This is a genomic window from Streptococcus sp. FDAARGOS_192 (genome assembly GCF_002073815.2).
GTDB classification, from domain to species: domain Bacteria; phylum Bacillota; class Bacilli; order Lactobacillales; family Streptococcaceae; genus Streptococcus; species Streptococcus salivarius_H.
Map to the genome: position 1 here is coordinate 288,358 of NZ_CP020431.2, position 55,504 is coordinate 343,861.

General features: G+C 39.6%; 63 protein-coding genes (1 of these 63 cut by a window edge). 45 read left to right on the forward strand and 18 right to left on the reverse strand.

Features of this window, described 5'->3' with window-relative positions; translation table 11 throughout:
* A protein-coding gene (locus A6J31_RS02500; protein ID WP_048790548.1) for an alpha/beta fold hydrolase crosses the window boundary here: on the forward strand, positions 1 to 205 show its 3' portion. The gene continues 572 nt to the left of window position 1, outside the view; only the last 205 of its 777 coding nucleotides appear in the window; the start codon falls outside the window, past its left edge; it ends in the stop codon at positions 203 to 205.
* A 32-nt stretch (positions 206 to 237) separates the two neighbouring features.
* The gene (locus tag A6J31_RS02505) at positions 238 to 975 is read left to right on the forward strand and encodes a DUF4336 domain-containing protein (protein ID WP_021144462.1); all 738 of its coding nucleotides are present in this window, start codon (positions 238 to 240) and stop codon (positions 973 to 975) included.
* Positions 976 to 1,116: 141 nt separating this feature from the next.
* Here A6J31_RS02505 and A6J31_RS02510 read toward each other — a convergent pair whose 3' ends face one another.
* Both A6J31_RS02510 and A6J31_RS02515 read right to left on the reverse strand, forming a co-directional pair.
* On the reverse strand, positions 1,117 to 2,289 hold the full coding sequence (locus A6J31_RS02510) for a CynX/NimT family MFS transporter (protein ID WP_021144461.1): 1,173 nt from the start codon (positions 2,287 to 2,289) through the stop codon (positions 1,117 to 1,119).
* 220 nt (positions 2,290 to 2,509) lie between these two features.
* Positions 2,510 to 3,352: a DegV family protein gene (locus A6J31_RS02515; RefSeq protein WP_048790549.1), complete on the reverse strand. Its 843-nt coding sequence runs from the start codon at positions 3,350 to 3,352 to the stop codon at positions 2,510 to 2,512.
* Positions 3,353 to 3,478: 126 nt separating this feature from the next.
* Between A6J31_RS02515 and A6J31_RS02520 the strand changes: the two genes are divergently transcribed.
* The 4 genes from A6J31_RS02520 to A6J31_RS02535 all read left to right on the forward strand — a co-directional run bounded on the left by A6J31_RS02520 (position 3,479) and on the right by A6J31_RS02535 (position 6,480).
* On the forward strand, positions 3,479 to 4,048 hold the full coding sequence (locus A6J31_RS02520) for a TetR/AcrR family transcriptional regulator (RefSeq protein WP_048790550.1): 570 nt from the start codon (positions 3,479 to 3,481) through the stop codon (positions 4,046 to 4,048).
* Between the two features lie 34 nt (positions 4,049 to 4,082).
* Positions 4,083 to 4,718 (forward strand): copper homeostasis protein CutC, encoded by a 636-nt coding sequence (locus tag A6J31_RS02525; protein WP_003094690.1) that lies wholly within the window; start codon positions 4,083 to 4,085, stop codon positions 4,716 to 4,718.
* Positions 4,719 to 4,841: 123 nt separating this feature from the next.
* Positions 4,842 to 5,114: a hypothetical protein gene (locus tag A6J31_RS02530; RefSeq protein ID WP_003094891.1), complete on the forward strand. Its 273-nt coding sequence runs from the start codon at positions 4,842 to 4,844 to the stop codon at positions 5,112 to 5,114.
* 118 nt (positions 5,115 to 5,232) lie between these two features.
* Positions 5,233 to 6,480, forward strand: coding sequence for a DUF4767 domain-containing protein (locus tag A6J31_RS02535; protein WP_080610382.1), 1,248 nt, complete (start codon positions 5,233 to 5,235; stop codon positions 6,478 to 6,480).
* Positions 6,481 to 6,639: 159 nt separating this feature from the next.
* Here the strand turns inward: A6J31_RS02535 and A6J31_RS02540 are convergent, their stop codons facing one another.
* Entirely contained in the window at positions 6,640 to 8,406 is a 1,767-nt protein-coding gene (locus A6J31_RS02540) for a DHA2 family efflux MFS transporter permease subunit (RefSeq protein WP_080610383.1), read from the reverse strand.
* A gap of 171 nt (positions 8,407 to 8,577) precedes the next feature.
* Here A6J31_RS02540 and A6J31_RS02545 point away from each other — a divergent pair, with 171 nt between their 5' ends.
* From A6J31_RS02545 to A6J31_RS02575, 7 genes are all read left to right on the forward strand, one after another.
* Positions 8,578 to 9,120, forward strand: coding sequence for a TetR/AcrR family transcriptional regulator (locus tag A6J31_RS02545; protein WP_002888975.1), 543 nt, complete (start codon positions 8,578 to 8,580; stop codon positions 9,118 to 9,120).
* A 314-nt stretch (positions 9,121 to 9,434) separates the two neighbouring features.
* Positions 9,435 to 10,274 (forward strand): DUF4300 family protein, encoded by an 840-nt coding sequence (locus tag A6J31_RS02550; protein ID WP_080610384.1) that lies wholly within the window; start codon positions 9,435 to 9,437, stop codon positions 10,272 to 10,274.
* Positions 10,275 to 10,322: 48 nt separating this feature from the next.
* Positions 10,323 to 11,072 carry a CPBP family intramembrane glutamic endopeptidase gene (locus tag A6J31_RS02555; RefSeq protein WP_080610385.1) on the forward strand — a complete coding sequence of 250 codons (750 nt, stop codon included), beginning with the start codon at positions 10,323 to 10,325 and terminating at the stop codon, positions 11,070 to 11,072.
* A 163-nt stretch (positions 11,073 to 11,235) separates the two neighbouring features.
* Positions 11,236 to 12,279: a FecCD family ABC transporter permease gene (locus A6J31_RS02560; RefSeq protein WP_080611231.1), complete on the forward strand. Its 1,044-nt coding sequence runs from the start codon at positions 11,236 to 11,238 to the stop codon at positions 12,277 to 12,279.
* Positions 12,280 to 12,283: 4 nt separating this feature from the next.
* A complete protein-coding gene (locus A6J31_RS02565; RefSeq protein ID WP_061652229.1) occupies positions 12,284 to 13,039 on the forward strand; it encodes an ABC transporter ATP-binding protein in 756 nt (251 codons plus the stop codon).
* Between the two features lie 20 nt (positions 13,040 to 13,059).
* Positions 13,060 to 14,076, forward strand: a complete 1,017-nt coding sequence (locus A6J31_RS02570; RefSeq protein WP_002885936.1) for an ABC transporter substrate-binding protein — start codon at positions 13,060 to 13,062, stop codon at positions 14,074 to 14,076.
* A complete protein-coding gene (locus tag A6J31_RS02575) occupies positions 14,057 to 14,746 on the forward strand; it encodes an alpha/beta hydrolase-fold protein (RefSeq protein ID WP_037611460.1) in 690 nt (229 codons plus the stop codon). Before A6J31_RS02570 ends, A6J31_RS02575 begins: the two co-directional genes overlap by 20 nt.
* A gap of 293 nt (positions 14,747 to 15,039) precedes the next feature.
* Here the strand turns inward: A6J31_RS02575 and A6J31_RS02580 are convergent, their stop codons facing one another.
* Complete coding sequence (locus A6J31_RS02580; protein WP_060972392.1) at positions 15,040 to 15,921, reverse strand: diacylglycerol/lipid kinase family protein; 882 nt, start codon at positions 15,919 to 15,921, stop codon at positions 15,040 to 15,042.
* A gap of 103 nt (positions 15,922 to 16,024) precedes the next feature.
* The gene (locus tag A6J31_RS02585) at positions 16,025 to 17,050 is read right to left on the reverse strand and encodes a DUF389 domain-containing protein (RefSeq protein WP_080610386.1); all 1,026 of its coding nucleotides are present in this window, start codon (positions 17,048 to 17,050) and stop codon (positions 16,025 to 16,027) included.
* A gap of 699 nt (positions 17,051 to 17,749) precedes the next feature.
* Here A6J31_RS02585 and A6J31_RS02590 point away from each other — a divergent pair.
* From A6J31_RS02590 to A6J31_RS02615, 6 genes are all read left to right on the forward strand, one after another.
* Complete coding sequence (locus A6J31_RS02590; protein WP_002890536.1) at positions 17,750 to 17,989, forward strand: GlsB/YeaQ/YmgE family stress response membrane protein; 240 nt, start codon at positions 17,750 to 17,752, stop codon at positions 17,987 to 17,989.
* Between the two features lie 254 nt (positions 17,990 to 18,243).
* Complete coding sequence (locus A6J31_RS02595; protein ID WP_004182825.1) at positions 18,244 to 18,447, forward strand: CsbD family protein; 204 nt, start codon at positions 18,244 to 18,246, stop codon at positions 18,445 to 18,447.
* A 566-nt stretch (positions 18,448 to 19,013) separates the two neighbouring features.
* Positions 19,014 to 20,354 carry a dihydrolipoyl dehydrogenase gene (gene lpdA, locus A6J31_RS02600; RefSeq protein WP_080610387.1) on the forward strand — a complete coding sequence of 447 codons (1,341 nt, stop codon included), beginning with the start codon at positions 19,014 to 19,016 and terminating at the stop codon, positions 20,352 to 20,354.
* Between the two features lie 104 nt (positions 20,355 to 20,458).
* On the forward strand, positions 20,459 to 21,532 hold the full coding sequence (locus A6J31_RS02605; RefSeq protein ID WP_049545232.1) for a thiamine pyrophosphate-dependent dehydrogenase E1 component subunit alpha: 1,074 nt from the start codon (positions 20,459 to 20,461) through the stop codon (positions 21,530 to 21,532).
* 16 nt (positions 21,533 to 21,548) lie between these two features.
* Positions 21,549 to 22,580, forward strand: a complete 1,032-nt coding sequence (locus tag A6J31_RS02610; protein ID WP_004182823.1) for an alpha-ketoacid dehydrogenase subunit beta — start codon at positions 21,549 to 21,551, stop codon at positions 22,578 to 22,580.
* Between the two features lie 10 nt (positions 22,581 to 22,590).
* Positions 22,591 to 23,820, forward strand: coding sequence for a dihydrolipoamide acetyltransferase family protein (locus A6J31_RS02615; protein WP_061652225.1), 1,230 nt, complete (start codon positions 22,591 to 22,593; stop codon positions 23,818 to 23,820).
* A 200-nt stretch (positions 23,821 to 24,020) separates the two neighbouring features.
* On the opposite strand, the gene A6J31_RS02620 is transcribed toward A6J31_RS02615, so the two are convergent.
* Complete coding sequence (locus A6J31_RS02620) at positions 24,021 to 24,614, reverse strand: class I SAM-dependent methyltransferase (RefSeq protein ID WP_073689493.1); 594 nt, start codon at positions 24,612 to 24,614, stop codon at positions 24,021 to 24,023.
* Between the two features lie 155 nt (positions 24,615 to 24,769).
* Between A6J31_RS02620 and A6J31_RS02625 the strand changes: the two genes are divergently transcribed.
* The 3 genes from A6J31_RS02625 to A6J31_RS02635 all read left to right on the forward strand — a co-directional run bounded on the left by A6J31_RS02625 (position 24,770) and on the right by A6J31_RS02635 (position 26,625).
* Entirely contained in the window at positions 24,770 to 25,357 is a 588-nt protein-coding gene (locus A6J31_RS02625) for a TetR/AcrR family transcriptional regulator (protein WP_002890542.1), read from the forward strand.
* 110 nt (positions 25,358 to 25,467) lie between these two features.
* Positions 25,468 to 25,779, forward strand: a complete 312-nt coding sequence (locus tag A6J31_RS02630) for a hypothetical protein (protein WP_064523345.1) — start codon at positions 25,468 to 25,470, stop codon at positions 25,777 to 25,779.
* A 96-nt stretch (positions 25,780 to 25,875) separates the two neighbouring features.
* A complete protein-coding gene (locus A6J31_RS02635; RefSeq protein ID WP_064523347.1) occupies positions 25,876 to 26,625 on the forward strand; it encodes a CPBP family intramembrane glutamic endopeptidase in 750 nt (249 codons plus the stop codon).
* A gap of 257 nt (positions 26,626 to 26,882) precedes the next feature.
* On the opposite strand, the gene A6J31_RS02640 is transcribed toward A6J31_RS02635, so the two are convergent.
* Positions 26,883 to 27,080, reverse strand: coding sequence for a hypothetical protein (locus A6J31_RS02640; protein ID WP_014634186.1), 198 nt, complete (start codon positions 27,078 to 27,080; stop codon positions 26,883 to 26,885).
* A 99-nt stretch (positions 27,081 to 27,179) separates the two neighbouring features.
* Positions 27,180 to 27,599, reverse strand: a complete 420-nt coding sequence (locus A6J31_RS02645) for an SP_0198 family lipoprotein (protein WP_002890547.1) — start codon at positions 27,597 to 27,599, stop codon at positions 27,180 to 27,182.
* 174 nt (positions 27,600 to 27,773) lie between these two features.
* On the opposite strand from A6J31_RS02645, the gene A6J31_RS02650 reads away from it, so the two are divergent.
* From A6J31_RS02650 to A6J31_RS02685, 8 genes are all read left to right on the forward strand, one after another.
* A complete protein-coding gene (locus tag A6J31_RS02650; RefSeq protein ID WP_014634187.1) occupies positions 27,774 to 28,166 on the forward strand; it encodes a YbgA family protein in 393 nt (130 codons plus the stop codon).
* Positions 28,163 to 28,525 (forward strand): TIGR02328 family protein, encoded by a 363-nt coding sequence (locus tag A6J31_RS02655; RefSeq protein ID WP_070439310.1) that lies wholly within the window; start codon positions 28,163 to 28,165, stop codon positions 28,523 to 28,525. The genes A6J31_RS02650 and A6J31_RS02655 overlap by 4 nt, the downstream gene beginning before the upstream one ends.
* Before the next feature lie 12 nt (positions 28,526 to 28,537).
* Positions 28,538 to 28,915 (forward strand): hypothetical protein, encoded by a 378-nt coding sequence (locus tag A6J31_RS02660; protein ID WP_064523356.1) that lies wholly within the window; start codon positions 28,538 to 28,540, stop codon positions 28,913 to 28,915.
* Positions 28,916 to 28,919: 4 nt separating this feature from the next.
* The gene (locus A6J31_RS02665) at positions 28,920 to 29,282 is read left to right on the forward strand and encodes a hypothetical protein (protein ID WP_060971544.1); all 363 of its coding nucleotides are present in this window, start codon (positions 28,920 to 28,922) and stop codon (positions 29,280 to 29,282) included.
* A 103-nt stretch (positions 29,283 to 29,385) separates the two neighbouring features.
* Positions 29,386 to 29,997, forward strand: a complete 612-nt coding sequence (locus tag A6J31_RS02670) for a CPBP family intramembrane glutamic endopeptidase (protein WP_064523359.1) — start codon at positions 29,386 to 29,388, stop codon at positions 29,995 to 29,997.
* 26 nt (positions 29,998 to 30,023) lie between these two features.
* Complete coding sequence (locus A6J31_RS02675; protein WP_064523361.1) at positions 30,024 to 30,665, forward strand: GDSL-type esterase/lipase family protein; 642 nt, start codon at positions 30,024 to 30,026, stop codon at positions 30,663 to 30,665.
* 95 nt (positions 30,666 to 30,760) lie between these two features.
* Positions 30,761 to 31,375, forward strand: coding sequence for a DUF2140 domain-containing protein (locus A6J31_RS02680; protein WP_080610388.1), 615 nt, complete (start codon positions 30,761 to 30,763; stop codon positions 31,373 to 31,375).
* A 239-nt stretch (positions 31,376 to 31,614) separates the two neighbouring features.
* On the forward strand, positions 31,615 to 33,276 hold the full coding sequence (locus A6J31_RS02685) for a SulP family inorganic anion transporter (RefSeq protein ID WP_064523364.1): 1,662 nt from the start codon (positions 31,615 to 31,617) through the stop codon (positions 33,274 to 33,276).
* Between the two features lie 52 nt (positions 33,277 to 33,328).
* On the opposite strand, the gene A6J31_RS02690 is transcribed toward A6J31_RS02685, so the two are convergent.
* Genes A6J31_RS02690 through A6J31_RS11770 form a run of 3 tightly spaced genes read right to left on the reverse strand, consistent with a single transcriptional unit; the run spans position 33,329 to position 35,183 of the window.
* Entirely contained in the window at positions 33,329 to 34,144 is an 816-nt protein-coding gene (locus A6J31_RS02690) for a TIGR03943 family putative permease subunit (protein WP_002890557.1), read from the reverse strand.
* A complete protein-coding gene (locus A6J31_RS02695) occupies positions 34,144 to 35,046 on the reverse strand; it encodes a permease (RefSeq protein WP_002890558.1) in 903 nt (300 codons plus the stop codon). The genes A6J31_RS02690 and A6J31_RS02695 overlap by 1 nt, the downstream gene beginning before the upstream one ends.
* Before the next feature lie 5 nt (positions 35,047 to 35,051).
* Positions 35,052 to 35,183: an SPJ_0845 family protein gene (locus A6J31_RS11770; RefSeq protein ID WP_002885949.1), complete on the reverse strand. Its 132-nt coding sequence runs from the start codon at positions 35,181 to 35,183 to the stop codon at positions 35,052 to 35,054.
* A 341-nt stretch (positions 35,184 to 35,524) separates the two neighbouring features.
* Here A6J31_RS11770 and A6J31_RS02700 point away from each other — a divergent pair, with 341 nt between their 5' ends.
* The 7 genes from A6J31_RS02700 to A6J31_RS02730 all read left to right on the forward strand — a co-directional run bounded on the left by A6J31_RS02700 (position 35,525) and on the right by A6J31_RS02730 (position 41,237).
* On the forward strand, positions 35,525 to 37,657 hold the full coding sequence (locus A6J31_RS02700; protein WP_080610389.1) for a Tex family protein: 2,133 nt from the start codon (positions 35,525 to 35,527) through the stop codon (positions 37,655 to 37,657).
* Positions 37,644 to 38,084 (forward strand): SprT family protein, encoded by a 441-nt coding sequence (locus tag A6J31_RS02705; protein WP_070655183.1) that lies wholly within the window; start codon positions 37,644 to 37,646, stop codon positions 38,082 to 38,084. Before A6J31_RS02700 ends, A6J31_RS02705 begins: the two co-directional genes overlap by 14 nt.
* A 65-nt stretch (positions 38,085 to 38,149) precedes the next feature.
* Positions 38,150 to 38,413: a PspC domain-containing protein gene (locus A6J31_RS02710; RefSeq protein ID WP_070655185.1), complete on the forward strand. Its 264-nt coding sequence runs from the start codon at positions 38,150 to 38,152 to the stop codon at positions 38,411 to 38,413.
* 127 nt (positions 38,414 to 38,540) lie between these two features.
* A complete protein-coding gene (hprK, locus tag A6J31_RS02715; protein ID WP_070655187.1) occupies positions 38,541 to 39,470 on the forward strand; it encodes an HPr(Ser) kinase/phosphatase in 930 nt (309 codons plus the stop codon).
* A complete protein-coding gene (gene lgt / locus A6J31_RS02720; RefSeq protein ID WP_080610390.1) occupies positions 39,470 to 40,261 on the forward strand; it encodes a prolipoprotein diacylglyceryl transferase in 792 nt (263 codons plus the stop codon). The genes hprK and lgt overlap by 1 nt, the downstream gene beginning before the upstream one ends.
* A gap of 124 nt (positions 40,262 to 40,385) precedes the next feature.
* Positions 40,386 to 40,784 (forward strand): DUF948 domain-containing protein, encoded by a 399-nt coding sequence (locus tag A6J31_RS02725; RefSeq protein WP_002885965.1) that lies wholly within the window; start codon positions 40,386 to 40,388, stop codon positions 40,782 to 40,784.
* Between the two features lie 12 nt (positions 40,785 to 40,796).
* Positions 40,797 to 41,237, forward strand: a complete 441-nt coding sequence (locus A6J31_RS02730; RefSeq protein ID WP_002885903.1) for a YtxH domain-containing protein — start codon at positions 40,797 to 40,799, stop codon at positions 41,235 to 41,237.
* A 52-nt stretch (positions 41,238 to 41,289) separates the two neighbouring features.
* Here A6J31_RS02730 and A6J31_RS02735 read toward each other — a convergent pair whose 3' ends face one another.
* Positions 41,290 to 41,586: a DUF3270 domain-containing protein gene (locus tag A6J31_RS02735; RefSeq protein ID WP_060971548.1), complete on the reverse strand. Its 297-nt coding sequence runs from the start codon at positions 41,584 to 41,586 to the stop codon at positions 41,290 to 41,292.
* A 238-nt stretch (positions 41,587 to 41,824) separates the two neighbouring features.
* Here A6J31_RS02735 and A6J31_RS02740 point away from each other — a divergent pair, with 238 nt between their 5' ends.
* From A6J31_RS02740 to A6J31_RS02750, 3 genes are all read left to right on the forward strand, one after another.
* Positions 41,825 to 42,754, forward strand: a complete 930-nt coding sequence (locus tag A6J31_RS02740) for a peptidase U32 family protein (protein WP_080610391.1) — start codon at positions 41,825 to 41,827, stop codon at positions 42,752 to 42,754.
* A 95-nt stretch (positions 42,755 to 42,849) separates the two neighbouring features.
* Positions 42,850 to 44,136 carry a peptidase U32 family protein gene (locus A6J31_RS02745; protein ID WP_021144422.1) on the forward strand — a complete coding sequence of 429 codons (1,287 nt, stop codon included), beginning with the start codon at positions 42,850 to 42,852 and terminating at the stop codon, positions 44,134 to 44,136.
* The gene (locus A6J31_RS02750; RefSeq protein WP_080610392.1) at positions 44,136 to 44,453 is read left to right on the forward strand and encodes a CHY zinc finger protein; all 318 of its coding nucleotides are present in this window, start codon (positions 44,136 to 44,138) and stop codon (positions 44,451 to 44,453) included. Before A6J31_RS02745 ends, A6J31_RS02750 begins: the two co-directional genes overlap by 1 nt.
* Before the next feature lie 45 nt (positions 44,454 to 44,498).
* On the opposite strand, the gene A6J31_RS02755 is transcribed toward A6J31_RS02750, so the two are convergent.
* Together A6J31_RS02755 and A6J31_RS02760 are read right to left on the reverse strand one after the other, a co-directional pair.
* Complete coding sequence (locus A6J31_RS02755; protein ID WP_080610393.1) at positions 44,499 to 45,038, reverse strand: biotin transporter BioY; 540 nt, start codon at positions 45,036 to 45,038, stop codon at positions 44,499 to 44,501.
* Between the two features lie 95 nt (positions 45,039 to 45,133).
* Positions 45,134 to 45,418: a hypothetical protein gene (locus A6J31_RS02760; RefSeq protein WP_080610394.1), complete on the reverse strand. Its 285-nt coding sequence runs from the start codon at positions 45,416 to 45,418 to the stop codon at positions 45,134 to 45,136.
* A 124-nt stretch (positions 45,419 to 45,542) separates the two neighbouring features.
* Here A6J31_RS02760 and A6J31_RS02765 point away from each other — a divergent pair, with 124 nt between their 5' ends.
* Positions 45,543 to 45,755 (forward strand): YdbC family protein, encoded by a 213-nt coding sequence (locus A6J31_RS02765; protein WP_002886106.1) that lies wholly within the window; start codon positions 45,543 to 45,545, stop codon positions 45,753 to 45,755.
* 36 nt (positions 45,756 to 45,791) lie between these two features.
* On the opposite strand, the gene A6J31_RS02770 is transcribed toward A6J31_RS02765, so the two are convergent.
* Positions 45,792 to 47,126, reverse strand: coding sequence for an Nramp family divalent metal transporter (locus A6J31_RS02770; protein ID WP_073689480.1), 1,335 nt, complete (start codon positions 47,124 to 47,126; stop codon positions 45,792 to 45,794).
* A 207-nt stretch (positions 47,127 to 47,333) separates the two neighbouring features.
* Here A6J31_RS02770 and A6J31_RS02775 point away from each other — a divergent pair, with 207 nt between their 5' ends.
* Together A6J31_RS02775 and A6J31_RS02780 are read left to right on the forward strand one after the other, a co-directional pair.
* Positions 47,334 to 47,642 (forward strand): hypothetical protein, encoded by a 309-nt coding sequence (locus A6J31_RS02775; protein ID WP_080610395.1) that lies wholly within the window; start codon positions 47,334 to 47,336, stop codon positions 47,640 to 47,642.
* A gap of 102 nt (positions 47,643 to 47,744) precedes the next feature.
* Entirely contained in the window at positions 47,745 to 48,134 is a 390-nt protein-coding gene (locus A6J31_RS02780; protein WP_080610396.1) for a (deoxy)nucleoside triphosphate pyrophosphohydrolase, read from the forward strand.
* A gap of 22 nt (positions 48,135 to 48,156) precedes the next feature.
* Here the strand turns inward: A6J31_RS02780 and A6J31_RS02785 are convergent, their stop codons facing one another.
* The 3 genes from A6J31_RS02785 to lysS form a co-directional block, all read right to left on the reverse strand.
* A complete protein-coding gene (locus tag A6J31_RS02785; protein WP_080610397.1) occupies positions 48,157 to 51,042 on the reverse strand; it encodes a DUF3427 domain-containing protein in 2,886 nt (961 codons plus the stop codon).
* Positions 51,043 to 51,317: 275 nt separating this feature from the next.
* A complete protein-coding gene (locus A6J31_RS02790; protein WP_070839874.1) occupies positions 51,318 to 51,863 on the reverse strand; it encodes a hypothetical protein in 546 nt (181 codons plus the stop codon).
* Positions 51,864 to 51,915: 52 nt separating this feature from the next.
* Positions 51,916 to 53,406, reverse strand: coding sequence for a lysine--tRNA ligase (gene lysS / locus A6J31_RS02795; RefSeq protein WP_070839877.1), 1,491 nt, complete (start codon positions 53,404 to 53,406; stop codon positions 51,916 to 51,918).
* A 227-nt stretch (positions 53,407 to 53,633) separates the two neighbouring features.
* Between lysS and A6J31_RS02800 the strand changes: the two genes are divergently transcribed.
* Positions 53,634 to 54,947, forward strand: coding sequence for a LysM peptidoglycan-binding domain-containing protein (locus A6J31_RS02800; RefSeq protein WP_002890588.1), 1,314 nt, complete (start codon positions 53,634 to 53,636; stop codon positions 54,945 to 54,947).
* Positions 54,948 to 54,960: 13 nt separating this feature from the next.
* The gene (locus A6J31_RS02805) at positions 54,961 to 55,440 is read left to right on the forward strand and encodes a hypothetical protein (protein WP_002885961.1); all 480 of its coding nucleotides are present in this window, start codon (positions 54,961 to 54,963) and stop codon (positions 55,438 to 55,440) included.
* Positions 55,441 to 55,504: the final 64 nt, after the last annotated feature.

Genomic DNA, 55,504 nt, shown 5'->3' on the forward strand with positions numbered 1-55,504 from the left:
GATTTCTAAAAGTAAGGCGCAGGTTCTCTATATTTATGGTGAAAAAGAATTGAAATGTGTTAAGGAGTCAGCTAGGTTATTTGAGCAGCTGCATCCCAACACTATCTTGTTTGAGGCAAAAGGATATAATCACGGCTATTTATCAGCCTACCTACCTCAAGAGTGGATTGACTTGGTTGTTCCATTTTTGGAGAATAACGATTGATTATACTTTATTAATTTAGAAAGCAGAGTTTCATGGAAGTCAAAAAATATACTCCCCTCAATTCCTTAAAAAAGATAGCAGATAACCTATGGATTGTGGATGGGGAAGAAGTACTGATGGATTTCAAATTCTTCAAAGTGCCTTTTTCAACTAGAATGACAGTTATCCGTCTACAGAATGGTGGTCTTTGGGTGCATTCACCGACTAAGCCTAATGACAATTTACTTTTTGAAATCAAGCAATTAGGTGAGGTAAAACACCTTATTGCCCCCAATGTCTTACATTATAGTTATATAGATGAATGGCATCAACTATTTCCTGAAGCAAAAGTTTGGCTAGCTAGTGGTGTTCAAAAGCGTGCCAGAAAATCGGGAATGAGTTTGGATTATGGTCAGGAATTAAGCAAGGCCAATTGGAACGAAGAAATTTGTTTTACAACATTTGAGGGAAGTTTTTATGTAAAAGAGGTTGTTTTTTTCCATAATGAAAGTTCAACTCTGGTTTTAACGGATCTTATTGAAAACATAGAAACTGAGAAATTATCGCTTTTTGAAAAGCTACTTTTTAAAATAGGTGATAATCACCATCCAAATGGTAAAACACCAAGAGATTTAAGAATGACTTTCTTATTTGGTAAAAAACAAGCTCTGAAGAGCTATCACAAAATAAAGAAATGGGAACCTAAGAATATTATTATTTCTCATGGACCGTGTATGATTGGACAAGCAAAAGAGATGTTAAACCAAGCGTTCTTTTGGCTAGAGAAATAGGGTTATGTGGTTAAGGGAACTTGTCGAAAGACAAATACGAATACTTCGACCTTTGTATTTAAAAGTTGCATTCATTCGCTACACAAAAAATCACCCCACAAGCTACAACTTGTGGGGCATTTTCTTTTATTAGTTTTTCACTTACAAAATTACGTCTGTTTTTTCAACTTTGTAAAGGGCAATTCCCATGATTATGGTCAAGACAAGAAGAATTAAAACAGCAGGGGTCCAAGAGTTAAAGAGTTGTTTGCTTGAACCGAACAAGACTGGACCAAGGGCTGCAAAGATATAGCCTCCGGTTTGGGCTAAACCTGATAGTTGGGCTGTTTTTTCAGGCGTGCTAGCCTTCATTGAAAAGGAAACCATCATGTAAGGGAATAGGACACTAGCAGAACTTCCGATTAAGAGGTTAAGGACCAACCAATACACAAAGCTGTCTGTATTGACTAGAAGCATAGCCACTCCGATAAGTCCTGCTAGGACGGTAGTCACTAGCATCAAATGGCGGTTGCGATCAGAAAGTTTCGTGATTAGGCTAGGAACAATCATAGAGAATGGAATACTCGTCAGTGTGAAAACGGAAGCTAGAATTCCGGCATTGGCTTCGCCGACACCGGCTTGTGTAGCCATGGTTGGAAGCCAAGTGATAGTGGTATAGAAGAAGAGTGACTGTAATCCACCGAAAATCATGATGGCCCAGACTTTGCCACTCTTATACCAACTGCCTGAATTTTCGCTGGTAGAAGTATCTTGTTCTAAGTAATGATTGTGACGTACATTAGGGAGCCAAATCACAAGAGCTAGGGCACAGACCGCTGTCAATACCCAGACCAAGCCTTGCCATGAGGTTGCCTTAGTGATTGGAACGGCAACTGATGAAGCTACGGCTGTGGATAATCCCATGGCTGTAATGTAGAGTGTGGTTAAGAATCCTAACTGATTTGGCTCGTTAGCCTGAATTAGGCTTGGGAGAAGGACGTTGATAAAGGCAATTCCAGCTCCGACTAACAGCGTTCCCACATAAAGAAGAGGGAGATTAAGGGTACGCAAAGCAGAACCAAGTGTCATCACAATTAAAACACCGAGGAAGAGTCTTTCTATACCAAAGCGTTTGGCCCAGCTAGCCGCAAAAGGTGAGAATATCGCAAAGGTCAAGAGAGGGAGACTTGTCAAGAGACCGAGAGAACTGACCTCAACGCCTAGACCAGAAGCAATGTCTGATAAGACCGTAGACAAGGTTGTGAACGGGGCCCGCAAAACGATCCCTAGAAGAAGGATTCCAGGGATTAGAAAATGTGAATGTTTCTGTTTCATAAAGCGTCTCCATGTTTAATAAGGGTATTTTAATTTTTAAGAATATGACACTAATGCGTCACTTCCATCTTACCATAAATGAAGGGGGTGATGAAAGCGATTACGTTGGATTGTCAAGAAAGAATTTTTAGTTTTATAATCCTATTCTGCTGATTATCAAATAGCATAATCTGATTTTTAAAAGACCGAACATGTAGTCCAGCCTCTTTTCAATGTCGTCTTAAATTTCATACCCCATAAGGAGTCCGCCTTCTTCAGCATAAAAGCTACAGAGTCCAGAAGTAGGAAGGACTTCGATGCTTGCTTGGGCAAATTTTTCACGAACCAATTCAGAGAATTGCTCGATAAATTTTTCATTGTTGCGGTGGGCAATCGTAATGTGGCCTCCAGCATAACCAGCCTTGAGGAGTTCATCAAAGGCAGCTTTGATGGCTTTCTTTTGACCTCTGGCTTTTTGAAGCAATTCAAGAGTACCTGTCTTACTAGCTTCACCGACCATACGGATATTGAGGAGTCCAACAACGGTGCCAACTAGTTTACTTAGACGACCATTCTTCACCAAATTATCAACTTTGGCTAAAACAAAGAGCAACTTAGTCTTGGCTTGATAAGCTGTGATGCCATCAACGACTTGGTCAAAATCAAGGCCTTCAGCGACTAAGTGATTGAGTTTACGAACGATAAGGTCGACCTCGCCACCAGCTGACAGGCTATCAATCACGTGAATCTTAGTATCAGGATGCTCTTCCAGATAAATTTTCTTAGCGATTTCAGCACTATTGTAGCTACCAGAAAGGGTTCCAGTGATCGTCACGACGACTATATTGTCCGTTCCTTCAAAGGATTTCATATAATCATCAGGACTCGGACAGGCAGACTTAGAAGCAGTCGTAGTTGCATACATTTTCTCCATCATTTGATCAATATTGAGTTGGGCATCATCCCTGTAAATGGTTTCGCTCACTTGGATAGTCAAAGGAACACTGACAAACTCCGTATCTGGTGCCAGATTGTCTAAAGAACGGTAGTCACAGCCTGAATCCGCAATAATTTTCCATTTCATAGGTTTATACCTCATATCTGCATAATGTACATTGACAAGTTATTTGTCTTCTTTTACAATTTTATCATGAAGTGCATTGCTATCAAAGCAGATCTCATCAGGTGTGACAGATAGAAAGTGAATGTTATGGCAGAAAGAAAAATCTCAGAGAAATCCTTGGAAAATCTCAAACGATTTAACCAAGAAAATAAAGCAATTACACGAGAATCCATCGAAATTTCTCTCCTGCAATTGTTGGAGAAAAAAGACTTTAAAAAGATTACCATATCGGAACTGGTTGAGCGTGCGGGTGTATCTCGTGCTGCCTTTTATCGCAATTATGGTTCTAAGGAAGAGATTTTAAAATCTATTTTTGAGTCTTGCATTACAAAGATTACTAAGTCCTTGGACAGCTATAATCTCAAGACGGATCTTTACCAAGTCTGGGTTTATCTCCTTAAGGAAGTCAAAAAAGAAGCCAAAATCATCAGTCTTGCCATTGATTATAATTTTGAGCAGGTATTGACCAAGGCAGTTTATGATTTTTTGGAAAAACGAAATGGTAGCTCATCAAATGGTGCCGGTAGCTACCTCAATTCCTTTTGGAGCTCAGCTATTGTCTCAGTGATTTCCAAATGGGTCAAGGATGGCATGAAGACCCCAGCTGAAAAGATTGCCAAACTTGGTCTCCCGCTTTTTCCACAAAAGAAGAAATAATCCCCTTGCTACTACAACTAATTGGAGGTTCAGTATGCCAATATATGAATTTTGTGCAGAGAATGTGACTTACTTAGAAAAAGCTTTTCAAGCCGGTGCTCAACGCGTGGAGTTGTGTGATAATCTGGCTGTTGGAGGCACGACACCTTCTTATGGTGTCATAAAGGCGGCTGTTGGGTTGGCCAAGGATTATCAGGCTAAGGTGATTGTGATGATTCGTCCACGAGGGGGCGACTTTGTCTATAGCCAGCAGGAATTAGCTATCATGCTAGAAGATATCAAGTGTGCGCGTGAATTGGGTGTTGACGGCTTTGCACTAGGTGCTTTGACTTCAGAAAACCAACTCGATACAGAAGCTCTAAAGACCTTGTTAGATGCTAGTCGAGACCTAGAGGTCACCATGCATATGGCCTTTGACCAAATCCCTAAAGCAGCTCAGTCTAGTGCTATTCAGTGGCTTAAGGACCACGGTGTGACGCGTCTTCTCACCCGTGCTGGAACTCCTGAGACTGCTCTAGACTTACGCTTGAAACGTTATGCAGAATTGGTTCAGCTAGCAGACGGTCAGTTGGATATTTTAGCAGGAGGTGGTATCTCCGTGGCTAATCGTGACCAATTTCTTGCCATACTTGGTCTTGAGCAAGTTCATGGAACACGTGTCGTCTTTTAGATTTACAATGGAACCAGCTTCTTGGCCCGGTTCCTTTTGATTTTTGTGCAATGGGAGGCACTTTGCTTTTCTAGTCATTCTTTGGTAAGCTATTACTATAGCATTAAAAAAATTGGGGGATGTATGTTAGATAATTTGTTAAAAAAGAACCCTATCTTGGGTGTCATTATTTATCCGTTATTAGGGCTAGGAGCTATTTGGCTTGGTCACTATTACTCACAGAGCCTTTCGCTATTGGAAAAAACGGGTGGTCAGATCAAGGTTAATACTTTTGTTTACATTGCCTATCAATTAGGTGGGACCAAACTCGTCATGGGGTTCTTTATTCTTTTAGCGCTTTTCTTTTTCTATCTGGGCTATACTTATCTTAAAAAACTTGGCAATACTCAGAAATAAGAACCAAGTTTATACACTAACTGCGGCTACTGGCTTGCAGTTTTTTCTTTTCTACAAGTCAACTAGAATCCCTAATTTATGCTACAATGAAACTATTACGCTTCAAAAAGGAGATGAGATGAAAGCAGAAGAATGGTTAACCTATTTTATAAAGATTTATGGACGTCGCCCAAAGATGACAGAGGTCGACGAGGCGATACAAAATGGTAGTCTCTTGGCCAATCGAACAGAGGTAGAGAGCTTATTGTTAGCATCTAAGAAAAGCTTTTGGCAAACCTTAAGTCAGTATGTTGTGACTCATAAGGTCGCAGCGTCAGTTCTTGCAGTTTCTTGTATGACGCTTCTTGGTGGTGGTGCCATTTTTGCTTGGCATTCCCTTCATTCACAAGCTCAACAAACGTCATCCCTTGCGGTTTCTTCGTCAAGCAGTCAGACTGGTCAAACTTCTTCCTCAGACAAATCTAAACAATCGAGTTCTAGAGCTTCTGAGTCGTCTTCAAACTCTAGTTCTCAAAGTCAGAATGCCTCATCAGAAGCCAAAACGCCTGCCATGGATGTGGATGCTATTCGAAATGGTGATTTTTCAAGCATCGAAGGTGACTGGGTTTCTGACGGTGGTCATGTTGTGACCATTACCAAGTCAGGGCTCACAAAGTCTGAAGAGACAGGAAGTACTGATGGCAAGACTGTCGTTAAAGATTTCAACGGTCAGCCTATGTTTTATTTTGCGGACAATGGTCCAGGGCATGGGGTCAATCCTTTTGTGCCTGTGCCAGCCAATCAAGCAGCACCGTCTCCGGACAATTCTGTCAAAGACACAGATCGTTTGGTTCAAATTCCAGAGTCTGCTGGGCCAGGGGTGGTTTACACGTCTTATTACAGAGTGAAAAGCAAGAGCCAGTCCAGCCAGACTAGCCCAACCAATACGGCAGACCTTTGGGATAGTGACAAGGCTGCCAAGCTCGCAAGTTACATGGTGGAGTTTGGGCACAAGATGAATCAAGAAAGTTATAGAAGGCTAACACCTAACGGAAATGATGATTTCTTTGGTGCCATGTCTTTTGCTAAAAATAACCGCATTATTGTAGGTGAAAAGACTGAACAAAATGCCCCAATGACCAACCAACAAAAGGTAGACGTTGCCTTTTCTGACGATGGTACAGGGACAGCCGACTATATCATTGTAGACAGCTACGGGTATTCAGGTTCCGCCATGATTCTCTATCATTTCACCATCCATAAAGGTCAACCAGTGGTCCTAGTTTCCATGCAAAATCAGGGGAATCCTGAAAACATGTATTATATGTACCCTACCAATAATAAGGACATCCAAGAAGCCTTTGCCAATATTGTGAATGACAAGTGATGGTTTGAGAGGTTTGAAAGAAAAATTTTACATCTTAAAAATACAATATAAGTGAACAAAAGATTTTCTATGTTCCAAATCTGTTTACTTACTATTTAAATTATATAAAAGAGCCAGCCTAAAGTTTAGACTGGCTTTTCCTATTATAAAATAACTTAGTTATTCATCTTTTCGCTTTTCTGTCATCAGAGCTAATGGAGTACATATCAATACAATGATTGCTCCTACAATAAATACATTATCAAATGCCCTGCTTAACTGCTCATTTTTTTCTTTGACAATTACTTTAAGAGCAGATGATAATTCATCCTTTTGAGCTAATAATTTAATCGCTGTACCAACTTTAGCTTGGTCTCCAGATATAGTTTTTAAACTAGTTGATAACAGTGGGACACTTGAACTAACAGTTTCAACTCCATTGATTAATAACTGATTTGCATCATAAATCTTTCTATAATTACTCCCCTTTTTAGGTTCTGGAAGATTATCTGTTTTTTGAGCAGCTATTTTGATTGCCTCAACCATATTACTTTGTTTGGTTGAAATACTATTATTTTTCTTAGTCGTATCGAAAGTTTTTGAAATTTCCTTCTTAGCAACTTTTTTTACGTCTGTTGATAAAACCCGTTTTTCAATTTGGTTATACGCTGTTTCCTTAATTTGTGTTTTAGCAATATTGACATTACTATTTAAAATGGTAACGAGGAGAGCCATACCAATGGCTTGCCCAATATATCTAGAAGCATTAACGATACCTGACCCAATTCCAGCCTTATTAATTGGTAAATATTTTACTGATGATGTTAAGGACATTGCCATAAATCCTAGTCCTAAACCAATAATTACATTACAACAAACAATGAGGCTTTGTGAGGTATTATACTGAATAAGACTAAGCATAAATAATCCACCTGCTGTAATAACCAAACCGATACTAATGAGCAATCTTGCACTAATTTTTTGGTACATCTTAGTTGCTAACGGCATACCTACTATGATAGCTAAAGAGGTGGGAATAATAAGATATGCTGAATGCAAAGCAGAATAGTTGCGAACATTTTGCAAGAAATAGTTTAAGATCAATGAAGGTACGATAATCGCAAATCCAAAAATCATATAAATAAGACTTGAAGATGTAAATGTACTTTCCTTGAATAAATTTAAGTCAATGATAGGTGATTTTACTCTTCCTTCGGTTAAACAAAGAAAAAATAGGCCTACAACACTAATAATAAAACTAGCTATGATGATTTGTGATGCCCAACCATACTCGTGACCTTCTAATAAACCAAATATAAGTCCACCTAAAGTACAAGTAAGAAAAATAATACCTAGCCAGTCAATATTCTTTGAAATTTTTAAATCATATGATTCTTTTGTCCCCACTAGGATCATCAAGAATGCAAAGATAGCGATTGGAACATTAATACCAAAAATCCAATGATATGTTGTCCAATGGACAATTAAACCACCAATTACTGGTCCCCCCGCTGCAGCTAAGGCACTGAAGGTCCCCATAATAGCAGCAATACGGCTGGTATTCTCTTTCCCAAGTAGTTCAATTCCCATGGGGAGAACAATTGGAGTTAATATGGCACCTCCAATTCCTTGGAAGAACCGAAAAATAATTAAGAGTAATAAAGAATCAGCCACCATACATGCGAATGAGAAGATGCCAAATATGACTACACCAATTAGCATAACCAATTTTCTACCGTAGATATCAGCGAGTTTTGAAACAGTAATAATAAATACAGACATTGCTAAAACATAGATTGTTGCTACCCAACTTGTATCAGTCAATCCTGTATGTAAGTCTTCCATAATATTTGGTAGGGCGATATTAACAATCGTGGCATCTAAAGCTCCCATAAAGAGTGCTAAAACTAGACCTATAAATCCTAGAATTTTTCTTGATTTTGTCATTAAATTCTATTCCCTTCATTAATTATTTTGTTAAATGATTAATGATGCATCAATTATCTTCGTGAACATAAAACAGTCTTTTTTAACTTTTATAATTCACATAAAAAGAATATAATAATACCCATATATTGACCATGACAACATCAAACAATATGTTTAATTAAGGAAAAAATGACAAAGAAAAGAAAGACTAATAGCGTTACTAACCTCAAGTCTGCTTTGATAGACCTCCTACTTGAAATGGAGTACTCAAAAATAACCATTGGAAATATAACTCAGAGAGCAAATGTTAGTAGGGGAACATTTTATCAACATTTTCTTGATAAGGATGATTTAGCATACTCTATCGGAACAGAGACGATGCAAAGATTTTGGGAGATTTTAGCTCAAGGAAATTTAGATAAAGAGGACATGCTTTTAAAGGCTCTACTATTAATAAAAAATGACTATAAACATTTTAAAGCAATTTCAAAAGCACCTCACGTTCAATTTAAAGATAAGGTTCAACAACTTATTTGTGATCTTATAAATAACAACCCAGCTATTAGAGAAAAGATCAAGAAAAAGACGAAGATTTCAGATGAAATTGTGATAAAAGCCTTCTCTACATCTTTTGAAACCATTATCTCATCCTGGATTGATAATGATTTATCGGAAAGTCCCGAAAAAGTTGTAGATAATATCATTAAAATTGAACAGCTATTTTGGAAATAATAAAAAATATAGAAAAAATGATAAAAATCCATAGTCTTCAAACGGTGTGAGCCTATACTGAGACTTTACGCTGTGATAAAAACGCCTGAAGAATTGGTATTTCAGGCGTTCGGAATTTTTGAGACTCTAGGCTCAAAAATTAGCCATGGAACTTCGAAGAAGTTCGCTGGCGTCCGCTATCACCTAAGTAAAGTCTCAAGTAAAAGCTTTTGTTCTCAATCTAAAGCCTTAGCAACAAGGCTTTTTCTTGTGGATAAGTATCTTGAGAATGAGTAGTCAGCAAAATCTGGTATAATGAAGCCAAGGAGGCGCCTATGAAACATCTAAAAAAACAGACGCTAATTCTTTTATCTATCTCTAGCCTGCTACTTGTCGGTTTAGCAGTTTTTGCACATATCCACAAAAAGGAGGAAAAACCAAGCTACTCCAACCTTAATAGCAAGGCCAGTCTTAATGAGGTACGTTCCATTCTCTCGAAACATTTGAACGAGGAGAGTGTGGATAACTTTATCAATCTGGTTAGGGATTACAATGATACCGTGGGTACTGTTGGACTTTCTGGGGATTTTGCGCCATTTACCAAAACAGACTATGATGTGGAAAAAATCAGTAACCTGTGGACAGCCAAGCATGGTGACTTTATCGGTACCAACTGCCGTATCAACACCTACACGCTACTGAAAGGCAAAATCAAGATTCCTCAAGTCAAAAGTGATACTGAGCTCCTTTTCCAAGACAAGGACGCCATTGACAAGGGCAAGCTCTTTAATGCCAAGGACCAGGCAAACTTTGACATTCTTTTTTCAAGGGTCAAGACTGAAGCTACCCAAGATGTCAAGGTTCACGCCAAGCATATGGAGGATTACTATAAGCAGTTCACCTTTGATGACAAGGCACGCATGCTGTCGGTTGTTGTCCACGATAATTTGGATGGTGATTCCCTTTTTGTCGGTCACGTCGGAGTCTTGGTGCCTACGACGGATGGCTACTTATTTGTTGAAAAGTTGACCTTTGAAGAGCCCTACCAAGCCATAAAATTTGCCAGCAAAAAAGATTGCTACAAGTATCTCACAACCAAGTACAAGGACTATACCGGACCAGGTCTAGCCAAACCCTTTATCATGGATAATGACAAATGGGTGGATATGGACTAGCTTAACGTGAAGTGGAAGTTTTAATAGGGAAGAAAAAGGAAGCAAGATATGAAAAGAAAACAAGCCTTGTTGCTTTATCTAGCAGGGACCCTTGGACAAATCTTATTAGTTAGTCTCCTTGTTTGGCTGCTAAGAGCAGGAGAAGTTAGGGTTGATTATGGGACTCCAATTGGCCTTTTTACCCTTATCTTAGGTGGCTTGTCATCAGCCATTTGGGGAGCAATTATTAGCATCCGCTATCATCACTCCAGTTTTAAACAGCTTGTCAGTGATTTTTTCCAAGTCAAACAGCCTCTTAGTAACTATCTCTTAGTCCTCATTTTTCTATGTTTGGATTTTTTACCACTAATCCTGAGTGGAGGTATACTTATCCAAGTTTGGTATCTCCCCATAATTTTATTTGTAAAAGCCCTCGTCTTTGGTGGTATAGAAGAAATCGGTTGGCGTTATTTTTTCCAGCCTACTTTGCAAGAAAAGTTGACCTATCTAGTGTCTACGCTCTTTACATTTTTGGCTTGGTCACTATGGCATATCCTCTATTTTTACATTGATGGGTCTCTGGCCACGATTCATTTATTGCCTTTCTTGCTAGGCTTATTAAGCAATTGTTTCATCTTATCCGCCATTTATACAAATACCAGAAGTCTTTGGCTTTGTGTGATGACACATGCGCTTATCAATGCTTTATCGCAACTGTCATCAGCGGAGAGCCTTTGGTTGTCCCTTGTGATTAAGGTGTTGATAATTCTTCTTGCCATGAAAATTGCAAGTAGCAGTATGGAGAAAGTGAAATCCTAAGCTGGCTTGATTTTCATTGCTTTAGTTAGTTATAACTTTTAAGAGTAGTTCAATGACTGCTCTTTTTTTCCACTCAAATGACCTTGCCCATATTTTTGAGGCATGTTATACTAGAAGAGTATTGTCAAAATTTTCTGACATTACAGGTGGAAAGGAGGTGCTAATGCCTTTTAAAAAAACAAAACACTTTGTTTTTTCCCGCTACCTAAGCCTGCTCTGTTTGCTTCTAGTTTTACTAGTAGCGTCAGTTTTTATAGCAGTGTCTTTAGGGGCGGTCACTATAGATATAGGTGATACCTATGGTGTCATCTTCAGTAAATTGGGGCTTCCGATGGCCAGTCATAACATAGCCAAACCACTTGAAGCTATTATCTGGAATATGCGAGTTCCTAGGGTTCTCCTAGGGTTAATAGTTGGTGCAGGCCTTTCCATGTCTGGGAGTGTCATGCAGTCAACCGTTAATAATCCGATTGCCGAACCCTATATCCTGGGAATCTCGGCAGGGGCAACTTTTGGAGCAACCTTGGCCATCATTTTAGGCCTTAAGGCTGTGGTAGGCTTGGGTGCCTTTGTGGGGGCTATCCTAGCGACGGTTCTTGTCTTAATCATTGCCTCTATGCAGGGGAGAGTGACCACATCTGGCCTGATTTTATCTGGAACGGTTGTCAATGCCCTCTTTATTGCCTTTGCCAATTTTATAATCTCTATTGGAGCGACAGCAGATAGTGTCATGACCATTAAGTTTTGGACCATGGGTTCATTGACAGGAACATCTTGGTCAGATGTGATGCTTCCAGCAGTAGTGGTTGGTTTGGCCTTTCTCTTTTTCTCAACTCAGTATCGTGTCTTCAATGCCATGATGATGGGAGATGAGGCAGCTTTGACTTTAGGGATTCCACTTAAACTCTACTGGTATCTTTATATTGCCATTGTTGCGGTCATAACGGCAATCTTGGTTTCTAGTTGTGGTATTATTGGCTTTGTAGGCTTGATTACCCCTCATATTGCTAGAAGTTTAGTCGGAACTAACTATCGTAAGCTTTTTCCAGTGGCAACTCTCTTAGGTTCCTTGTTTGTGGTTTGGTCAGATGTCTTGGCGAGAATCCTCGTCAAAAATGCAGAGCTACCTATCGGTATCTTTACAGCCTTAGTTGGCGCACCTTTCTTTATTTATATTGTGACTAGAAATCGTAGGAAGGTGGTTTAGACTTATGGATGTAAAGTGTCAGGATATTCATTATTCGATTGGAGAGAAAAAAATCCTAAACGGTGTCTCTCTAGAGGTTGAAGGTGGGCAATTCCAGACCATACTGGGACCAAATGGAAGTGGGAAATCAACCTTGCTCAAAACCATTTACCGCCAGTTGAAACCAGATAGCGGTCAGATTTTTCTTGATGGGAAATCCCTAGATCAGATAAGTCTAAAGGAAACTGCAAAAGAAATGGCCGTTGTGACACAGTTTAACACCCTTCAGTTTGATTGTACGGTGGAAGAAATTGTCATGCTTGGCCGAACGCCCCATCTTTCCTTTCTGCAAAAAGAATCGGAGCGGGACCACTTGCTCGTTCAGGATGCCCTAGACAAGGTTGGCATGTCTGAAAAGAAGACACGCTATTATTCGTCCCTATCAGGTGGCGAAAAACAAAGAGTCATCCTAGCGCGTGCCTTGGCTCAGGAACCCAAACTCCTTTTATTGGATGAGCCTACCAATCATTTGGACATAAAGTATCAGTTGGAGATGTTGGCCTTGGTCAAGGAACTCGGCATTAATGTTCTTGCAGTTCTCCACGATATTCAATTGGCCTGTCGTTTTTCAGATTATATCTACTTAATGAAAGGGGGTGAGATTGTTGCCCAAGGTGTCCCAAGGGATGCCGTAACCCCACAATCCTTGCAGGCGGTTTATGATGTTCAGAGTCGTATTACCTGGACGGATGACCAGCAGGCAATGATTCAGTATTTATAAGCCTAGGAAAGGAAGGCCTTATGAACAAGAAAACATTTCGTATCGCATTAATCGCTGCAGCAGTCCTCACATTGACAGCATGCAGTTCTACATATAAAAACAGCACATCATCGTCATCATCAGCAAAAGAAACGGTGAAAAAGACCAAGTCAGAAACCCAGTATCCTTTGACTGTCAAAACTTATGACGATAAAGGAACTGAGCTAGATCAAGTCTTCAAAAAGGCACCAGAAAAGGTTATCACCAATAACCTTTCATCAACTGAAATCTTGATTGAGCTTGGTTTGAAAGACAAAATTGTCGGTATGCTTAACCCTGACAATGAAGTAACCGATAAATATAAGGATGACATTGCTTCAATCCCACATATCGGTGATAAGAAAACAATTTCTCAAGAAGCCATCTTGGCTTACGGACCAGATGCTCTTATTGGTCGTAATATGATGTTCTCAGACAAGTCAATGGGAACCATCAGCACATGGAACAGCAACGACATTCCTGTTTATACCCAAAAAGCTTCTGTCTCAACAACCAAACAAGATTTGAATAATATCATCGAAGATGTTAAAAATATTGGTGACATTTTCAACGTCCAAGACAAGGCAGACAAGTATGCGGGACAACTTCAAAAGCGTATCGACGCTGTTAAAAAGAAAAACAAGTCTTCTGACAAAGACTTGAAGAAGGCTCTTATCATGTGTGCCTACAACGATGAGACCTTTGGAACTTACAAATCTGCCCTTCAAGAAAGCATGCTCAATCAGCTTGGTTATACCAATGTTGCGACAGGAACATCAGATTTGACTCTGGAAAATCTCGTGTCAATGGAACCAGAATTGATTATCTATGTAACCAGTGACCGTAATAAGGCCATGGACAAGGAAGCAACAGACAAGATGGAAAAGAACGCTGTTCTTGAAAATGTTCCAGCCGTTAAAAACAAGAAAATCATGACTATTTCTTATGATGAGCTTATGGATTACGGTCCATCTGTGATTGATTCTCTTGAAAAGGTTAATGACTTTGTTAATAAATAAAGACTTTGTCTGCCATGACATTCAGGTTACGGTTGCCCTTCCTGAGTCTTATGATTTCAAGAAGGCTTATCCAGTTGTTTTTTTGAACGATGGGCAGCTTGAGTATCTGGGAAAAATCGCAGATTCTGTTATCCTGGTTGGGCTTGAACCTCAGAATCGCTTGGATGATTTTACGCCTTGGCAGGCTCAGGCTCTGAGACCTGGAAGCCCTGATTTTGGCGGTAAGCTAGCCAGCTATCATGACCATCTATTTGGCCATATTTTCAAAAGCATCGCACAAGAGTTTCGACTGGATGAAAGTCGCATGGCTTACGGAGGCTATTCGCTGGGTGGTTTGGCTGCTATTTCCAGTCTTTATAGCAGTGATAAGATGCCTTTGATCTTCTCCATTTGTGGATCCTTCTGGTATCCAAATTTTGTAGCTTACTGCAAAGCCCACCAGCCCATCAATAAGTCTTGCTCGGTCTATTTACGTAACGGTTTGACCGAGGGGGCTAATCATAAGAATAGATTGGCCAAAGCTCCTAGTTATGCCAAAGAAGTGCATGAACTTATCAAAAAACAGAGCGTGTCTACTTATTCAGCATTTGACCCCTACGGACATCATGACCATCTCCAAAAAAGATATGACGCTTTTTCGGATTGGTTGATTGAGCAGTGGAAGCTTTAGTTTTAACATGGTGTAAGAAAGAGCACTAGACAGACTAAAAAAGTAGTGAAGAAAATTCCGACGATGGAATCTCTTCACTACTTTTTGTTATGCTCGAAAACTACCATAACAGTTGATGCTTCCGAAAAGTTTTTAGACATGAATCAAAAGACGCCTTAACTCTGTATATTAAAGGTAATTTATTTACCTTTGACTTATATCCTAACTTCAAAAAGGACAGGACTATTATTGTTGCTGATGCAGTAACTTATATCATTTAAAACTTTTTTGTTGGAGAAGTAGAAGGGAAAAAACTATACTTTGGTGCCTGAGAATACTTCGATATGGTTCCCTAGTATTTTTATATCTACTGGAAGATTATCCGATTTGTCTCCATCAACATCTGACTCTAACTCAACCTCTGAAGAAATCCTAATATTACGCGCTTTGATATATTCGATATTATCGTTACCTACTAGATCCCCTTTTAACAAATCTGGGATAGTCGATAATTTAGAAATGATGGATGCATCTTTTAAAATCAAGATATTTCCATATCCATCTGTATTTTCATCAAATAGTTTTTTGTCTGCATAGTAATTAGATAGAAGAACTAAGACCTGACTAGCTTCACCTTCATAATTGCCATTTTCGCTTTCAATACGAATATTAAATACATCGTCTTCCACAACGGACTTCATCGTATTGATTGCATATGCAAAGATACCGTACTTTGTTTTATCTTCAATATCAACGTTATGAATAGCTTCTGGTAAAGATCCAACACTAAAAATATAGCCAAAATAATTTTGATTAGCTTTTCCAACATCAATGGTTTTAGTAAAATTGAAATCAAGTTCTTCAATCGCTTGATCAATATTTTGGTTGATTTCTAATAGCTTAGTGATTAAATTACCAGTTCCACCAGGAATAATCCCAAGTTTTGGAATGTGATTTTTTTCAGCAATCCCTGAAATAACCTCATTTACAGTACCGTCTCCACCAAAAACAATTACTGCATCATATTTTTCTTTAGAGGCTTTTTCAGCAAATTGAGTTGCATCTTTGGCTTTTTGCGTAATCTTAGTTTCAACATAATCAAAATACTCTTTAGCCTTATTCTCCAAGCTCTCTTTATAATCTAATGCTGTTTCTCCTCCAGAAGTTGGATTAATAATTATCATTACTTTTTTCATTGATATTTTCTCCTATGGACTACTAGTGACAATACTTTTCAACGGTTTCTTATGCTTATCAAATTAATATCTCACATTACTTGTTGTTATTTGGGGATTCTTTTTACTTATCCTTTTCTATTTGTTGAAGATCATCATCGTTTTTATATTGAATGATGTAGTCGACTAATTCTTTTTCAGTTAATCTATCATTTGTTAATTGTGAAACCTGAATCGAGATATTTTTCAAACCATATTCATTTTGTTTGTTAATGATACTTTGTAACTCAGCTTCTGAAAGATACTTACCTGAAATAGTTAGCTTTAGTGTATTGTTTTCTTTACTATATTTCTTTTTCAAAATAGTATGGTTTTCAAATTGATCAGATAGATAATTATTGATAGACTCATTGATTAGCGTATCTCTAACTAAGGTAGTTGCAGAAGCTAAACTTGGAATAATAAGAACAAGCGAGACTAGAATTAATATTTTTCGCATTTTAGAGGCTTCACGATTATGTTTAACATAAGGATTATTAACCATCATCACATTAGTGCCAATATATGTAGCAATCATAATAAAACTGCAGTTAATGGAGAACAAATATGACGCCCCTATCATATACTCAAGATTTCCTGTGGCAATAGAATACCCCACGGTACAAACAGGTGGCATAAGAGCAGTTGCAATGGCGACACCAGGAACAATGTTATTAGCTTCTTTCTTTCGTGCTCCAATAATGCCGGCTAATCCACCGACGAATGCTATTACAACGTCCCAAATTGTGGGCGAAGTTCTAGCAATAATTTCCGTACTTGCATAAGAAATGGGCGAAATTAAAAAATAAAGTGTAGAGGCTAAGAGGCTTACTGCAACTTGAATAAAAAGAACTTTAAACGATTTTTTGAGAAGTTTTGTATCTAATATTGCTAACGCAAAACCTACTCCAAGGATAGGTGTCATCAATGGAGAAATCAACATTGCCCCTATAATTGTTGGAATAGAATTCATATTCAAACCAATAGATGCAATCAATATCGCACACAATAAAGTGGTTAAGTCACTTTTTGATAAATCTAAATCCTCATAGATTTTGTCCCTAAATTCTATGAGAGAATAAAGTTTACCATCCTTCAAAACTTTTTCCATAACAGTACTCCCTTTTTGTTACTATAGTCAACTTTTTAAGCTCACTCTTTGACGACGTATCTAAATCATTGGTCATTATTATTGTAACTTCTTTACGTGGGCGTGTTTTATATTCTACTTTCAATTTGTAATCAATTCACTACTCCATATTAATTTTAAACTCCTACTGAAAGTGATGGAGTGTTTGGTGTATTATTTATACTATTTTGTTAGATACTTACTATTTAAAGAAAAATGTGTAAGGGTTTACATGTCTCAATTATACATTTTATTTTTACTTTCGTCACTCGAACGTCTTAGGGCTATTTTATTTTGTGACTAAAATGCTAATCAATCATATGAATGTACCAGTTTAATCAAACTTTTTATTCATAAATCAATCCATTTAGAGGAAGGCCTAATAATAGTAGAAGTATTTGTAGATTTTTAATAAAAAAATGAGATAAGTGAAATTGTAAAACTATGCAAGCGATTGCAAAGGTCGATGATGGTTTTTATGTCTATTTTTGTGTAAGCGCAAACATTTTCATTGACTTATCAATTTGATTAACTTATACTGTTATTAACAGGTATATACTAACATTAATCTTATGATTGTTAAGATTAATATAAAAAATGTTTTAGCTAAAATGTAACTCTTTAGATGGTTTGATTTTCCAAACAATCTAACTTTCCTCTATTTAGAAAGGGGGAGACATTATGCTTTGGGCTATTATTGTCGGAGGCTTTATAGGTTTTATTGCTGGTGGAATCACTAAAAAGGGAGGTTCCATGGGAATAATTGCCAATATCTTTGCAGGTTTAATTGGTTCATCTGTTGGACAGTCACTCTTCGGTTCTTGGGGGCCTAGACTAGCTGGAATGGCCTTAGTTCCATCAATTTTAGGGGCAGTTATTGTTGTTGCAGTAGTATCATTTTTCTTAGGAAAAAAAGAATAATTTTCAATATTTCGACAGGAAGACTCCAATCAACTCAAACTTAGTGCCGATAAATTAAAAAAGTGGTAAACATGGACTAGCTAATGGTTTATCAGCAAATAAAGATAACATTAGTGAGGGTGTTCAAGCTGTTTATGACTCGACTTCAACACAAAAGCTATAATTTAACTTATCTTGTTATACTTAAAAATTTGAATGTATTGTTTAAGAGCGTTCATATTTAAAAATCTTTATGTCCAAAGGAGGATAAAATTATGTCAGTAGAAGAAAAACTTAACCAAGCTAAAGGCGCTATTAAAGAAGGTTTCGGAAAAGTAACTGGTGATAAAAAAACAGAAAAAGAGGGTGCTGCTGAAAAAGCAGTCTCAAAAGTGAAAGAAGTTGCCGAAGATGCCAAAGATGCTGTTGAAGGAGCTATCGAAGGTGTGAAAAATATGATTAAAAAGGACGATAAATAATTAAATAGTCAATTGATTTTTCACATAAAAGCTACAAAAGCTACTCTACAAAAAAATAGAGTTGTCATATTCTACTCCTAATTACTCACTTATAAGATTACTTTCAAAATAACTACAAATCGATATTCTTATAATATTATTCAGTTGAAAAATCAACTTTCTTTAGATTAATTCAAATTCCTTTTTAACTCCATATACATATTCTTTCTAATAGTAAAAGCACTCTAATTTCTATAGTTTTATCCAAGCTATAGAGGCTAGAGTGTTTTTTATAACATTTTGAAGAATTATTTAATGATTGGGGGAGATTTGTATTTTTCTAGTTTTTATACAAATCAGCAAAGTATAAGTGCTAACATCATCCAGATTAGAGAATGGCAAACGTTTGCATCACTTGTGAATGTTTTCACCACCAAAACATCACATTTTCAGTGAATTACTTGATTTTCATAAGTATTAGTTTTATAATTGAAGCATAGAAAGCGCTTTCAAATATCTCCGAGTTTTTGTCCTACTTGAAGTGGTTCGGCTAACAGCCGACTTCCATTCTAGAAAGGAGTATTGTTTTGAGTCAATGTGATATTCTCATTATAGGGGCAGGTCCTGGTGGTTATGTTGCTGCTGAAGAAGCTGCCCGTTTAGGTAAAAAGGTAACTGTCATTGAGAAAAACTCCATAGGTGGCACCTGTTTGAACGTTGGCTGTATCCCATCTAAAGCCTATCTTGAACATGCCCATTGGCTATTAGCTGCTAAAGAAGCCTCTCAGTATGGAGTGACCGTTTTAAATGATAATCTTGATTTTCAAAAACTTGTTGCTCGCAAAGATCAAGTCGTAGCAACACTACAGTCTGGTATTCAATCAAGTTTTAAACAATTAGGTATCACCTATATTGAAGGTGAGGCAGCTTATATTTCTGATAAAACCTTCCAAGTTAATGGTGAAAGAGTCTCAGGTAAGTCTGTTATTTTGGCGACGGGGAGTCATCCATTTATTCCTCCTATTCCTGGTATTAACGATGTTAACTATTTGACAACAGATAGCTTTTTCAACTTAAAGGAACTTCCTCAACGTTTGGTTATCATTGGTGGAGGTATTATTTCCGTTGAGTTAGCTTTTGCCATGGCTCCACTTGGTGTGGATGTGACAGTGATAGAGGTTGCACCAACAATTTTAGCAACTGAAGATGACGAAGCACGTTCCATTATTAGAGAAAAGATGGAACAACTTGGAATTACTATTCTGGAGGGAGTTAGCATAGATAGGGTTAAAGAAAATGCTGTAATTTTAGCAGATGGGAAGTCCTACTCTTATGATAACTTACTTGTAGCAACAGGGCGTAAGCCAAATATTGAGTTAGCCCAAATGATGGGCTTGGAGCTGACCGAAAAAGGCTTTATTAAGGTAGATAGTTATTACGAGTCATCTCAATCAGGTGTTTATGCGATTGGGGATTTGATTCCTGGATATATGTTAGCTCATGTTGCTAGTAGCGAGGGAATCAAAGCTGTTCGAGCCATTTGTCGTCAGGCTGAGGAACCGGTTGATAATTCAAGTGTTCCACGGTCGCTCTTTACAACGCCGGAGATTGCTTCCTTTGGCTTGTCAGAAGAGGAGGCGGTACAACAAGGATATGATATATCAGTTGGTCAACTTCCTTATGTTTATAATGGTCGAGCCATTGCGTCTAATTCAGCAAAAGGTTTTGTTAAAATTGTCTCCGAAAAACGCTATCACCTACTATTAGGTGCCGTTATCGTTGGTCCACATGCAACTGATATTCTACAATCCTTGATTGTCTTGAAAGATGCTGAAGGAACACTTGATCAGCTTGATAAGACAATTTTTGCACATCCAACAATTTCTGAGTTGGTTCAGGAAGTTGCAAGACTGGTTTTAAGATCCTAAGGTCGATGGATAGGTTTAGCACAGCCATTCTCATTTTTTCAAATCTGTATATCTGTCAATAATATTTGTTTTTTATAAAGCTCTCTATAGAAGGAGGAAACAATATGACACATTATCAAGAATTGCCACAAGCCCTAATGAAAGAAAAACATCAGGGACAAACCTTAACCAAGGAAGAAGTTAAGGTTCAAACTGCCCATGATCTTGGTGTGGAAAATGTTTCAAAAGAAGAGGCTAAATCCATGTATAAGACTATGTGGGATATTCGAAATTTTGAAGAAAATGCACGACATTTCTTTTCAATCGGTCAAATTCCAGGATTTGTTCACCTTTACTCAGGTGAGGAAGCTATTGCGACTGGGGTATGTGCTAACTTGACTGATAAAGACTACATTACTAGCACACATCGAGGACATGGACACTGTGTGGCTAAAGGTGGAGACCTTAAAAAAATGATGGCTGAAATCTTTGGTAAGTCTACTGGGCTTGGTAAAGGTAAGGGTGGCTCTATGCATATCGCTGACTTGGATAAAGGAATCCTTGGTGCTAATGGTATGGTAGGCGGAGGCTTTGGTCTTGCGACTGGGGCTGCTATGCGCAACAAATATCTAAAGACTGATGATGTTGCTGTATGTTTCTTTGGTGATGGTGCTGCCAATGAAGGTAATTTTCATGAGTGCTTAAACATGGCCTCTATTTGGAATCTACCTGTGGTATTTGTAAATGAAAACAACCTTTTTGCAGAATCAACACCACAATGGTATTCATCAGGTTCTCCAACAATTGCTGAACGTGCACAAGCTTACAATATGCCTGGAGTTCGCGTTAATGGTAAGGACTTATTTGCTGTTTATCAAGTGGCTAAAGAGGCCGTTGAACGTGCGCGTCGTGGAGATGGTCCAACGTTAATTGAAGCTATTACTTATCGTAACCATGGCCATTTCGAAGGAGATGAGCAAAAATACAAAGCACCAGATGGAATCGAAAAAGAATGGGCAGATGTGGATGCCTTGGAAGTATTTCGTGACCTGGTAACTGAAAAGGGTATCCTTAGCCAAGATGAATTGGATGAGATTGTTGCCCAATCACAAAAAGATGTTGAAGATGCAATCCACTTTGCTCAAGAGAGCCCAATTCCAAAAGAAGAAGCTCTCTACGAAGACGTATTTGCAGACTGATTGAGGAGGATTCATAATGACTAGAGAAACATTATTTATGAAAGCCATCAATGAAGGGCTCGATCAAGCCATGGAAAGAGACGAGCGAGTTGTTCTCCTAGGAGAGGATATCGCAGGTGGTGTTAATGTTGAACACTTAGAAAATAATAATGAGGATGCCTGGGGCGGTGTCATGGGTATCACACGAGGATTGATGCCGAAATATGGCAGGGAACGAGTTATTGATACTCCGATTTCTGAGCACGGCTATTTATCAGCTTCGGTTGGAATGGCGCTTACGGGACTAAGGCCTGTACCAGAGTTGATGTTTAATGATTTTATTGGATTCTGTTTTGATGCCCTATTAGGACAGGCATCTAAGATGCGTTACATGTTTGGCGGTAAAGCTAAAGTTCCCATGGTTGTTCGTACTATGCACGGGGCAGGAGCTTCAGCTGCGGCGCAACACTCTGGATCCTATTACGGTTTATTTGGATCGATTCCTGGTATTAAGGTGGTCGTTCCTGCTACCCCTTATGATGCCAAAGGATTACTCCTAGCATCAATAGAGGATGATAATGTAGTTATCTTTTCTGAGGACAAGACTTTATATGGATTAAAAGGGGAAGTGCCAGAAGAATACTATACTGTACCAATTGGTAAGGCTGCCGTTCGTAGAGAAGGTAAGGATTTAACAATTGTGACAATTGGTAAGATGTTGTATGTAGCCTATGAGGTCGCCGACCGCTTGGCAAAAGACAACATTTCTGTAGAAGTGATTGATCTTCGTACAGTTGCTCCATGGGATGAAGAAACAGTGTTAAATTCCGTGAAGAAAACTGGTCGTTTAATTATTGTGGATGAGGCAAATCCACATAACAATACTGCAACTGATATTGCATCTGTAGTTTCAGATAAAGCTTTTGATTATCTTGATGGACCAGTGAAATGTGTTTGTGCACCAAATACTCCTGTTCCATTTGCGACAAACTTAGAACAAGCCTATATTCCTGATGCGGATAAGGTTTTGAAAGTAGCTGATGAATTGATTCAGGACTTGAAAGGATAGGAGGGCGCTTATGGCAACAGAAATTTTAATGCCCAAGCTCGGCCTAACCATGACTGAAGGACTCATTCAAAAGTGGTTGGTCCAAGTTGGTGATACAGTAACAAGTGGTCAGCCTTTATTAGAAATTAGTTCTGAAAAATTGACTAGTGAAGTCGAATCCCCTGCTTCTGGGGTTGTTCTAGACATTGTGCATGGTGAAGGTGTTACAGTTAAATGTAAGGAAGTCGTTGGATGGGTTGGTCAGGAAGGAGAGGATGTAGGAACCCAAGAGGCTCCTGCACAAGAGGAAACTCCAACTGAAGTCGCTAAAGATTCAACACCGTCTAGTCCTAAATCTACTACAGCACCTATAGCTCGTACTAGTGGTGAACGCATTTTCATTACACCGGTGGCTCGTAAGATGGCTGTTGAGAAAGGCTATGATATCTCCCTTATTAAAGGGACAGGTGGAAATGGTCGTATTACAAGACGTGATGTAGAAGCTTACCAACCAAGTCTTGTTGTTGATAAGGTTGTAGAACCTCTACCACAAGCTATGACCTCAGTCCAATACGGTGAGGGACTCGAAGGCATGCGTAAGATTATTGCCGAACGTATGATGAGCAGTCTTCATTCTTCTGCTCAATTGACACTCCATCGTAAGGCTGATTTAACTGAGCTTTTGAAATTCCGTAAAGAACTTAAGGCCAAGGTCCATACTCCACTTGAAAATGGTGAACTAGGTATTACAACTCTATTAACTAAAGCAGTAACCAAAGCTTTGAGAGATTTTCCATCTTTGAATGCTTGGTATGGCGGGGGCGTTCATCAGATTCAAGAACGCATTCATATTGGTATGGCAACAGCTTTGGATGATGGTTTGGTTGTCCCTGTGATTCGAGACGCAGACCGTATGACTTTAGCAGATCTTGGTCAAAGCATTAAGACTCTGGCTAATCAAGCTCGAAAAGGTACACTTCCATCTGACCTATATAGTGGTTCTACTTTCTCAATTACGAACCTTGGTGGGCCAGGTGTAGAATACTTCACACCAATTCTAAATTTCCCAGAGGTGGCAATTCTTGGAGTAGGAGCAATCCAACAAGCTTTAGCATTTAATGAGGAGGGAGAAGTTGTTCAAAAAGACTATCTTCCATTGAGTCTGAGCTTTGACCATCAAGTCATCGATGGTCTCCCAGCCGCTGAATTTTTAGCACAAGTTATATCTTATCTTGAAGATCCTTATCTCCTTATCTTCTAGTGGATTTAAATTTTGCAAGGTTAAGATTATCAATTAATAGACATATTATAGGTTAAAATATAAAGTTTTTTGCTAACCTTGTCTAGCTCAATAGCTAGCGTAAAGCTTACACAAAGAGAAGACTAACTTGGTCTTCTCTTTTCGTGTTGCTAAGGGGGAGAGCTTTTCTTAAGTCAAGTGGGAATTTGTCTATCAATTTCCTAATGTCTTTTAATAACAATATACAAAACCCATTTGTGATTTTGCCTTTCTTCAATCTTTGAAAAGCCAATACTTGTTAATAACTGACTCAATTCAGAACTTGTTCCATAATCTGTCATATGATACTTAATTTTTTCTTTTTCGGAAGCAATAATCAGAGTGGAAGGATTGGACATGACTCGATAGATTTCCTGAAAGCTTTGTTTTAAATCTTTCCAGAAAATATGGGTCTGAATGGCAAAGACAAGATCAAAATAATGATTTTGGTAGGGAAGGTTTTCGACATTTCCAACTATCAGCTGGACACTATCGTTTTCTATTGACTTTAAAAGCATCCGTTTAGCAGTTTGATAAGACTCCTTGGAAATATCAATGCCATGAATGTCAAGATTTTTATCTAAAGCAAGTAGGTTTTTGATAGTGCTACCACCGCCATAACCGACTTCTAAAATACGACTATTGTTAGGGATAGTGGTTTGTTTTATTGCCCAAAGGCTGAGTTCCTTAAAATAGGATGACCAGATGTTGGTAATCACTCGGCCAACAAGACCACTCGGATTTCTAGATTGCTTTATAAGATATTGAATGAGCATGTTCCCTCCCATTTTTGAAAATAAAGTTTGAAATATAGATGGTTTAAATTCAAACTTTATTATAGAGAAAGCAAGTAAGAATAGCAAGGAAAAATGAAATATATACACATATATTTCAAACTTATGCTACAATTGGTAATAACAGAGGTATTCACATGAATCAATATCAAAAGACGACTGAGAAAAAGAAGCAAGCGGTTATTCAAGCAGCTTTGCGTTTGTTTAAAGACAAAGGTTTTAAGGAAACGAGTATAAAATCTATTGCAGAGGCAGCAGAAGTATCTCCTGTTTCTATCTACAATTATTTCGGGAGCAAAGATAACTTGGTAACTCTCTGTGTTAATGACTTGTTTGAAGAAATAACCCAGCAAGCCGAGGATATTTTAAAAAGTAATCTAGCTTTTAATACAAAATTAGACCAGGCTTTAGACCTATGTCAGGAGAAAATGAGTCAGCAAATCTCGGACTATTTTCAAGATAAAATGGTGGAAGATTCTGTTTTCTCAACTCTCCTAACGAAAGCAATCACTGCAAAAAAACGTGACATCTATCGTGCTTATATTCATCTCGGAAAAGCAGAGGGCCTTATTGCTGAAGATCTATCGACAGAGCTTATCTTAAATGTCATGGATGCTCTTAATGGTATGGGAAATCAATTATCCCATAGTGACAATTTAGAGACAGAGGTTGAGCAAATTCATCAGATCTTTTTGTACGGTATTTTAGGAAAAAAGAAATCATGATTCTCCTAATTCTATTATTGTTCACAGCTAGCAACATCCCATCTCAATCGGTTGTATATTCTCATGCATGGGTGTAAAATTTACTATATAGAGATAAAGAGGAGCAAGTTATGGAATTAAAAGATTTTACAGAACAAGAACAAAAGCAAATCGAAAAAGGTTTGAGCACAGCTGAGATTTCTGATAAGGAAGCGGCTAAGAAGTTACTCGCTCTCGTACCACAAGAATGGATTAAACGCATTCCTTTCTTTGTCAGAGGGCATGCGACGACTAAGACAGTCGAGCGTGTAGCCAAGCAATATCCTGAACTTTATGCAGCGGCTAAGCGCCAAGGGGACCTTCCTGAAAAAGAGAGAGAAGAGCTCCGTAAAATCATGTCAGGCATCTTTGAAGAAAAAATGAATAAACACAAGATTAAATAAGATTTTTAAAGACAATGTATTTATTTCTACAATTACGAATTAACCTTCCATAAAAAAGAGATACTGTCAATTTTACCATCCCGTTACGGAGAAAAAATGAGCAAATTTATTTCAAAACAATCAGTCGCTATCTGGTATGTACTGTCTGCCCTCTTTGCTACATATATAGTAGGGCAAGTTATCCTATGGTGTTTCCCAGACAGGAGTAGTCTGGGTGCCTCACTACTGTTTATCCTAATGAACTGTGTTCCCCTGATTATGGCGGCTGTCTTTTCTCTTGTGTTGAGTGAAGTCAAATCCTTGGGTGAATTCTTCAAAAAGGTCTTTCTTCAAAAAGAAAGTCCCCTGTCCTGGATTCTAGCTCTCTTCATTCCAGTCATCTACTATGGAATCTCATTCTTTCTCAGGAATGTTAGCTTTACTGGGAACACCTTCTTGGCCTTCTTACTATATTTTCCCTGGACCTTTTTATATGGGGGGCTGGAAGAAGTAGGTTGGCGTTGGTTTTTACAAGAACATCTTTACTTTAGTAAGCACTTTATAACTAAAATGATGGTTCTTTCCATTGTCTGGTTCCTCTGGCATATCCCTATCTATCAACTCCCTTGGATTACAGCAGGTTCCTCCAACTATCTCGTTTTTTACCTGATGATTTTAGGAAATACTTTTCTATTTGGAGCTCTCAAAGAGTATTCGAAAGGAGCTGCTCCTTGTATCCTCGCTCACATGCTGATCGATAGTCTGGCTGTCCTTATGCTGGTTCAGAGCTCTCTTACTCAGATTATCCTTCTGGTTATTTTCGAAATCCTACTAGCCTCTTGGCTGGTGGCGGTACGAAAATCATAGAAATAGAGTTGAACCTCCCACTGAATTTCGGTGGGAGCTTTTCTTTCCTATCTGTTGATATAATGACACAGTTTCATTTTTAGGAGGTGACTCGTTTGGCCAAGGATACATTTCATCATCAAAAGGCTGAAAAAGAGAGAGAAGAGCTCCGTAAAATCATGACAGACATCTTTGAAGAAAAAATGAATAAACACAAGATTAAGTAATGTTGTATCAAAAGAGGTATAAGTCTACAAACTTATACCTCTTTCATATCTTTACTTCTTACTTGATTTGGATAGGGTGATGGCAACCATTGTCGCACACAGGAAAAAGGCTGCTAGTAAACCTTTTGTAGTCGTGGTCATAAAGGGTTTATCAAAGACATAATAGTTATAGACAGAAAATCCCAGTCCAATAAGAGTTACAATAATCGACACAACAAATAGCGTCATCCATAATCTTCTTTGAGTCATCGTCAACCTCCTGTTTGTATTCGTTTTCTTTCTGCCTATAGTATAACATAAAAAACCTTAGCTAAATTCCAGAGAGTGGATTGGCTAAGGTTTTTCATATTATTTCGTCAAGACAACCGTATCGTTTGGATCACGGTCATCATCTTCAATAGTCAGCTGATTGCCGTCGAGTTTGTAGAATTTGGTATCATCACCAATCGTTAGACTTTGATTGTCAGGGTTAACTGTTACAGACTTGCTTTCCTTCTCGCCATCTGCTTCGTCCTCTTCCCAAGTTCCAGTATTTCCAGAGATGGTAAGAGTAATACGATCATTTTCATCAGTTCCTTTATAGGTGCCATCTAGCCCTTCAGTCTGTTTAGAAACTTCAGAACTTTGTGAAGATGAAACCTTACTTGAACTTTGTTGGGTGCTAGCAGAGCTTTCAGGTGTTTGAGCTTTCTGGTTTGAGCAGGCTGCTAAAAGACCAAGAACTGCCATAGAGGCAAGAGAAAGTGTGAGTTTTTTGGACAATGTCATAGGCTTTGTCTCCTTTCTTTGATACCTTAAGTATAGCAAACGCTTACAAACAAACCAAGCAAAAGCCCTTTTCTGAAAATAGTTGAAAATCACTCTTCAAATTCTCAAAGGCATAATCTATTATCCCCATTTAAACTATGCTATACTGATAAAAAGCAAGAAGGAAGGTTCCTAATGACAACTACCAATCCACGTCGCCAGTGCGAGCGACTTTGGGCAGCCAATAAGTATCTGGTGCTCAGCCATTCAAACAAGATTTACCTAGAAATCCGTAACTATCTCAAGAATGATGAGGTTAGTTTGGATCAGGTTCAGGCCTACATTGATCAAGCACTTGACCTTCCTGAAAATCCTGGTCAGGTCGTCAATGCCTTTCAACATATCTGGGGGTATTTTAAGAAAAAGGCGACTGCCAGCGAGAAGGAAATGTTTATGGCCCAACTGGAAAGCTATGCGACAGGTCGAATTCCTCAGATGTGTTTGGTGGCATCCGTCAAAGAGCTCCTCATCAAGTACCCAAATCGCTATCTGGAGGAGTCAACCTTAATTAATGGGGGTTCAAAATGAGACTATGGCATCAAGCCTTGATTTCAAAACTACCCCGTCAGCAATTATTAGGGCAGCACCGAGAATGTTGTGCCCTTCGTGGTAAGGGATGGCAACGCAAACATGCGACGGTTAACTATGTTTTTGATTATTCACCGTATCGCTTGTTTAAATACCATGAGCTCATTATGCAAGAAATGACGGAACGTGGCTATCGTGTTAGCCCAGAGTGGTTGGACAAGGAGTATCGAGGCAAACAGATGCCAGCCTACGATAAGCTTGAAGCGGAGACATTACCAGTCATCATCTACCCAGAGCATGATGCTGCCTATTTACAGGAATGTCTGGACAATCTCAAGCAAAAAGGAATCGTCATCTAAAGGAGGAAAACGATGCATTTATTTAAGTGGTTAGCATCTAAAAAGAAAGCAGCAGAAGGCCTTGTCATGCGTATTTCGACAGCTGATCAGGTAGACTATGCGACGATTACAAACCCAAGTGACAGTGATATCTGGGATGCTTTGGTGCAACTTCCAGTATCCTACGATAGTCTCTATCTCACTTATAGCGAAAAAGGGGCAATGAGTTTTATCTTTGTTGAATACGAGGATGACAAGTATCGCTTGGAACATGACACACCTGAGCTAGGATTAGAATTGACCAATGTCGCACGTGTATCTCAACAAGTTGCCAGAGATATCCTTATTCGCTTTTCGAAAGAGCACTCAGTGATTTTGGACGACCATTGGAAACAAGAGAAAGTAAGGTAATCCTATGGCCTACCTTACCCCAGAAACCAGACGAAAACGGCGAAAAGGCTTTTGCTTAATTATCGAAATCATTTGTCTGGTTCATTTTGCAATCATTGTCCCTCGTGACCGAGTTTTTACGCCTGAAAAATGGGCTCGTACTCCAGATCACATGCGCCATAAATTCATGTGGAGTTTTCACCGGCAGTATCAGCTTGAGGGCATGACGAGAAAAGAAGTTGAGAAACTCTTAGGCAAGGGGAGTGATCTTCAAGGAAGTGTTGAGTACAAGCTGAAGGACGATTGGATTGGTGGTTGGCGTGTTTACCATATTGACTATAAGCAAGACCGTGTGATTCGTGCCAAAGAAACCTGGCAAGATTGGTGAGAATGAGCTTTCTCTTCCCCTAAAAGTAGTATAATCAAGGTGTAAAGGTAATCGTTTTCAAAAGAACGAAGCTGTCTTTTGATTAGAAATGGAGGACAAACTCATGACCCTATTTATGTCTAAACTGATGAGCGGTATTATGGAACTGCTCATAGTCTCTGTCATTCCTTTTATCACTTGGTTAATTTGGAGCAGGAAAAAGGTCGGTTTCTTTGACTGGATTGGGTTGAAGAAAGTTGAGAGTCAGAAGAAGAGGCAATTATTACTGACCATTTTGGGTATTAGTCTACTTTTTCTTCTTTTTTCGATTGTGGTCTTTAGTTGGTTTGACTCTAGCCAAACGGCCACAGCAGATTTTTCTGGAAATGGAATTGGAGCTCTTCCTGCTATTCTAGCCTATGCTATCTTAGGGACTGCCTTGCCAGAAGAAATCTTCTTTAGAGGTTTTCTATTAAAAAGGATGCAAGGAAAACTAGGATTTCTAGGAGCAAATCTGGTTCAGTCTCTCTTATTTGGTCTCATCCATGCACTTATGTTTATGCAACTAACTGGTTACCTTAAGGCTTTTGCCATTTTGGTCTTTATCAGTCTCATAGCTTACGTTTTTGGTGCTATCAATGAGAAAAAAGCAAGTGGGTCCATTCTTCCAAGTGTCTTTATCCACGCCTTGGCCAATACGGTTGTAGGGTTGCTCTTTGCCTTCTCCCTCATTTAGATAAAATTATATAGAAGAAAGTTATCATGGATGAATTAAAAGATATCAAACTTAAAAACTATCAGTACCTAAATGAGGTCGCTATCAAGGGAGAGACGCTCTTCACGGGCTCCTCTCTCATGGAGCTTTTTCCCATTTGTGAAATCGCTAGGAGTAGAAGTATCGACGATATCATCTACAATCGAGGCATCAGTGGTTTGAATACGGATGAATTTCTCCAACATATCCATCCCCTACTTTTGGATTTGCAACCGGCCAAGGTTTTCATCAATATCGGTACCAATGATATGACCGAGGACCCTTATGGAGACCAGTGGTTCCACCATATGACGGTAAATATCAGACAAATTCTGGAGCAAACACTAGCTATATTGCCCCATACCAAGATTCACCTCATGGCTTTTTACCCAGCCAATCTACATCTGCCTTGGCAGACACCGGCATCTATCCAGTGGATGAAACTGCGGACTCCTGAAAATCTTGACCGCTGTAACCAGGCTCTTGAGGAAATTGCCAAAACCTATGGCTGCCACTTCATTAATTGTAATGCTGATTTGGTTGATGATAGAAAAGAGCAGAAGGCTGAGCACACCTATGACGGCGTCCACCTTTATGCCAATGCTTACTTAAAAGTCTTTGAAGTTCTGGAGCCATATCTCCTGCATTAAGAAAATATGAGAGAATTTCCAGTTCTTACTCGCTTTTTTCCCTTGATTACAGTACAATAGACGTCAAAAGTGAAAAATTGAAATGAGGTATCCCTATGTGGAAATGGTTTAAACGACTCATTGTCCTCGTCATTGTGCTCTTTTTTGCAGTGGCGGCTCTACTTATTCCGGACAAGATCGACAGTCAGGACCAATTAAAAAATGTATCAACACAAACATCCCTTGCTGATTTAGCCCAGGCTGGTATTGGTGGGGCGTCCCTTTCATCAGGCGGAGTTTCAACTGAGATTAATCTTGACAGTAATCAGTTTCGTCAAATCCTAAAAGCAAGCATGGCTGATTCTAATGACGAGACCTTGCAAAACAGTAGCGTAGAGTTGAATGATTCCTATCTAACAGCTAAGGTTCCCGTATCTCTTGGACCTATCGAATCAACATTCAGCCTTGATTTTACGGTCAGCACTAACAAGGAAGTCATCCTACTAGATTTGGCAGGTGCCCACCTGGGTCGCCTTCCAGTTCCAAAATCACTGGTTCTGCCTTACCTCAAGAAGAGCATTGCCCAGTCAAGCAGTGGTGTTCAAATGGTTAATGACCAAATTCAGCTCAAGCTTCCAGAAATCGGCTATGAAATTGAGCAAGCCTCTGTGACCAATAGCAAGATGAAGGTTAAACTTAACATTCCGATTTACTTGCCAACAAGTTGGTAATCCATAATGAATCTTTCAAAACAAGTCCATAGTCTGGACTTGTTTTTTGATACCTTCACTTCTAAACTAAGAAAGTTAAAGAATTCTTGAAATAATAGCTTTAAATCCCTCAATCCCCTAGAAAATGAGCTTTTCCTATGCTATCATAAGATTGTAAAATTGATAAGCGTCTGATACTCATTGAAAAAGAGTTATTTCACTGAGTTAAAGAGTTTTAGGATAGTAGTTAGGAGGAAAAAATGGACGCTTTAAAATATATCACACCCAAATTTTTCACTACCATCAGGAATTATTCTAAGGGCCAGTTTCTTAAGGACTTAATCGCAGGAGTCATCGTGGCTATCATTGCTCTCCCCTTGTCGATTGCTCTTGCCATTGCCTCTGGTGTTAATCCTGAACAAGGTCTTTATACAGCAGTTGTTGCAGGCTTTTTTATTTCCTTTTTAGGAGGTAGTCGGGTTCAGATTGGTGGACCTACCGCAGCCTTCGTTGTTATCATTTATGGCATCATCGCCCAGTATGGTATGGCTGGTTTGACCCTTGCCACGCTCATGGCGGGACTCATGCTTATTATCATGGGGCTCCTGCGTTTTGGTGACCTGATCAAGTTCATTCCAAAAACCATCACACTCGGTTTTACCTTTGGGATAGCTGTTGGGATTGTGGCTGGACAGGTTAAAGATTTCCTGGGCCTTGAGATGAAGTCCGTACCAGCTGAGTTCTTAGAAAAACTTCTAGCTTATGGGAAGCATCTTCCAAGTATTAGCTGGCCGACACTTGCAATTGGTATCTTGGCCCTAGTCATTCAAATCTTTTGGCCACGTTTTTCTCAGAAAATTCCAGGATCCCTGGTTGCCATCCTTGTAACCACAGCCATCGTAGCTTTTGGTCATCTGCCAGTCAAAACCATCGGTGACCTTTACACCATCAAAGCAGGACTTCCAAGCTTCACAGTTCCTGACCTATCATTTTCTTTGATTCGTCAAATGATTTCGCCAGCCTTCACTATTGCCATACTAGCAGCCATCGAATCCCTACTTTCTTGCGTTGTTTCAGACGGGATGATTGGTGGTAATCATCGTTCTAATGCGGAATTGATTGGCCAAGGTGTTGGGAATATCATGTCAGCCCTTTTTGGCGGGATTCCGGCAACGGGTGCCATCGCCCGTACCGCAGCCAATGTCAAAAATGGAGGACGGACACCAGTAGCGGGGATGGTTCATGCCCTTACCTTGCTTCTGATTTTACTCTTTCTCATGCCTTATGCCTCATTGATTCCTATGACCTGTTTGGCCTCAATCCTAATGATTGTCGGTTATAACATGAGCGGTTGGCGTACTGTCGTTCGAATGATCCAACGTGCTCCTAAGAGTGACGTAGCAGTCCTTATCGTAACCTTTATCTTAACTGTTTTCTTTGACCTAGTGGTTGCCATCGAATTTGGTATGGTCCTAGCAGCCTTCCTCTTCCTCAAACGGATGTCCGACGTAGCCCAAGTTCGTCAGTGGGTGGACAAGGGGAATCTAGAAGATCCTATATTGTCTGAGGATAGCGACTTGAAACAAGTCCCTAAAAATGCAGTCGTATATGAAATCTTCGGTGCCCTCTTCTTTGGTGCAGCCAATAATTTCCTGAATGTTATCAATGACGACGGTAAGAATGTCCTTATTCTACGCATGCGCAACGTTCCAGCCATGGATATTTCAGGTCTGGATGCCCTTGAGGAAACGCTTGCTATCTGCCGAAAACGAGGCATGACCTTGCTTCTTTCTCACGTTAACCCCCAACCCTACCGAGTTCTCGAAAAATCAGGCTTCATCCAGACTATCGGTCCAGATAATATCTGCGAGTCGACGGACCAAGCCCTTGAAAAAGCAGTAGCCCTAGCAAAAGAAGGCTAGACAAATCCATTTTGCACAAGAAGAAAAAGCCAGTTCAACTGAACTTGGCTTTTTAAAATACGCGATAAACATAGGGATTATCAGGTTGACCGACCTCTTTAACCTCAGTCAAATTGAGGATAGGGAGGCTCTGTTTAAGATTTTGATAGTAATCCACAGTGATGGTACCAGTGACTTTTACCCAGGTATTATCCTTGAAGGTTTGGTCACTTCCTCTCGTCGCCAGTCCGTAAACACCTGAATCAGCGATACAGTGGATAATACCGAAACGGAAGATGAACTGATAACCCTTGGTCTGTGGGTCATTGTAAACAAAGCCGGTATAGGTGACCTTCTTGCCCATGAAATCGTTAGGATAGAGGTAGATGAGCTCCATGACTTCCATGTAATTTTCCGTGGTAATCTGGATGGTCTCACGTCCCTTGTACTTGGCTAGCTCCTTGGTCATCTCCTTCTCATAAGCTGAGGAGGTGAAGTAGGAGCTAGTGTCTGGCTTCAAGTACTGGATAGTCGTTCCCTCTTGGTCGGCCTGGTTAGGATCGCTCCCTGCCGCCAGTGGAAAATGATAGCCCTTAGCTGATACGGTATTGGCATCCAAGGTTACTGTTGGCACCAAGAGCCCCGTAAGGACTGGAAAGGCCAAGAGAACGATGCTGGCTACCTTGGCTACTCGACCTGACAAATGCGAGTGAACCTTCATCTGCTTCATCCAAACAATGAGTTGAACCACAGCAAGGATAAAGGAAAGCACCATGGAAATGTAGGCCAAGTAGGAGTAGTGGATATTAATGTACTGGTTGAGCTTGCCAGAAACTTGCAAGTACATGACCAGCTCAAAATACCCAGATAAGATGAGAAAACGTAACATTAAATCACCCCCAATACCAGACAGTAAATGATTGTCACCAGACTTGCGGTTCCTACGAAGAGACCAACAAAGCGTGTCTTAAACTGGTGTTTCATCATGATTAGGTTCTTGATATCAACCATAGGACCGATGATGAGAAAGGCCACCGTTGGTGCCACTCCAAAACTAGAGAGTAAGGAAGCCCCGATAAAGGCATCGGCCTCTGAACAAAGCGAGAGGATAAAGGCCAAAAGCATCATGATGAGGATGGCTGTCACCGAATTGTGCCCGATTGTCGTGAGAATACGGGTAGGTAGGTAGGTCTGCATACTTGCGGCCACCAGGCTCCCGAAAATCAGGTAACGCCCAGTGTCGAAAAACTCATCTACCGCATGAATCAAGGCTTGAAAAACTTTCTTACCAGCTGACAAACCACTATAGTCGTGCACATGACTGACCTTACGATTGTCCTTGAGAATCTGGTCATCCACCACAAAGCCCAGCAAGATTCCCAAAATCATGGCAATCAAGAAAGCTCCGAGAAAACGTAAAATCACGTAGTACCAAGAGTTCCCAAAGGCCGTATAGGTCGCAAAAAGAACGACTGGATTAATGATAGGAGCTGTTGCCATGAAAGGAATAGCCGTGTAGCTAGGCACTTTTTTCTCTAAAAAGCGCGTGATAATGGGAACAATCCCACACTCACAAGAAGGGAAAATAAAACCAATTAGAGTTCCAAAGAGAATAGCCAGAACCTTGTTTTTCGGCAGGAAGTTTTGGACCTTTTCAGGAGTCACGAAGACTTCAATAAAGCCAGACAAGATGCTTCCCAACAAAACAAAGGGCAGAGCTTCGATAATAATAGATAGAAAAACTGCCAGAAGCTGCAAAACGCTATCTGGTAGTTGATGAAAAATAGCCATAACTATTATTTCTTCTTATCTTCTTGAAGACGTTTGTCCTTCTTAGGATCAGTTCCCGCCTTCTCAAAATCAGGGATAGCCGCAAAAGATGCCATCATGCTTTCAAGTTCATTTGTTTTTTTCTGAATAACCGCCATAAAAAGCCTCCGAGTTAAAATAAGATACTAAGAGCGTCATTTCTGACAGAAAATTAGGGCATCGGCCGAAGAAGCTTTGCTTCTAGGAAGATGCATCTATTTTCCGAAAGAAATAGCCCGAGTTCAGTTGCAATAAGATACTAAGGGCGTCATTTCTGACAGAAAATTAGGGCATCAGGCGAAGAAGCTTTGCTTCTAGGAAGATGCATCTATTTTCCGAAAGAAATAGCCCTTAACAATAGGTTTACCTTTCTATTATACTACCTCTTGCTTAAAAATTCTCGCTTCAGCTACAAGGTTTTCTGCCCAAGCAAATCTCCTATCGTGGTATAATAGAACTTATGGAAAATCGTAATCTAGAGACATTGGCTCAGGAATTGGGCCTAAAAAAACAACAAGTTGAAACAGTTTTGGAATTAACCGCAGAAGGCAATACCATTCCTTTCATTGCCCGTTACCGTAAGGAAAAAACAGGCAATCTGGATGAAACGCAAATCAAGGCCATCATTGATATGGACAAGTCCTTGACTGCTCTTCAAGACCGTAAGGAAACAGTTCTAGCCAAGATTGAGGCTCAGGGCAAATTGACCAATCAACTCAAGGCAGCTATTGAAGCCGCTGAAAAACTGGCAGATGTGGAAGAACTCTACCTTCCCTATAAGGAAAAACGCCGCACCAAGGCGACGGTTGCCCGTGAAGCAGGTCTCTTTCCCTTGGCTCGTCTTATCCTGCAAAATAGTCCAAACCTCAAGTCTGAAGCTGAAAAGCTGACATCTGAAGCCTTTCCAACAGCTGATAAGGCTCTTGCTGGTGCTGTGGATATTTTGGTTGAGGCCTTTTCTGAGGATAACAGTCTTCGTTCTTGGACCTACAACGAAATCTGGAATAACAGTGACATTACGTCGACCCTCAAGGATCAATCTCTGGATGAAAAAGAAACCTTCAAGATTTACTATGATTTTGCGGATAAGGTGTCTAAACTCCAAGGTTACCGTACTCTGGCCCTTAACCGTGGTGAGAAACTAGGCGTTATCAAGGTAAACTTTAAGCATAATATTGAGAAAATGCATCGTTTTTACAGTGCCCGTTTTAAGCAAAAAAATGATTATATCGAGGAAGTTATCAATCAATCTCTCAAGAAGAAAATCATCCCAGCTATGGAGCGTCGTATCCGTAGCGAGTTGACTGAAGCAGCAGAAGATGGAGCCATTAATCTTTTCTCTCAAAATCTTCGCAGCCTTCTCCTAGTATCACCACTTAAAGGTAAGATGGTACTCGGTTTTGACCCAGCCTTTCGTACAGGGGCTAAGTTGGCCGTGGTTGACCAAACTGGTAAGCTCATTACAACGCAAGTTATCTATCCAGTGGCTCCAGCCAGTCAGGCTAAGATTGCCCAAGCTAAGAAAGACTTGGCTGATCTCATTAAGAAGCATGCCATTGAGATTATCGCTATCGGTAATGGAACAGCCAGTCGTGAAAGTGAAGCTTTTGTGGCAGAAGTTCTCAAGGATTTCCCAGAGACTTCATATGTCATTGTCAATGAAAGTGGTGCCTCTGTTTACTCTGCTTCAGAGTTGGCCCGTCATGAGTTCCCAGACTTAACGGTCGAAAAACGCTCTGCTATTTCCATTGCCCGTCGTCTCCAAGACCCATTGGCTGAGTTGGTTAAAATTGACCCTAAATCAATCGGAGTAGGCCAATACCAGCATGATGTTAGCCAGAAGAAACTCTCTGAAAATCTTGATTTCGTCGTCGATACCGTGGTTAACCAGGTTGGTGTTAATGTCAATACGGCAAGTAGTACCCTCTTGTCACACGTGTCAGGACTCAACAAGACCATCTCTGAAAATATCGTCGCCTACCGTGAGGAAAATGGTGAGATTGCATCGCGTGCTGAAATCAAAAAGGTCCCACGTCTTGGTGCCAAGGCCTTCGAACAAGCTGCAGGTTTCCTTCGTATTCCAAATGCCAAGAATATCTTGGATAATACGGGAGTCCACCCAGAGTCCTACCCAGCGGTAAAAGCCCTCTTCAAGCAGTTGGATATCACAGACTTGGACGATTCTGCCAAGGCAAAATTGAAGGCTCTTAATCTTAAAGAAACAGCGGAAGGATTGGGACTTGGACAGGAAACCCTCAAAGATATCATTGCTGACCTTTTGAAACCAGGCCGTGACCTCCGTGACGATTTTGAAGCACCAGTGCTTCGTCAAGATGTTCTTGAACTCAAAGACTTGTCAGTAGGACAAAAACTTGAAGGAACGGTCCGTAACGTTGTGGACTTTGGTGCCTTTGTGGATATCGGTGTCCACGAGGATGGACTTATCCACATCTCAGAGATGAGTAAGAGCTTCGTTAACCACCCAAGTCAGGTCGTATCTGTTGGGGATTTGGTTACCGTGTGGGTATCAAAAGTTGATTTAGAGCATGAAAAACTCAATCTCTCCTTGGTGAATCCACGTGAATCTAACTGATTATGTTAAGACTGTTTCTATAGAAGATTTTGGTTGGGAATTTAAGCATCAAGCCTTGTGGAACAAGCGTCTCCGAACCACTGGAGGTCGGTTCTTTCCCAAGGATGGTCATTTAGATTTTAACCCAAAACTCTATGAGGAACATGGTCTTGAAACCTTTCGAAAAATCGTCCGCCACGAACTCTGTCATTACCACCTTTATTTTCAAGGGAAGGGCTATAAGCATGCGGAGAGAGATTTTAAGGACTTACTAGCCAAGGTTGATGGCCTTAGATACGCTCCAAAGATGCAAGGGCAAGTGGAGAACTATTATCTCTATCAGTGTCAATCCTGTGGTCATACCTACCGTCGAAAACGCCGTGTCAATACACAGAAATTTGGCTGCGGTCTGTGTCGAGGCAAGCTCATTTTTCTAAATCAGTCCTAGGGCTGATTTTTTTAGTTTTAAAAAATCATATAATTAAATCAAAGAAATGATGGGAGAAGAAGACAATGTCAAATCGTTTTTATAAGACACGAAAAAATAGACTCGTCGCCGGTGTTGTTGCAGGTTTGGCAGATAAGTTTGGCTGGGACCTAGCTCTGGCTCGTATCTTGGCTATCATTCTCATGATTTCAACGCAGTTTGGAATCTTCTTATATTTGGTTTTAGCCTTCCTCCTTCCTTACAAAGAAGATATTTATCCCGAAATCAAACTCAAGGATGGACGCAAACGTAAAAACGCTGAACCTGTTGAAGATGAGTGGAATTGGTAAGTAACTGTTAATAGATATTGACCTGTGATTGGCCCTGGTGCTAGTCACAGGTCTTTTTTGCTTTGAGAACCGCATTGAAAACCTTTTTATGATACAATGAAACTAGTAAATAATCGGAGGAAATAATATGACAGTAACCGTTAAAATGTTGGTTGACAGGCTTAAACTCAAGGTTGTCTATGGGAATAAGGATCTTTTGGCAAAAGCGATAACAACGGCTGATATCTCTCGTCCTGGGTTAGAAATGACGGGCTATTTTGACTATTATTCACCTGAACGACTTCAGTTAGTAGGAATGAAGGAGTGGTCCTACCTTAAAACCATGACTGACGATAACCGTTATTCTGTTTTTACTAATATGTTTAAAGCGGAAACTCCAGCTGTTATAGTGGCGCGTGGTCTTGAGGTTCCGGAAGAGATGCTTCGAGCCGCTAAGGAAAATGGCGTAGCCGTTCTTCAAGGCCGTAGCGGAACATCATCACTTTCAGGTGATATGTCTTGGTACCTCAATGCACAGTTGGCGGAACGTACCAGTGTTCACGGTGTTTTGGTTGATATCTACGGCATGGGTGTTCTCATCCAGGGTGACTCTGGTATTGGTAAGAGTGAAACAGGGCTCGAGCTAGTCAAACGTGGTCACCGCCTTGTCGCTGACGACCGTGTGGATGTCTATGCTAAGGATGAGGAAACTCTCTGGGGTGAGCCTGCGGAAATCCTCCGCCATCTTCTTGAGATTCGCGGAGTTGGTATCATTGATGTCATGAGTCTCTACGGAGCTAGTGCTGTCCGTAATTCTTCTCAAGTTCAGTTGGGCATCTATCTTGAAAATTTTGAAGACGGTAAGGTCTTTGATCGTCTTGGAAATGGGAACGAAGAAATTGAATTGCAAGGCGTTAAGATTCCACGTGTCCGCATCCCTGTTAAGACAGGCCGTAACGTATCAGTCGTTATCGAAGCTGCAGCCATGAACTACCGTGCTAAGCAAATGGGATTTGATGCAACCAAAACCTTTGAGGAGCGTTTGACCAACCTCATTAGTAAGAATGGTGAAGACTAATGTTAGCTACTATTGATCCTATTGCTCTAAGACTTGGCCCCATTAGTATTCATTGGTATGCCATCTGTATTGTATCTGGTCTCTTACTTGCTGTTTATCTGGCTCAGCGTTGGGCTCCTGAAAAGGGAATTGACCCTGAAAACATCTTAGATTTTATTCTTCTTGCCTTTCCTATAGCCATTGTTGGTGCTAGGCTCTACTATGTGATTTTCCAGTGGTCTTACTACAGTCAAAATCCTTCAGAAATTTTTGCGATTTGGAATGGTGGGATTGCCATCTATGGTGGCTTGATTGCTGGAGCAGCTGTTCTCTATTGGTTTGCTAAACGTCATGCCATTGCTGTCTTAGATTTTCTAGATATCGCGGCACCTGGCGTTATGATTGCTCAGAGTATCGGTCGCTGGGGAAACTTTATTAACCAGGAGGCCTACGGAAAAGCAGTTAGTCATCTGAATTATGTCCCAGAATTTATTCGTCAGCAGATGTACATTGATGGTAGTTATCGTGTACCGACCTTTCTTTACGAAAGTCTCTGGAACCTATTCGGTTTTATCATCATTCTAGGACTAAGACGCTTTAATAAGAAACTACGCCAAGGAGATGTGACCTCATTTTACCTTATCTGGTATGGTCTTGGACGCTTCGTCATTGAAGGCATGCGTACGGATAGCCTCATGTTTGCTGGCTTGCGTGTCTCTCAATGGGTCAGCATTGCCATCATTATCTTGGGTACTAGCCTCTTATATTTCCGTAAGCAACGTCCAGAGGCAGATTATAAAATGAAATACTAGTCATACCGCTCAGACTTTGTTATAATATAATGAAAATTATCATAACAAAGGTTACTGGAAACTGAAGAATCTATTTCAGTTTTCTTGTAGTAACCTTTTAAAAAGGTCAAAGGAGTCCTAAACTATGGCAGAAATTGCATTTCTTATTATCGCAATCGCACTTGCTGCGTTCCTCATTGCATTAATCCCTACCCTACTTCGTACCCGTCATGTGGTTAAAGAAGTTGAAGAAACAGTTGCTGTGCTTCGTACAGATATCAATGTAACCCTTCATCAAACAAATGAAATCTTGGCTAAGGCAAACGTCTTGGTTGAAGATGTTAATGAAAAAGTTCAAACCATCGATCCTCTCTTTGTAGCAGTAGCTGAGCTTTCAGAAAGTGTCTCTGACTTGAATACTGAAGCCCGTTACCTCGGTGCTAAAGCAAGTGCAGCAGGAGCAAGTGTCGGTAAGGCAGGTTCAGCCTTTGCTATCGGTAAGGTTGCCTCAAAACTTTTTGGTAAAAAAGACAAGAAAAAATAAGGAGATCTTTTCATGAGTAAATTTTTAAATACCCTAATCATTGGTGCAGCTTCTGGAGCTGCAGCAGCATACTTCTTTACAACTGAAAAAGGTAAAGCTGTTAAAGCACGTATTGATGAAGAAATCGCTTCATTCAAAGAAGATCCTAAAGCTTATCAAAATCAAGTGGTGGAAAAAGCTAGCGACTACAAAGATTTGGCAGTCGATACTTTCCAAGACTATAAAACAAAATTTGAAAATGGCGACATCACTGCGGATGATTTGACAAAAGCTGTCCAAGAAAAAACAGCTCAAGTTGCTGACTTTGCAAAAGAGAGCTTTGAACTTATCAAAGAGAAAACTGCTCAAGTAACTCCTGAGCAAGCAGATGTTGAAGCAGAAACAAAAGCTATCGTTGATGATATCGTCATTGATATCAAAGATATCTCTGAAGAAGCAGCAGAAGCAAAATAAAAAGAAAGCCCATGAGGCTTTTTTTAGTACGAAAAAAACGTTGACCAAACAGTCAACGTTTTTGTGCTTTATAATACTCGATTAGGACATAAATGCCTATCTGACCAATGACGCTGATGGTAATTGCCCAGAAGAAGGCCCAGAAGGTAGCCACCTGTGCTACCAAGAAAAGGAAGGCAACTAGGACTGTTGAAACACAGAAGCTTGAGATACGTCCAAAGAAAATCATATCTTGTAGCTTAATACTATTACTATTTAAACCTTGATAATCTTGGTAATTCGTCGTTTGAAGACGCTCAGTCTCGAAATCTTCGATGTGATCAAATTGACGGTGTAAGTTGTCAGCCATGTCTGCCTCCTTTCTATATAAAATATCTAAATCACTTTTTCGTGTAGGTTAAAATACTTAGTCAGTATTTCACTATTTAGAATCTCATTAATAATACCATAAAAAATTTATATTGCAAAGTTTTTTTTGATTTTTGTGAAAATTATAGTATTTAAAAACTAATTTAAAATATTGAGATACATAGTTTTGAACCTAAAAATTCTAAAAAAATCAAATCATTTGTGCTATAATGTGAGTTATGGAAAAAATTGTAATTACAGCGACTGCTGAGAGCTATGAGCAAGCACTTGAGCTCCTAGAACTTGGCGTAGATCGTATTTATATCGGCGAAAAAGCCTTTGGCCTTCGTTTGCCTAAGCCTTTTTCATTCGCAGAAATGCGAAAGATTGCAGAGCTGGTACATGAGTCAGGCAAGGAATTGACTGTTGCCGTTAACGCCCTCATGCACCAAGGTATGATGGATGCTCTTCCAGACTATCTTGATTTTCTTGAAGAAATCAAGGCAGATTATATCACGGTTGGTGATGCAGGAGTTTTCTACATCTGTAACCGTGACAAACGTCCCTTCAAAATGATTTATGATGCTTCAACTATGGTAACCTCTAGCCGTCAGATTAATTTCTGGGGCAAACAAGCGGGAGCTTCTGAAGCTGTTTTGGCTCGTGAAATTCCATCTGCGGAACTTTTCGTCATGGCTGAAAATCTTCAAATTCCAGCTGAGGTTTTGGTTTATGGTGCAAGTATCATTCACCACTCAAAACGTCCGCTTCTTCAAAATTACTACAACTTTATCAAAACGGATGAAGCTGTTACCAAAGAACGTGACCTCTTCCTTTCTGAACCGGGAGATCCAGATTCTCACTACTCAGTTTATGAAGATATGCACGGGACACATATCTTTGCCAACAATGACTTGGATATGATGACTAAACTTTCAGAACTCGTTGAACATGGGTTTGACCACTGGAAGTTGGACGGTGTTTATTGCCCAGGTGAAAACTTTGTAAAAATCACTGAGTATTTTGTGAAGGCTCGTGACCTCATCGAGGCTGGCGAATTTTCACAAGACCAAGCCTTCCTCTTTGATGAGGCTATTCATAAATTACACCCAGCCAACCGTGGTTTGGACACAGGTTTCTACGACTATGAACCTGACCGTGTAAAATAAAAATACTTCCTCCTTCGTTTGTGAGTTTTCCATTTTCAGGGAACGAAGGAGCCTTCTAAAAACTAAAATCGACAATCTTGCAAATTGGAGAAATTATGACTACAACTAAAAAACGCCCAGAGGTACTTGTACCTGCTGGAACTTTGGAAAAATTGAAAGTCGCTGTAAATTACGGCGCAGATGCTGTTTTCGTTGGTGGACAAGCCTATGGTTTGCGTAGCCGTGCCGGAAACTTTACCATGGATGAGCTTCGAGAAGGTATCGAATATGCTCACGCTCGTGGTGTTGATGTGCACGTTGCTTCAAACATGGTTACCCATGAAGGAAATGAAAAAGGTGCTGGTGAGTGGTTCCGTGAATTGCGTGACATGGGACTCGATGCTGTTATCGTATCTGACCCAGCCTTGATTGAAATCTGTTCAACCTATGCTCCAGGACTTAACATCCACTTGTCTACACAAGCATCTGCGACAAACGTTGAAACCTTCCATTTTTGGAAAGAGTATGGTTTGACCCGTGTCGTTTTGGCACGTGAGGTTACCATGGAAGAGTTGGCTGAAATCCGTAAGCGTACGGATCTTGAAATTGAGGCCTTTGTCCATGGCGCTATGTGTATCTCATACTCAGGTCGCTGTACCCTTTCTAACCATATGTCAGACCGTGATGCCAACCGTGGTGGTTGTTCACAGTCTTGTCGTTGGAAATATGACCTTTACGACATGCCATTCGGCCAAGAGCGAAAGAGTATCCACGGTGAAGTTCCTGAAGAATACTCAATGTCAGCCGTTGACATGTGTATGATTGAAAATATCCCTGACCTTATTGATAATGGCGTTGATAGCCTTAAAATCGAAGGTCGTATGAAATCTGTCCACTACGTTTCAACAGTTGCCAACTGTTACAAGGCTGCTTGTGACGCTTACATGGAAAGTGCAGAAGCCTTTTATGCCATCAAAGATGATTTGATTAACGAACTCTGGAAAGTTGCCCAACGTGAATTGGCAACAGGTTTCTACTACAAGACACCAACAGAAAACGAACAACTCTTTGGTGCTCGTCGTAAGATTCCACAATACAAATTCGTTGGTGAAGTCGTAGACTTTGATCCAGCAACTATGACAGCTACGATTCGTCAGCGTAACGTTATCCTCGAAGGTGACCACGTTGAATTCTACGGACCAGGCTTCCGTCATTTTGAGTGTGATATCAAAGACCTTCACGATGCTAATGGTAACAAGATTGACCGTGCACCAAACCCAATGGAACTTCTTACGATTACCGTGCCACAAGAAGTTAAACCTGGTGACATGATTCGTTCAACTAAAGAAGGTTTAATTAACCTCTACCAAAAAGATGGTTCAAGCAAAACTGTTCGTGCCTAATGACAAGTCAAATCAATGGGCTCCTGGTAGATGATCAGAGTAGATGTCAGCACTATCATTCCCCACTAGATATTGTGGCCCTAAAATGCTTTGAGTGCCAGAAGTATTATGCCTGTTATCAGTGTCATGATAGCTTGGAGGATCATAGCTATCGAGCTTATCCTTGTCAATTGAAGCAGGACAAGGTCCTTATCTGTGGCGTTTGTAGGCATGAGATGACAATTGAGGAGTATCAAGATGTAGAAGCTTGTCCCAATTGTCACAGTGCCTTCAACCCAGCTTGTTCAAAGCACTATGATATTTATTTTGAAAAATAAAAAGATTGAAGATTCTGTTCACACGAACAAAGTCTTCAATCTTTTTTAGTTAAAGTAGCTATGATTTTTAAGAGCTTTTAAGACTGGCTTAGTTACCAAAGCGACGATGAGTCCTTTTAAGAGGTCAGGAATAATAAAAGGTGTCAAGCCAACAGCCACAGCCGCAGACCAACCCATCTTTCCAAGAAAGTGCAGGCTGAGGATACCACCGATAAAGACGAGTGCATCACCCAAAACAAAAGCTACAAAGATTTTCCAAATAGGAGTCTCAGCATGCGTCAGTTTTGAAGTGATAAAGGCGAAAAATGGATAAGCCAACAAATAGCCAGCTGAAGGACCAAAGAAGGCTTGGAGTCCACCGCCTCCACCTGCAAAAACTGGAAGACCAATGGCACCTAGAATCAGGTAGAGGGTAGCAGCAAGTGTCGCCTCTCTTGGTTTAAGGATGGCAGCAACAAGTCCGACAGCGAAAGTCTGTAATGTGATTGGGACTGCACCGATAGGAATAACAATTTGAGCCAGTGCGGCAATGATGGCAGCACCAAAAGCTGGAAGAATAAGCGACAATGTACGATTTTGTGTCATTTTTAGTTAACCTTTCCTAAATGAATAGTTAACTTATTATAGCAAGTGATTTTGAAATAGTCAACTTAATAATAAAACGAGGTTAACTGATAAACTTAACCTCGTTGTGATATGATTTTTAGACGTTTGATTTCTTTAAGTTCAATCATGCTGATGATTTTATCTTGCTCGATAAAGATGGCTTGTCGCTCCCTATCATAATGGTTGATGTAGCCCTTATAGGTCTTCTGATTGGATGTCAGCATGACCATTTGATTATGATCAATAGCATGATAGATATCGTTAATAAGTTGATTCTGCATTAGGTGGACAGGTTTGCTGTGACCTGTTTCCACAAACTGATGAAGCTGATGCTTTACGGCTTCTAAAAAGTTTATCATGGTCATTTCCCTCGTTTCTTGATAAAATAATTATAGCATGAAAGGTGAATTTTTGTGGATAACTTCATTCTAAAACAGACAATTTTCACAGAAAAAAACGAATAAAGCTAGTGGAGGTAAGCAAATGGCAGAATTTTCATTTGAAATTGAAGAAAAACTCTTGGTCTTGTCTGAAAATGACAAGGGTTGGACTAAAGAACTCAATCGTGTAAGCTTTAATGGCGCACCGGCTAAGTATGACATCCGTACGTGGAGTCCAGATCATACCAAGATGGGCAAGGGGATTACCCTCAGCAACGAAGAATTCCAAGTTCTCGTTGACGCCTTCAAAAACTAAAACAAGGTCAGCATGGCGCTGGCCTTATTTTTTTGTTTAAAACGTATCAAAGATAAGTTTGAGATTGAGAATGGTTAAGACAATAGCAATGGCATAACCGAGGAAGGTATTCCACTTGGCATTGACGTGTTTTCCCATGAGTGATTTTTTAGAAGTGTAGTAAATCAAAGGGAAAATTGAGAATGGCAAGGCAATTGAAAGGAATACTTGTGAATAAACCAAGAGTTGATCCAGTGTCTTTTCTTGATCGCCGTAGAGAATGGCTACAATGATAACAGGTAGCAAGGCGAAGAGACGTGTGAACAAACGAATTACCCACTGTGGTAACCTCATGTGGAGGAAACCTTCCATGACAATCTGACCAGTTAGGGTACCAGTAATGGTAGAGTTTTGACCACTAGCCAAGAGTGCCAAAGCAAAGAGGGTTGAAAGTGTTGAACTAGCAACCGCACCAGCAATCTTAGAGTCCTGAAGGGCATTGTACATTTGTGAGAAGGCTGAAATATCAGAAGCGTGACCAAAGAAGAGAGCTGCCCCCAAAATCAAGAGGAGGGAGTTAACCACAAAGGCCAAAGTCAACTGAATGTTGGAGTCCCAGGTCATGAAACGGACAGCCTTAGTTACGTCTTTACCATCTGAATAGTCAACCTTACGAGTCTGTGACAAGGATGAGTGCAAGTAGAGGTTATGTGGCATAACGGTTGCACCCACAATTCCAAGTGCCAAAGTCAACTGGTTGGTGTGTCCAGCAGCATGTGGCTCAAAGAGCGCTGGCGTAGGAAGATAACCCTCGAGGATTCCTGTAACACTAGGCTCAGACAAGGCTACCAGATAGACAAAGATAACCAAGATGGTCAAAATCAAGGTTGAAACAATAGCCTCGATTTTCTTGAATCCCAGCTTCATGATGAGTAGGAGTAGGAAGACATCTAGGACTGTCACCAGAATGGCAACCATGATTGGAATACCAAAGAGCAAATTAAGGGCGATGGCAGAACCAAGCACCTCAGCCAAATCCGTCGCCATTAAGGCAAGCTCCAGAATCACCCAAAGCGTGTATCGCAACCATTTGGGCGAGTGGTAGGCAGTCGCTTGAGCTAGGTCCATTTGAGTCACAATCCCTAACTTTCCAGCCATTTGTTGCAACTGCATAGCGATTAATGATGAAATTAAGATGACAAAAAGAAGACTATACTTGTAGGTCGCCCCACCGACGACACTGGTAATCCAGTTCCCTGGATCCATGTAACCAACGGCCACAAGAGCTCCAGGTCCCAAGAAAGCCTTAAGATTTTGCCAAAAACGATTATTATTTGGTGTATCTATTGATTGGTTTACCTCTGAAAGGGAAACCTTTTTTGAAGATGTCATAAACACCTCTTTCTAAGTCATATCTGCCTAAAAGTTGCATTATTTCTAGACAGACCGACAATTTTATTATAACACTATGAGGAAGATGTGCAAGGTTTTGAAAGGTATTGACTCATCCTTCATTGATGTCATAGACGACTTTTCAGAATTGACTTTTTATATTAAACTATAAGAGTAGATGATTTCATAGATGAGGGAGAAAAATAATTGAAAACATTTCAACTAACAGCTAAGAAAAAGATTACCCTGGCACTCTTGGTCGTCATCGCGCTTGCTTTGGTTATCTTTATTGTTAACGTGCAGATGAATCAGCCAGATAACCTACCTGCCAACTACATGGAGCGCCTTAAAAATCCTGGAATGACGGGAGATTACATCGGCCTTTGGAAGTCTCGCTGGCATGAAGAAAACAAAGCCTGGCTTTATCCTGCGAAACAATACGCTACCTATACAGTAGTAGCTTTAGCTTGTCTATCAGCTTGGGTCACAGCTTCAAAAGCAAAATTTTGGAAATAAGAAAATGCTTCTCTCGAGATGAGAGAAGCGTTTTTTCATAACAAATTAATGTTTGCTTGTCATGATAGCTTTTTGATAGAATACTATTTGGAGGAATGTTACATGTCTAAAAAAATCATTAATGTTGTGGCAGCAGCTATCGAAAAAGATGGAAAATTCTTCTGTGCCCAACGACCAGAAGGAAAAAGTTTAGGAGGATACTGGGAATTTCCTGGTGGTAAGTTGGAAGAAGGAGAATCACCTGAAGAAGCATTAATTCGAGAGATTCATGAAGAATTAAATTCTCAGATTGAGATTATTTCGTTTGTTAATGAAGCTTCTTATGATTATGATTTTGGAACAGTTGTTATGAAAACCTTTCATGCAAAACTCGTTTCTGGAAATCTAGATTTGTTAGAACATCAGGATTCAGCTTGGTTAGAGCCAAGTCGCTTGAAAACTTTGAATTGGGCACCTGTAGATAGACCAGCTGTAGAATTGTTAGCAAAATAAGAGCATCACTTTTGTGGTGCTCTTATTTATTAGTTATGTAACGGTAAAGAGTGTCAGGTACAGGATTATCTAGTTTAAAATTCATAGTAACAATACTTTCATTACCACTTTCCAGTGGGCGTACTAATTCTTCAACAGTAGATGGTACGATGGTCAAGTCACCTAAATAGTAAAAATCTCCACCTTCAGCATCATCTTTAATGATAAATAATTTTAGATCTAATCCATTTTCAGGGGAATTGATAATTGTTTTTACATCTGGTGACTCAAGTGTACGCTTGTTTTTAGAAAACCATTTTAGAGTAGTTTCATTTAATAACTCATCTTCGTATTTGATAGTATCACTGATTTCATCATCTTTATGATAGGTGATGAAGATTGGACAAGTGTTTGTATTCTTGTCTATTTTATAGCCACCGATATTAAGTGGAGGTTCATCTTTAGACCAGTTAAGAAGTTTACAGACATCACGACGAGAATATTTTTGACCGATTGTAAATATTTCAGGATAATCATTCGTTTTGTAGAGTCCAGCCTCAATAACATCATTAAAAAGCAAGGCAAAATCAGAGTTCTTGAAACAATCTAGGACTTCAGGATTGAGCTTATAAACATTATTTTCTAGAGTGACCAGAGGTTCAGTACCGAATTTTTTTACCTCTTGAGATTTAAGAAATTGAAGACTTAATACATTTTCAACAGAGGAAATGATTGAGTCTTTAGTAGATAATTGTTCAGTTTTCAGAATCTCAATAAATTTATCTTTCGAGACTTCCCCCTTTTTGATAAGTTCCTGAAGTAGAAGCAGCTCATATTTTCGTTTACCAGGAAGAAGTTCAAATGTGATAAAACTCAACCAGTTACTCTCAGTGTCAGTGAGTTCTATTGACTTGTTTGAAAATTTGTTAATAACATCTGAATAGTTTTTGAAGCTATTATTGTTAAAAAATACTATTGGATCAATATTATCAAAGGTTAAATGATCGATTAGCATAGGCGTTCTACCAAGTTTATTTTCAAGATCTGTATAAGCATCCTTGAGAATTTTCATGTTAGAAAGAACCGTGTTTGTAATCGATTTGAAGATTTGTTCTTTGGCAACTTCCTCAAAGTTCACGGTTGTTAAACCACTCAAGATATTTGGTTCACGCAGTTCACGACGGTAATTATCTTTATTCATAGATTTATCACCGAATAATGCAATTGGAATCAGATAGTTATTTTTGTAATTACCAATAAAATCAATAATAGTAACGTAATCCTTGCTTTTGTGCTTACGAAGTCCGCGACCAAGCTGTTGAACAAAAATAATACTTGATTGCGTGTTACGCAACATAACTACCTGGTTTACGGATGGTATGTCTATTCCCTCATTAAAAATATCAACGGTTAAGATATATTCTAGCTCTCCATCTTCTAATTGCTTAACAACCTTTTCACGATAGTTGATATCGTCATCACCAGTCAATGCGATGGTACGTTTCCCATGTTGGTTAAGTTTTATTGATAACTCTCTGGCTTCTGATTTTGATGAGCAAAAGATAAGTCCACGAACTTGATTATTACAAACACCATAGAAATCAATTTTATTTAGAATATGTTTGACACGCTCATCTGATGTAAGGTTTGTGATGTTTGATTTTTCGTCAATAAGTTTCCCATTAATTTCAATGTCTTTAACACCAAAATAAACGAATGGACAGAGCATGTCATTTTCTAATGCATCTTGTAGGCGAATCTCATAGGCAATATTATAGTCAAAAATCTCGTAGATATTTTGGCCATCAGTACGATCAGGAGTTGCTGTCATACCTAGATAAAAATTCGGTGTAAAATGGTCCATAACTTTTTTGTATGAATCAGCCCCAGCCTTATGCACTTCGTCAATGAGAATATAGTCGAAGAAGTCTTTTGAAAATGCTTTTAAGTTCTCCTCGCGTGACAATGTTTGAATAGTCGCGAAGATATATTTTTTACCAGTTAAATCGTCACCTGAGTGATAAATATGTCCTTCAGAGGGATTAAAGCCCAGAACTTTTTGAAAATCTATTAAAGATTTTTTGAGAATCTGTTCACGATGGACGATAAATAACATGCGTTCAGGATTATATTGTTTAACGTCAAAGGCAGATAAAAATGTCTTACCAGTACCTGTGGCACTGATAACGAGTGCCCTATCTTTTCCCTGTTCCCGAATATTTCTAAGTCCTTCTAGTGCAGCTTCTTGCATTTTATTAGGAACAATTTTTTCAGCCGAATAAGGGAGTTTCTCTTCATCATTAATCTTTGTGAGACTAATAACCTTCTTTCTCTTTTGAGCATAGGTATCAATTATTTCGGGTGTTAATAACTCTGATTGTTCCCAAATACGGTCAAATTCTGATTTGGTATTTTGAATGAATTCCCCGTTATGAGTAGAGGTTAGTTTGATATTCCATTCATAATTGATTTTTAAAGCCGTATGAGTAAGGTTGGAACTACCTGAAATCAATACCTGTTTACCAGTATGTTCGAAAAGATAGAATTTGGCGTGCATCTGCATCTTTTCAGGCGTTAAACGAACTTCAACATTTTTAAGTTTTAGTAGCTCACGCATTGCATCAGGGTCGTTGAAATCTAGATAAGGAGAAATCAAGATTTTTCCTGGCACTTTCTTATCCATTAGATCTGATAACTGAGACTTAATCATGGCAATTCCATTTTTAGTGACAAAGGCAACAGAAAAGTAGAAAGCAGTACACTTACTCAATTCTTCCTGTAGGTCTGTCAAGATGTAGCGCTTTTCATCACTATTATTCACAAGAATTTGGGGAGAATAACCACCTTCTTGATATTTAATGTTATCAACAAAACCAAACTTTAGTGATTTTATCAAAGTGTCTTGAAATAAATTAATTCCCTCTGGCATTGTATAAGCCCTTTCTAAGAATACAAATTACTATCATTATATCAAAAATTAGCTTCTAAATAATTTGTTCAATTAGAAGCTTGCTGACTTACGTGGGTGAAGTAATTCATTATGTAATACTAAGTTATAAAAGCACATCATTTTTGTGATTGAAGAGGGCACTTATCGAGCTTTTCCGATGTGAAAAACATCTGAAATAATGTTTTGCTGCTTCAAGAGCAAAATTTTGGAAATAAGAAAATGCTTCTCTCGAGATGAGAGAAGCGTTTTTCATATTAATTGATGTGAGTTTTATATTGACTGAATATCTCGTCGATATCATCTTCAACCAAGTGATAGATTTTCCAGTCAAATTCAGTTCTAGCAACATCATCAACCAAGACTGTATAACAAAAATCCATATAATCTTCATAAAAATCAGAGATGAAGGGGAGGAGTGTGTCACTAATATCAGATGAATAGAGTTTTTCATCAAGATGTTTAAAGAGATAGTCTGTACCCGTAATCGTTTCATTCTTGAGTTTTTGTGCATCCTCAAGGTTAAATCCATCGCTTTGGGGATTCAGAAAATCATGTTTTGCTAGCCAGGCTACGAAGACACTGAGATGAAAGGCAGCTCTTTTGCTAATCTTTAGCATATCTGATTTGCTTAGTTTTTCTGAAGTAATATCATTTTCTTCACAATAGAATACAAGTGCATGATCGAAAAAATAATCTGTGCGGTCTATGGGAAAGTCTAATTGACTTTCTTCTCTCTTTGTCTCAGGCTGTTCAACTACAGTTGATTTTTTCTTAAAAAGGGACTTCAGTTTTCTAAACATCTTTATACCTCGTATAAAAATATCCCATTATTTGAATAATGGGATATTTTTATTATTTCATCGTTGGGAACAACAAGACATCACGGATAGTTGTTGTATCAGTGAGGAGCATGCAGAGGCGGTCGATACCGATTCCGAGTCCACCTGTTGGTGGCATACCGTATTCGAGGGCTTCAACGTAGTCGTAGTCGATGCCTGTTGCTTCGTCATCACCGAGTTCTTTAGCAGCAGCTTGTGCTTCGAAACGTGACAATTGATCGATTGGGTCGTTCAATTCGGTGAAGGCATTTCCGTACTCTTTTGTCATGATGAAGAGTTCGAAACGGTCAGTGAAGCGTGGGTCTTCTGGATTTTTCTTAGCCAATGGAGACACAGCAACTGGGTGACCGTAAACGAATGTTGGTTGAATCAATGTTTCTTCAACGAATTCTTCGAAGAAGGCGTTGATGATGTGACCAACTTCAGTGTAGTGTTTTTCAACTGGAACATTCTTTTCAGCAGCGATAGCTTTGGCTTCATCCAAAGTCATGTCTTGCCAGAAGTCGACACCAGTAATTTCCTTGATAGCGTCAACCATGTGGATGCGTTTGAATGGTTCGTTGATCTTGATTTCAGTTCCTTGGTAGTTGATAGGTCCGTCACCTTTAACAGCTTTAGCAGCGTGTTGGATGATACCTTCAGTCAAGTTCATGATATCGTGGAAGTCAGCGTAAGCTTGGTAAACTTCGATAGATGTGAACTCAGGGTTGTGAGTGGCATCCATACCTTCGTTACGGAAGATACGTCCGATTTCGTAAACGCGTTCCATACCACCAACGATGAGACGTTTGAGGTGGAGCTCAGTCGCGATACGTAGCACCATGTCAATGTTTTGTGCATTGTGGTGAGTGATGAAAGGTTTAGCAGCAGCACCACCAGCTTCGTTGTGAAGAACAGGTGTTTCTACTTCAAGGAAACCTTGAGCATCGAGGTAGCGACGGATTTCAGAAATGATTTTTGAACGTGTGACAAAGCGGTCAAAGCTTTCACGGTTAGAAATCAAATCGAGGTAACGTTTACGGTAGATTGTTTCAACGTCTGAAAGTCCGTGGAATTTCTCAGGCAATGGACGAAGGGCTTTAGACAAGTGTGTGATATGAGTAGCTTTAATAGAAAGTTCTCCCATATCTGTACGCATAACTTCACCTTCGACACCGAGGAAGTCACCAAGGTCAGCTTTCTTGAAGATTTCGTAGTTTTCTTCACCGACAGCATCTTTACGCACGTAGATTTGGATTTGACCATCGCGGTCTTGGATGTGGGCGAAGCCAACTTTACCTTTACCACGTTTAGTCATCAAACGACCTGCGATAGTAGCAGTTTCGTTGATTTCGTGCAATTCTTCTTTTGTTTTGTCAGCGTATTTTTCTTTTAATTGACCAGATGTAGCTGTGCGTTCGAATCGCTTACCAAAAGGATCGATTCCTTGTTCAGCCAAGGCCGTCATTTTTTCACGACGGACAATCTGTTGATCGTTCAATTCTTCCATGTGTTGATTTGACATGTTAGTCCTCCATAAAATAGTCGTAATTATTGTATCATAAATCACCTTCTAAAGATAGGACAAATGATTAAATGTCAGATAAATAAAGCTAGGATTTGTCTATTTTTAGGACAAATCGCTAACTAGCATTAACCTTTGATTAGAAAGTTATAGAATTTATTGACAAATATAATAAAAAGGGTGTACAATAGCAAAGTAAGTTTCGTATGATATAAGGAGGAAATACGATGAAAAAGAAAAATTATGTTAGTAAAGCCGTGATGCTTGGCGCTTTACTAGCACCTATTGGGATGCCTACGGTATCTGTGTTAGCAGATAGCTTTTATCAAAATCAAACGAGTGCTCACGCTGCTGATATTACAAACTGGATTGCCAGCACACCTGAACAGATTACAAATAATTTGACAACTCAGAACATCAATCCACAGCAGTTAGATGGCCAACAATACGTGATTCAATGGGGAGATACCTTGTGGGGAATCTCTCAAGCGACTGGGATTTCTATTGAAAAGTTAGCCTACGATAATAATATTCAGAATATTGACCTTATCTTTGCAGGTGACGTCCTCATCTTGAAACGTGATGGTGATGTCCCAGCAGGTTACCACGTGACTGGTAATGGTTACCGTTGTGCACATTCTAAGATTGTTATCAACAACTACTACGGTGATAACAACCGAGTGATTATCAATAACAGCACTTTTGTCTCTGATGACCATTCTAAGAATACAGTGATTTACGCTCCAGATAATTCTGACAATAGCGTTTCATTCTCAAATAACACAACTAACAATAATAACGATAAAGACAAAGATACTAAAGATTCTAAAGATGGCAAGGAATCATCTTCAACATCATCAGAATCTAAAGATGCTTCATCAAGTTCAACAAGTGGATCTTCATCTTCTACTTCTGCATCAAGCTCAACAGCAAGCAGTAGTGAAAGCAAAGCAAGTACAGAAAGTTCTAAGGAAAAAGAATTGACTGATGATGCTTTCCAAGACAAGGTTCAAAGTGAATTTGAGCAAGTTTATCAACAAAAACGCTCAGGTAGTCCTGCATGGACATTCTTCTCACATGAAGGTGATAAGACTGGTGCAAATGCTACAGCTAAGAAGGACACTGAAAGCAAAGCCCTTTACCTTGAAGGTGAAACGCCAAAAGCTAAAGATATTGTTGATGGACCTAAAGATGGTGCCAAAACGGAAGCTAATGCGAAAGCTCTCGCTGAAAAGATTTACGACACCCTTAGCAACGGAGGTAAGCTGTCAGATCTTATTAAGGCAAAATATGCTCAAATTCAGGTAAGTTATAAGGGTGATAAGTGGGCTTTCAACGTTGATGTTTATAAAGAAAAAGAAAGTTCATCATCAAGCACTGAAAAATCATCAGAATCTAAGGCGTCATCAAGTGATGATTCTCAAACAGAAACACGCATGAGTTCAAGCTCATCAAGTGTTGAACGTTCATCATCAAGTTCTTCAAGTCACACTGAAACAGACTCAGAGGCAACTTTCTCTGACCTAACTGGTGACGAATAGAGAGGGGCAGCACATGTCAAAGAGAAATATCATTATTAGTGTCGTTCTCGCCTGTCTCTTGGTTACGGGAGCTGGATTTGGTGCTTTCTATTACTGGGGAACACACCATTTGGATAGTGTTGTACCTGGTAAGGTTTACCAATACTCAAGTACTCTAAACGGTGAGGTCAATAATCGTGTCATGTATGTAGCCTTCCAAGAAGGTGGTAACAAGGCACTAGTGAGTCAAGATCGTACGACAGTGGTTAATGCCGCTAAGAGTCAGACTGATTTTGACAAGGCCTATAATGACCAAACAGCTAAGTGGGAATACAGTGTGACAAAGACAACATTGACTCTTGGTAAAAAAGAGGACGATCAATTATCACAATGGCAGTACAACAAGGTCTTTGCTTATGGTGACCACTTTACATCAAAAGATTTCTATTACCAGATTGCCAAGGGTGGTCAGGGTGAAGTCAAACAAAAAATGACCTTCAAAGAAATTAAATAAGTGTCTGAATATGACAAGATGCTTTAGGTTTGGGACAAATTGTTCCAAACCTTTTTCCATCTTT

Coding starts and splice junctions, on each gene's coding strand:
- A6J31_RS02505 (WP_021144462.1), top strand. CDS start 238: ATGGAAGTCAAAAAATATACTCCCCTCAATTCCTTAAAAAAGATAGCA.
- A6J31_RS02510 (WP_021144461.1), bottom strand. CDS start 2,289: ATGAAACAGAAACATTCACATTTTCTAATCCCTGGAATCCTTCTTCTA.
- A6J31_RS02515 (WP_048790549.1), bottom strand. CDS start 3,352: ATGAAATGGAAAATTATTGCGGATTCAGGCTGTGACTACCGTTCTTTA.
- A6J31_RS02520 (WP_048790550.1), top strand. CDS start 3,479: ATGGCAGAAAGAAAAATCTCAGAGAAATCCTTGGAAAATCTCAAACGA.
- A6J31_RS02525 (WP_003094690.1), top strand. CDS start 4,083: ATGCCAATATATGAATTTTGTGCAGAGAATGTGACTTACTTAGAAAAA.
- A6J31_RS02530 (WP_003094891.1), top strand. CDS start 4,842: ATGTTAGATAATTTGTTAAAAAAGAACCCTATCTTGGGTGTCATTATT.
- A6J31_RS02535 (WP_080610382.1), top strand. CDS start 5,233: ATGAAAGCAGAAGAATGGTTAACCTATTTTATAAAGATTTATGGACGT.
- A6J31_RS02540 (WP_080610383.1), bottom strand. CDS start 8,406: ATGACAAAATCAAGAAAAATTCTAGGATTTATAGGTCTAGTTTTAGCA.
- A6J31_RS02545 (WP_002888975.1), top strand. CDS start 8,578: ATGACAAAGAAAAGAAAGACTAATAGCGTTACTAACCTCAAGTCTGCT.
- A6J31_RS02550 (WP_080610384.1), top strand. CDS start 9,435: ATGAAACATCTAAAAAAACAGACGCTAATTCTTTTATCTATCTCTAGC.
- A6J31_RS02555 (WP_080610385.1), top strand. CDS start 10,323: ATGAAAAGAAAACAAGCCTTGTTGCTTTATCTAGCAGGGACCCTTGGA.
- A6J31_RS02560 (WP_080611231.1), top strand. CDS start 11,236: ATGCCTTTTAAAAAAACAAAACACTTTGTTTTTTCCCGCTACCTAAGC.
- A6J31_RS02565 (WP_061652229.1), top strand. CDS start 12,284: ATGGATGTAAAGTGTCAGGATATTCATTATTCGATTGGAGAGAAAAAA.
- A6J31_RS02570 (WP_002885936.1), top strand. CDS start 13,060: ATGAACAAGAAAACATTTCGTATCGCATTAATCGCTGCAGCAGTCCTC.
- A6J31_RS02575 (WP_037611460.1), top strand. CDS start 14,057: ATGACTTTGTTAATAAATAAAGACTTTGTCTGCCATGACATTCAGGTT.
- A6J31_RS02580 (WP_060972392.1), bottom strand. CDS start 15,921: ATGAAAAAAGTAATGATAATTATTAATCCAACTTCTGGAGGAGAAACA.
- A6J31_RS02585 (WP_080610386.1), bottom strand. CDS start 17,050: ATGGAAAAAGTTTTGAAGGATGGTAAACTTTATTCTCTCATAGAATTT.
- A6J31_RS02590 (WP_002890536.1), top strand. CDS start 17,750: ATGCTTTGGGCTATTATTGTCGGAGGCTTTATAGGTTTTATTGCTGGT.
- A6J31_RS02595 (WP_004182825.1), top strand. CDS start 18,244: ATGTCAGTAGAAGAAAAACTTAACCAAGCTAAAGGCGCTATTAAAGAA.
- A6J31_RS02605 (WP_049545232.1), top strand. CDS start 20,459: ATGACACATTATCAAGAATTGCCACAAGCCCTAATGAAAGAAAAACAT.
- A6J31_RS02610 (WP_004182823.1), top strand. CDS start 21,549: ATGACTAGAGAAACATTATTTATGAAAGCCATCAATGAAGGGCTCGAT.
- A6J31_RS02615 (WP_061652225.1), top strand. CDS start 22,591: ATGGCAACAGAAATTTTAATGCCCAAGCTCGGCCTAACCATGACTGAA.
- A6J31_RS02620 (WP_073689493.1), bottom strand. CDS start 24,614: ATGCTCATTCAATATCTTATAAAGCAATCTAGAAATCCGAGTGGTCTT.
- A6J31_RS02625 (WP_002890542.1), top strand. CDS start 24,770: ATGAATCAATATCAAAAGACGACTGAGAAAAAGAAGCAAGCGGTTATT.
- A6J31_RS02630 (WP_064523345.1), top strand. CDS start 25,468: ATGGAATTAAAAGATTTTACAGAACAAGAACAAAAGCAAATCGAAAAA.
- A6J31_RS02635 (WP_064523347.1), top strand. CDS start 25,876: ATGAGCAAATTTATTTCAAAACAATCAGTCGCTATCTGGTATGTACTG.
- A6J31_RS02640 (WP_014634186.1), bottom strand. CDS start 27,080: ATGACTCAAAGAAGATTATGGATGACGCTATTTGTTGTGTCGATTATT.
- A6J31_RS02645 (WP_002890547.1), bottom strand. CDS start 27,599: ATGACATTGTCCAAAAAACTCACACTTTCTCTTGCCTCTATGGCAGTT.
- A6J31_RS02650 (WP_014634187.1), top strand. CDS start 27,774: ATGACAACTACCAATCCACGTCGCCAGTGCGAGCGACTTTGGGCAGCC.
- A6J31_RS02655 (WP_070439310.1), top strand. CDS start 28,163: ATGAGACTATGGCATCAAGCCTTGATTTCAAAACTACCCCGTCAGCAA.
- A6J31_RS02660 (WP_064523356.1), top strand. CDS start 28,538: ATGCATTTATTTAAGTGGTTAGCATCTAAAAAGAAAGCAGCAGAAGGC.
- A6J31_RS02665 (WP_060971544.1), top strand. CDS start 28,920: ATGGCCTACCTTACCCCAGAAACCAGACGAAAACGGCGAAAAGGCTTT.
- A6J31_RS02670 (WP_064523359.1), top strand. CDS start 29,386: ATGACCCTATTTATGTCTAAACTGATGAGCGGTATTATGGAACTGCTC.
- A6J31_RS02675 (WP_064523361.1), top strand. CDS start 30,024: ATGGATGAATTAAAAGATATCAAACTTAAAAACTATCAGTACCTAAAT.
- A6J31_RS02680 (WP_080610388.1), top strand. CDS start 30,761: ATGTGGAAATGGTTTAAACGACTCATTGTCCTCGTCATTGTGCTCTTT.
- A6J31_RS02685 (WP_064523364.1), top strand. CDS start 31,615: ATGGACGCTTTAAAATATATCACACCCAAATTTTTCACTACCATCAGG.
- A6J31_RS02690 (WP_002890557.1), bottom strand. CDS start 34,144: ATGTTACGTTTTCTCATCTTATCTGGGTATTTTGAGCTGGTCATGTAC.
- A6J31_RS02695 (WP_002890558.1), bottom strand. CDS start 35,046: ATGGCTATTTTTCATCAACTACCAGATAGCGTTTTGCAGCTTCTGGCA.
- A6J31_RS11770 (WP_002885949.1), bottom strand. CDS start 35,183: ATGGCGGTTATTCAGAAAAAAACAAATGAACTTGAAAGCATGATGGCA.
- A6J31_RS02700 (WP_080610389.1), top strand. CDS start 35,525: ATGGAAAATCGTAATCTAGAGACATTGGCTCAGGAATTGGGCCTAAAA.
- A6J31_RS02710 (WP_070655185.1), top strand. CDS start 38,150: ATGTCAAATCGTTTTTATAAGACACGAAAAAATAGACTCGTCGCCGGT.
- hprK (WP_070655187.1), top strand. CDS start 38,541: ATGACAGTAACCGTTAAAATGTTGGTTGACAGGCTTAAACTCAAGGTT.
- lgt (WP_080610390.1), top strand. CDS start 39,470: ATGTTAGCTACTATTGATCCTATTGCTCTAAGACTTGGCCCCATTAGT.
- A6J31_RS02725 (WP_002885965.1), top strand. CDS start 40,386: ATGGCAGAAATTGCATTTCTTATTATCGCAATCGCACTTGCTGCGTTC.
- A6J31_RS02730 (WP_002885903.1), top strand. CDS start 40,797: ATGAGTAAATTTTTAAATACCCTAATCATTGGTGCAGCTTCTGGAGCT.
- A6J31_RS02735 (WP_060971548.1), bottom strand. CDS start 41,586: ATGGCTGACAACTTACACCGTCAATTTGATCACATCGAAGATTTCGAG.
- A6J31_RS02740 (WP_080610391.1), top strand. CDS start 41,825: ATGGAAAAAATTGTAATTACAGCGACTGCTGAGAGCTATGAGCAAGCA.
- A6J31_RS02745 (WP_021144422.1), top strand. CDS start 42,850: ATGACTACAACTAAAAAACGCCCAGAGGTACTTGTACCTGCTGGAACT.
- A6J31_RS02750 (WP_080610392.1), top strand. CDS start 44,136: ATGACAAGTCAAATCAATGGGCTCCTGGTAGATGATCAGAGTAGATGT.
- A6J31_RS02755 (WP_080610393.1), bottom strand. CDS start 45,038: ATGACACAAAATCGTACATTGTCGCTTATTCTTCCAGCTTTTGGTGCT.
- A6J31_RS02760 (WP_080610394.1), bottom strand. CDS start 45,418: ATGATAAACTTTTTAGAAGCCGTAAAGCATCAGCTTCATCAGTTTGTG.
- A6J31_RS02765 (WP_002886106.1), top strand. CDS start 45,543: ATGGCAGAATTTTCATTTGAAATTGAAGAAAAACTCTTGGTCTTGTCT.
- A6J31_RS02770 (WP_073689480.1), bottom strand. CDS start 47,126: ATGACATCTTCAAAAAAGGTTTCCCTTTCAGAGGTAAACCAATCAATA.
- A6J31_RS02780 (WP_080610396.1), top strand. CDS start 47,745: ATGTCTAAAAAAATCATTAATGTTGTGGCAGCAGCTATCGAAAAAGAT.
- A6J31_RS02785 (WP_080610397.1), bottom strand. CDS start 51,042: ATGCCAGAGGGAATTAATTTATTTCAAGACACTTTGATAAAATCACTA.
- A6J31_RS02790 (WP_070839874.1), bottom strand. CDS start 51,863: ATGTTTAGAAAACTGAAGTCCCTTTTTAAGAAAAAATCAACTGTAGTT.
- lysS (WP_070839877.1), bottom strand. CDS start 53,406: ATGTCAAATCAACACATGGAAGAATTGAACGATCAACAGATTGTCCGT.
- A6J31_RS02800 (WP_002890588.1), top strand. CDS start 53,634: ATGAAAAAGAAAAATTATGTTAGTAAAGCCGTGATGCTTGGCGCTTTA.
- A6J31_RS02805 (WP_002885961.1), top strand. CDS start 54,961: ATGTCAAAGAGAAATATCATTATTAGTGTCGTTCTCGCCTGTCTCTTG.